This is a genomic window from Nocardioides allogilvus, from assembly GCF_003047285.1.
GTDB lineage: Bacteria > Actinomycetota > Actinomycetes > Propionibacteriales > Nocardioidaceae > Nocardioides > Nocardioides allogilvus.
Genome location: NZ_PZYX01000004.1, coordinates 110,438 through 167,019 on the forward strand (window position 1 = coordinate 110,438; position 56,582 = coordinate 167,019).

The following is a 56,582-nucleotide window of genomic DNA, read 5'->3' on the forward strand; positions in this document are numbered from 1 at the left end:
CCACTGCGGACCCAGCACCTGCGAGACCTCATTGCCGACGTTGGCGTCGATACTCGCGGGTAACACCCGAGGCGCCGTAAAGTTCGTCGCGGACCAGTCGGGGGGTCTGGTCCGTCCTGCCGCGTCTCGGCCAGCGAGCTCGGCGATATCGAGTGAGGGAGAACCACCATGAGCAAGTTCCTGCAGCGTCGTGCCGCCAAGCGAGTTACCAACCAGATGAACGCCATCTACGCGTGGCGGGCAGCGGGCGACCGCCTCTGACTTCATCTCACGGCGACCGGCGCCCCTGCCCGGTCGCCCGGATTGAGAACGCCGAGGCGGCCGGTGGTCGCCTCGGCGCAGTTCTGAACGCACCGACGAAAGCAGGGTTGACCCGCCTCGGCACGGGCGGGCCGTGGTTGGCGACGACGCCCGAGCAGGCCAAGCACGTGTTGATGGACACCGCGGGATTCGACTTTCCGACCAACGTTGCTCGCGGCACGGACATGTCGGCCAGCAGCGCCGAGAGCAGGACCGGTCACCACGTCTACGCGCCACTGACGCCGCCGCAGGTGGAGCGGGCACTGGCGGTGTTCGACCGCGAGTGGGGCGAGGCCTTGGCGACGCTGCCGATCACCGACGACAGCGTCAGGTTCGAGGCCATGCACCTGTTGCGCCGCCCGGTGGCGCGCGCGACGTGCGCAGCCGTGCTCGAGGATCTGGACCTCGTCACTCGCAACGAGATCGCAGACCTGGTCCTTGCCTGGATCGACGCGTTGGCGCCGGTCATCGCGAGCCGGCGCGCTCCCGGGCGCTGGAGTCGCAGACGTCGCGCCGAGCACCGCGCACGGCTTGCCCTGAACGAGAGGCTGTCCGCCGCACTCGCCTCGCACGATGTCAGGGAGACTGCGCCCGTGGTCGCCACCATGCTGGCAGCCGGCATCCAGGTTCCCATCGCCGCCGGCGCGTGGCTGCTGGTCTTCCTGGCCGCCCAACCGGCCGGGAGCTTCAACGCCGATCACGTCGTCTGGGAGACCCTGCGTCTCGCTCCCCCCACCTGGATCACTGCACGCGTGAGCACCGCCCGGGTCGAGATGGCCGAGGAAGTGGTCGCTGCTGGCGAGCTCGTGATGATCAGCCCACTGCTGCTCGGACGGCTCCCCCATCTGGCGCCGAGCGATCCGGCAGACCTGGCGACGTTCTGCCCCGACAGGTGGCGTCGCGACGACATCCGACCTGGCGCGTGGCTCCCCTTCGGGGCCGGTCCACATGCCTGCCCCGGACGCAACCTCGGCCTGGGTCTGCTCCGCGACCTGGTCGGCTGGGCCAACGGGCAGGAACTGACCTTGGCAATGCCAGTCAACATCGACCAGAGTCGGGGCATCCTGCCCAGTCCCGCCCTCATCACCTGCTCGGCTCCGACACAATGAGCCCATGACCGGCTCCCCCGCACTGCAGGACGTGCCGATGGGCGCGGCGGTCTCTCCTTCGGCGGCCCGGCTGGTGAGCATGATCGTCGACACCGGCACCTCACTCGACCTGGCCTTCACACTGATCGCTCACCATCTGCTCGCCGCGCCACGGGTCGACCTAGTGACCGCTGCGTTGACCACTTTCGCCCCCGGGGACGAGGCTGGGTGGACCCACCTGGGTCTGCGCGCGTGGGTGCACGAGTGGCTGAGCCCGACAGCGACCTGCTCCATCTTGCCGGCACCCGGCGCCGGTCCCGAGGCCGCTCTCTCGATGCCCTGGGTGTCGCAGCGAGCCCGCCGGGGCGTGCTCGCCATCGCCGACATCGAGGCTCTGCCACCCGAAGCCGACGAGGACAGACGAGAGATCGCCGGATTCGGGATCTGCAGCATGGTGGTCGGCACCCAGATCGCGGACGGCGTGATGTTCGGGAGCCTGGCCATGGGCAGTGAGAACGCCGGTCTGTGGCCCTCCGAGCTGGTGGCGGACTTCCGACTCCTCAACGCCGCACTCACCTCGCGGATCGCACTGGAGCAGGCGCGCCGGTCCCTCGCGGAGGCCGTGGATGTGGGTGCTCAGAGCAGGGAGACGCAGCAGCACTTCCTGGCCTCGATCGGCCACGAACTACGCACGCCGCTGACGGCCATCATCGGCTACACCGAGATGTTGGTCGACGAGGCTGATGACCTCACCCACGTGCCCTTCGCAGCGGCGGTTCGCCGTGATGGACGGGTGGTCCTGCGGGCCTGCGAGCAGCTGATGGCGGTCCTCGAGGACCTGCTCACGGCGGGGCGCGCGGTCGGCGACACCGATCAGCGCGAGACCGTCGACGTCAGCGCCGCCGTCGCCGACGTCCTGCACTGGCACCGCACTGCCGCGCACTCCGCCGGCGTACAACTCTCCAGCACGGTCTCCGCGGGACAGACCGTGTGGGCGCACCCCTCAGGACTCAGGCAGGTGCTGGCCAATCTCGTGGGCAATGCCGTGGTGCACAACGGAACGACGGGAACTGTCGTGGTCGCCGCCGAGAGCCTCCTGGGCGAGTCCGGCGAACCCCGCCTTCGCGTGATCGTGCGCGACAACGGCCCCGGGCTCACGGCGGAGCAGCTGGGGCAGGCCTTCGAACCGTTCGTCCGCTTCGCCAAGCCCACCGTCAAGGGCACCGGTCTGGGTCTGTCGCTCTCCCGCTCGATCGCGGAGCGCGACGGCGGGACGATCGGAGCCGAATCGACTCCGGGTAGTGGCTCCGCCTTCTGGGTCGAGCTGCCCAAGATTGCGGGCACGCACCACCCCTAGGAGCACCACGGCCGGTGCTGACCGATTCCGCGAGGGGGGCAGCGCTCATGTAACATTCCACCCGCTTGGCCAGGTAGCTCAGTTGGTACGAGCGACCGACTGAAAATCGGTAGGTCGGCGGTTCGACCCCGCCCCTGGCCACACGCAGACGAAGCGCCCGATCGCGTCCCGATCGGGCGCTTCGTTCATTTCCCTCTCAGCCGGTGCGGTCGGCGTAGGCGCTGGCCGCGGCGTACACGTCGAGGACGTAGTCGTTCGAGTGGTTGTAGCTGAAGATCGAGCGCGACCACGTGTCATCGACCATCAGGTCGCCCGATTCGCACAGGTAGTTGGCCGCGGCGAGCGACGCGTCGTCGATGTCATGCGGGTCGGCTACCCCGTCGCCGTCGCCGTCGACCTGCCAGGTGCTCCACGTCGACGAGATGAACTGCATCGGCCCGAACGCGTGGTCCCAGTCGCGATCGCCGTGCCAGCGGGCAGATTCGCTCGTGGCGGGGATCGCGGCGAAGTCCCCACCGTCGAGGGCCGGGCCGAGGATCGGCTCGGTGGCGCGCCCGTCGTCGCCGAGCGCACGCTCACCGATGGTTCCGTGCCGGGACTCCACCCAGCCGATGCCGGCGAGCGTGGTCCAGCCGATGCGGCACTCGCGGGGCGCGAGGACGCTGGCGCGGGCGTACGCCGTCAGGGCTGGCAGCGGGATGCCCGCGGCGTCAGCGGTGCGGCGCGCCCAGCGCGGGTCGACGGCGGCCGCCGCCTTGGCGCCAACGGACCCATCGCGCGACTCGCTGCTCTGGAGAGCTCCACTCGCCGCGGCGACCACCGGAGCCGGAACAGGCGCGCGTACGTCAGGCACGACCTCGTAGGCGGTCAGCACCCGGTCGCGCTGAGCGGCGTGCTGGGCCGCGACGCCGGTGAGGCTGAGCAGAGCGACGCCCCCCGCGATCCCGAGGACGTGCGTGAGCCTCACCCGAAGCGACCGTTGACGTAGTCGTGGGTTCGTTCGTCCTGAGGGTTGGTGAACATGGCCCCGGTGTCGCCGTGCTCGACGATCACCCCGGGCGTGCCGTGGGCCGCGAGGAAGAACGCACACGTGTCGGAGACGCGAGCGGCCTGCTGCATGTTGTGGGTGACGATGACGATGGTGACCTCCGTGGCCAGCTCCTTCATCGTCTCCTCGATCACTCGTGTGGAGGTGGGGTCCAGCGCGGAGCAGGGCTCGTCCATGAGGAGCACGCGCGGCTTGATGGCCAGCGAGCGGGCAATGCACAGCCGCTGCTGCTGACCGCCGGAGAGCCCGCCGCCCGGTGCGTCGAGGCGGTCCTTGACCTCGTTCCAGAGACCGCCACGGGTCAGGCAGTGCTCGATGAGAGCTTCCTTCTCCGACTTCGAGACCTTCGTCCCGGTCAGCTTCAACCCCGCGATGACGTTCTCCCGGATCGACATGGCGGGAAACGGGTTGGGCTTCTGGAAGACCATGCCGATGCTGCGGCGGGCGTCGGTGAGCTTGCGCTCCGGGTCGTAGATGTCGACGCCGTCGAGCTGGACCTCACCGGCGAGCGCGGCCGACGGCACCAGCTCGTGCATCCGGTTGAGGATGCGCAAGAACGTGGACTTGCCGCACCCGGAGGGTCCGATGAGGGCGGTGATCTCACCAGCAGGCATCGTCAGGGACACCCGGTCCAGCACCTTGCGCGGGCCGAACCATGCCGTGATGTCGCGTGCCTCGAGCGTCGCGAGACCGGCACCGCGCCCAGGGGGGGCGATGACTTGCGCGGCCGCGCTGGCGGCGTACGGCGCAATCGGCTCGATCGCGGTGGTGGAGTCGACCTGGGTGGCGGGTCTCGGGGTCATGGCTGTCTCTTCTGCTGGGGTGCACACGGTGATGTGGCGCGGGAAGCGGGCCCGGGCGGCGTCAGCGACCGCCCGGGCACGCTGGTCTCACTTGACGGTGATCTTGAACTTCAGCTTCGAGCCTGCGAACTTGCTGTCACCCTTGTAGGTGGCGGTCAGCTTGTTCTTGCCCTTCTTCAGCTTCTTCAACTTCAGGATCACCTTGCCGGCCTTGACGGTGCCCTTGCCGACCTTCTTCTTGCCGAGCTTGACGATGATCTTGCCGGTGGCGGCGCCGCTCGCGGACTCCTTCACGCGGACCTTGCCCTTGTACGACGCGGCCTTCGGGTAGGACGCCTTGAACTTCTCGACCAGCTTGGTACTGGCCTTCGTGGCGACGGGCGGAGCCGGAGTCGTGGCAAGCACGTTCACCGTGACCGGACCCGACGCGGACCCGACGAACGTGGAGTTGGCCGGCGGGACGTACTTCGCGACGTAGGTGTGCGCACCGGCGGTCACGCCGGTCAGCGCCTTGGTCGCCTTGCCACCGGTGAGCGGCGAGGTGCCGACCAGGGTCGCGCCCTCGAAGAAGCTGACGAGGCCGTCGGGCGCCGACGAAGCGGCGACGGTGGCCGTCAGGGTGGCGCCGCCAGCGACGGTGGAGGAGCCGGCAAGCGTGGTGGAGGTGGCGACCTCGGTGTTCGTCGCGAGGTTGGTGGTCTTGACCTGGGTCGGCTGACCACAGACGCCTCCCTTGTCCGCACGAGCCAGCTGCTCGAAGCCGGCGGCCTCAATGAGCGGGCGCGCAGGAGCGGAGCAGACGAAGCCGGCGGCGCCGAAGATCGCACCGATCTCCGCCTTGGCAACGTCAGCCTGACGCACCACGTTGTAGAGCGCGCGGGCCGCGACGAAGCCGCCCTCGATGCGAAGCAGGCTGCCCGAGACCGTGTTGCGGCCGATCGAGAACGGGGCCACAGCGTTCGGGTTGTCCTTGACCGGGGCGGGGTCGTGCTCCTGCACGCGCTGCACCGACGGCGCCAGCGTCACCGCCGCGCCACCGTTGGCGGCCTTGAGCTCGGTCTCGAAGAAGTCGAGCGTGCCCGATCCCGACTGCGGGATCATCGGGACGATCGTGCCCGCAGCGCCGCCGAGCTCCGACCAGTTGGTGACCTCGCCCTTGTAGATGCGAACCATGTCGGCCGGCGAGATGGTCGCCGGGGCGTTGGAGACCTTGGCCGTGGCGAGGGCCAGGGTGTCCTTGGCGAACGGGATGGCGAACAGGCCCGCTGCGATCTCGGCGTCCTTGAGGAAGGAGGAGGAGCGAGCGTAGTCGAAGGCAGCGTTGTTGCCCGCGCCGTAGAGCAGGTTCTTGCCCGACGTGGAGCCGTTCGGTCGGGTGATCGCGGCGGCGCCGGCCTCCGGGACGATCGTGGCCGAGTTGGTCTGGGCGCCGGACGCGTCCTTGATGACTGCATCCCAGCTGACCAGACGGCCCGTGGTCGCGGCCGCGTTGAAGCCCGGGACGCCGTTGTGACCGTCGGCCAAGTAGGACAGCGCGTACATGGTGGTGTCCGAGCCGCCGCCGATCACATCAGTCGCGGCTGGGACGAAAGCCGGGTCGGCCTGGGCGGGGGCCGCGAGGGCCAGCGATGCGGCGACCACGGACGTGGTCGCGACACCGACGATGAGCCTGCGAACAGACATGAGATTTCCTTTTCGTGAGTTGGGTGATGCCAATCGGGCCGGGGCAAGCCCCGGGTTTACAGCAGGTTGGGCAGCAAGCGCATGACGACATCGGTCGTCTGCCAGGCCAGGGCGATGACGACGGGAGTCGTGATCACCCAGACCGTGGCGGCGGACCAGCGCTGGCGGGCGGCGATGACCCCGAGGGTCATCGCCAGGAGCAGACCCAGGCACAGGGCGAGGAGCGGAAGCGCCCCTTGCTCGGTGCCCATCGGCTGCTCCGGATCGGGGACGGCGGTCGGGAGACCTGCCGGTGCGGGAAAGCCCTTCTTGGCCTCGGCGTCGACGTACACGACCTCGCCGGGCGTGAGGTCGGCGAACCTGCCGGAACCCTCAGCACTCGCCAGCACGATGCGTGCAGCGCCCTCGGGTCGAGGTTGCGGCAGCGGGTCACCCGCGCGGCGTACGCCGATGACGGAAAACTGCTTCGCACCCTGGGCGGTCACGACGCGGATCGTGTCGGCCAGCCGCAACCTGGCGATCGAGCCGAAGGGAGCGCCGTAGGTCTTGGCGCGGCCCAGCAGCACCGACGTGCCGACCTGGCCCGGCAGCACCGTGTTGCGGAGGTGGCCAGGTCCAGCGAGCAGGTCGCTCGACGCGGTGCCCTCGACCACGACCTGCTCGACACCCAGGTGCGGGAGCGAGATCAGGGCGACCGGGTCACCGAGCGGCGTCACCGGTCCCATCGGGGCCGTGGCGGCGGCCAACTCTCCGCGGAACTGGTCGTAGAGCGCCGACTGCTCGCGCTGCTGGGACAAACCCCCGAGGAAGAGCATCTGGACCGCGGCCCACGTCGCGACCAGGGCAAGCATCGTCGCGGTCGTGGAGACGACGTCGATGGCCTGTCGTGTCGGCGTGGTCGGGAGAATCGGGGCGGCCGGCTTGGGGGCGCTCGAACCCGAACCGGTCGGAGCCGTAGTCGGGCGCTCGACGAGGGCGGTCACGACTGTCTCCGTCGGGAGAGGCCGAGCCGCAGCAGACTGGCGGCCAGCGCGCCCAGGATCGCGATCGCCAGCAGCACCGGGATGAGCTGCGCCGCCAGTGCGGACGAGACCGGCTCGGTGTCGGGCATCGCCACCGGCTTCGGCTTGGGTGTCTTGGTCGGCTTCACCTTGACGGGCTTGCCGGCGCCGCTCGGAGCAGCCGTGGGCACCGGCTCCGGATCGGGAGGCGACACGTTGGTGACGCTGCCGGGCCCGTCAATGGTGCTGGTCTCGGGCTCCTCGGAAGTGCCGCTCTCGGGATCGCCCTGCGTGCCCTCGTCGGTCCCGTCGTCGACCTTCCCGCTCTGGTCGGCGATGGACTCGGCGACGCCTGCCGCCTGCTTGAACATCGCCGCCGTCGCGCCGGTCTTCTTCAGAGCGAGGAAACCAGGCGGGAGCTCGCCGTTGCCAAAGCCGGGCCGCTGACCCTCGGTGGTGGCGATCTTGATGAACTCCGCAACCTTCGTCGCGTCGGCCTTGTCCAGGCCGCTGGTGCGGGCGGCCGTGTACACGATCATGGTGCCGGGATAGGCGTTGCCCGCCTTGATGAGGTCCGTCATCTCCAGGGTGAAGGGCTCATCGCCGTTCTTCGAAGGCTCGGCAGTGGCCACGGCGCGCGCCATCGCCGATTCGGTGGGGCCGACAAAGGAGCCTCGCCGGGTCTCCAGGCTGGCCTCGCGGAGACCGAAGCGTCGGGCGTCCGCGACGCTCACGAGCCCGAGCATCATCCGGGTGCCCACACCCTGGCGGTCGATGCGACCGATCTTCCACGGATCCGTGCTGGTCGCCCGCTCACACTTGGTCTGCACGTTGGGCCACGCATCGAGCACGGCCTCCGCGATCTTGCGCAACGAGTTGATCGGGGCCGCCACCTGGGTGAAGTACGGCGCCGGGTTCTGCGCGTAGCACTCGTCGTGGGTCGGCGGCACGTAGTCGTCGAGCAGTGGCCACTCCGCCACGGGCAGCTTGAGCTTCTTGTAGCTCGGGTTGACGGCCATCCCCCACTGGTCAGGCTCGCCGTTGATCCACTCCATTGCCTGCTTGTCCTGCGCGATGTAGGAGGTCAGGCTTGTCAGGACGTCGCTGCCCTCTGAGAGGGACAGCATGGTGGCAGCTGCCTCGCGAGCGATGGTGTCGAGTCCTGGATTGAGCGCCTGGAACTCCGGGTCCAGGTTGAACGACACTGGATTCGCACTCATCCCTGGGTGACCGCGACCCCGCTCGCTTGCGAGGTAGGACTGCGTCATCAGCTTGGCGAGCAGCCGCGCGTTGAGGCGCAGGTCGGTGAACTCGCCCGCGTTGTCCGGACGGTCGATGATGTAGCCGATCGAGAATCCGGTCACCGCGATGGGCGCGTAGGCGATCGGGTCCGTGCCCTTGGCATCGTGCTTGCTCGAGACCAGCGCGGCCACGCCGCCGCCGTTCTCCATCAGTGCGAACCCGGCCTCGTCGGACATCTTGTTGTGCTGGAACTTGAAGCGCTTCTTGTCCAGGCAGTAGGCCGGGGACCACTGGACCGATGCCTGGGCCATCAGCTCTGAGCCGTAGAACCCGGTGGGCGGGCGCGAGTCGAGGACGTCGCAGGCATCGGGCGCAAGACCGAACTCGAGCGGGATCGAGAAGCGGTTGCGCCAGTTGGACGGCGACCACCACAGCGACGGCGAGACACTGAGGTCGACGCCTTCGTTGGCGAAGTTGCTCTGCCCGGGCAGGAAGCGCCCCGCCTTCATGCATTCGCGGTTGTCGTCGCGGCACGAGATGCCCTGGATCGGAATGACGACGACCGAGCAGGCGACCTTGTCGCTACATCCGAGGGATTCGTTCTCGATCGCGGAACGCACCTCGAACTTGACCGAGCCGTTGCCTTCGGCATCGGTGAAGGCGGCCAACTCCGCTGGCGGGAACGCGGCACCGACGGCGGCCTCGGGGGCCATCGTCTCGGCCGTGCACGAGGCGTAGACCGTGCCGCTGGCGCCGACGAACGGGGTGATCCGCGTGGAGAAGAGCTCGACGTCCTGGCACTCGGGCGGGATGGGGGCCAGCCCGGACTTCTGCGCGATGTCGATGTCGGTCCCCCACTTGTCGTGGCGCCAGACAGCCTGGGTCTCGTCGACGAGCTGTGAGCGCTGTTGGCGGGTGGACGTCCAGCAGGTGCTCGGTGAGAGCTGCTGCTCCGGCGGCAGACTGGCGTCATCCACGCCGCGACACTGCAGGATCACCACGGGATATTCCTGGTTGAGTCCGTGCTCGCCGAAGGGACTGGCGGCGCGTCCGCCGGTCGGGTGCGCGCCTGACCAGCCAATGTCGATCCGCTCGCGACCGCGGAGATCGGTGGTGCGGCTTGCCGTGACGGTGACGTCACGGGCGTCGATCTCGAGCTCCTGCCCCTCAATGGTGATGGTCCGGTTCAGGTGCTTCGTCTGCGTGTACGCCGCCGCGCCATCGTCCGCAGTCGAAGCAGCACCCTGCGCCGTCGTGGGCGCCGTCGTGGCCCCTCCCATCGCGAGCCCGGCAATGAGGCCGACGGCTGCTGCGATCCGGACCCGCTTCATCGCGTGGCTCCGTTGCGGCCCGCACGGCGGCTGATCAAGATGCCGGGCACCAGGATCAGCGCGAGCAGCTCGATCACCGCCAGCCAGCCGAACGCCTTGCTGTCCATCGGTCGTTCCGCCGACAGCTCGGTCGGAGTGGCGTAGAGCGGTTCGCCGGAGACACCCGTGTCGGAGACCGTCTCTACATTCGTGCCGGCGGGCGGGTTCACCACTTCGCCGGTGACCGGATCGATCGTGGTCGCGCCCGTCGGCGTACCACCCGAATCGGGGGGCGTGGTGGGCGTGGCGGCGGCGGTCGCCTTCTTGCCCTTCTTGGCTGGCGCGGTCTCGGTCTCGAGCGCGTTCTCGTCGTCGGTCGACGGCTCGCCGGTTCCGGTCTCGGTGCCGCAGGGGCCCTCGCCCTGCTTGTCGCAGGACGCGGGCTGCGGAGCGACCTCGGCCAGCTTGTTGCGCTTGAGGTCGCCTGCCACGAACGTCGGGTTGTTGCACTTGGTGACGTCGCGGTTGGTGAGGTCGACCGCCGGATCGGCGGTGGACAACTGGGCGAGCTGCTGGAAGCCGGCCTGGACGAGGTTGAGCGGCAGCGGTGAGTAGCCGTAGGGGCCGGCCTTGGACTGGCCTTCGCACAGTGAGTAGTACATGAAGTCGGCCAGCGTTTGTCGTTTGGCGGTCGACATCCGCTGGTCCTGCGCACCGGTCGGAATGATCATGTAGCTGTAGGACGACAGCGGGTAGGCCCGCGGGTCGGTGGAGCGGTAGACGCCGGTGAGGATCTGGGTGAGGTAATCGTCGGACGCCTTGTCCTGGTTGATCTGTGCCTTCGTCAGCGCGACGGCGACGTTGTATTGCGTCGGCTCTACGTAGAACCCGCCCTCGTTGAGGACCTTGACCACCGGGAAGTCCTTGTTGATCGGGTAGGCGTACTCGACATAGCCGATGTGGCCGTTGCCAGAGAAGCCGGAGATCGTGTTCATCACCTGGTCGGAGCCGGACTGCGCGATCATCCGGCCCTGGCGCGGGTAGTAGGACGTGAAGCCCTGCCGTCCGTAGTAGGGCTGCCAGATCGAGGGGTACTCCGCGTCCATCCACGTCGTGAACTGCGCGGTCGTGCCCGAGCCGTCGGAGCGCACGACCGGCGTGATCGGGAGCTTGGGGAAGGCCCGGCCATTGTTGTCCTTGGCGATCGCCGGGTCGCTCCAGTCGGTGATCTGGCCGGTGAAGATCTTGGCGACCGTCTCCCCGGACAGACGCAGGTTGCGCACGAGCTCGTTGCCGATCTTGAGCTGGTAGGTGAAGGCCGTTCCGCCCGCGACGATCGGCACGTAGGCGAACTCGCGACCGTTGCTGTTGTCGGCGTTGCCGAACTCGTCGACGCCCGGGTAGGGGATCTCGGAGATGCCGAAGTCGGTGACGTTCTGCGCGAAGTTCTTGCGGCCCTGGCTGGACCCGCCACCGTTATAGGTGACCTTCATGCCGAGCGCGTCCACGTCGGAGATCCACTGCTGGACGATGACCTCGGACCAGGTCGAGCCCGAGCCCTCGATCTGTGCGTACGCCGCACGCTGGGCCGGCGCCGGAAGGCCCTCGTCCGCCTGGGCTGCCGCGCCCGTCACGAGCCCGGGCAGCAAGGCGAGCATCAGCAGGACCAGGAGCTGGCTGAGTCGGCGGTTCATCGGGTCTCCTGCTGGGTGGGTCGTCGAAAGCGACGAAGAAGGCTGGGACGGCGAGCCGTCGTGCGGGTGCGCGCCACGACACGGGCGACCACGAAGAGGGCGAGGACGAGGATCAGCAACACCGTCGCGGCGGCGAAGGCGCGCTCGATGTCCATCGGCTCGGGGCTGCGGGCGCCCTTGAAGATGTAGAGCGGCAGTGAGTTCATGACGCCGTCGGTGGGGTTGGTGACCATGAAGCTCGCGACGCCGCTGGTGAGCAGCACTGGCGAGGTCTCGCCGACACCGCGGGCGACACCGAGGATGACGGCGGTGGCGAGGCCGGGGCGGGCGGTCGGGAGGACCACGTGCCACACGGTGCTCCAGCGACTGGCGCCGAGGGCGAGGCTGGCCTCGCGGAGCCCGCCGGGGACGACGCGCAAGACCACGTCGGCGGCGCGGGCGATGATCGGCAGCATCATCACGGACAGGGCCATGGCGGCGGCGAAGCCGGATCGCGGGAAGCCGACGGCCACGATCAGCACGGTGTAGATGAACAGGCCCGCCACGATCGAGGGCAGCGCGGTCATCGCCTCGACGATGGTCCGCACGACGCCGGCGAGGCGGCCACCGACCTCGGTCATGAAGACGGCCGTCGCGATGCCGAGCGGCAAGGTGACGGCGATGGCGATGCCGAGCTGGATGGCGGATCCGACGATCGCGTGGGCGATCCCGCCGCGGTCGAAGGGGTCGCGCGGACCGACGCCGGACATGTCGTCGATGAAGAAGTTGGCGTGCAGCAACGGCTCCCAGCCCCGGAAGATCACGAAGGCGACCGTGCTGACCAGCGCAGCTCCGACGACCAGGGCACCCGAGGTGATGACCGCCCCCGCGACGCGATCCACCACGTCGACCCGGCGGCCGGTCATGAATCCGATGACGACGGTGAAGAGGATGCCGAGCGCGAGCCAGGCCACCACGAGCCAAGCCCAACCACCCAGCGGCAGCAGGCGTTGGGTGACCAGCCACGCCATCGCGAGTGCCGCGACCCAGGTGCCGACCAGGGTGAAGGACTCCTCCGATGTCGGCTTGCCGAGGCCGGGGCGCGGGTGCTGCGGCGGCGCGTCCGGGTCGCTGACCGGGAGGAAGGTCGCACGGGTGCGCTCGGGCGCCTGCGTGGCCATCAGGCGTCCGTCCCCGCGCCGGAGCGGCTGCGGTTGACGATGATCGCGGCGAGGGTGTTGACGATCAGGGTGATCACGAACAGCACGAAGCCGGCGGTCAGCAACGCACTCAGCTGCGCAGCACTGGCATCGCCGAAGCGGCCGGCGATCAGTGCGCTCACGGTGTTGGTGCCGACCTCGAGGAGCCGGGGCTTGATCACGAAGTCGGGCGAGATGATGAGGAGTACGGCGATCGTCTCGCCGAGTGCCCGGCCCAGCCCGAGCATCGTGCCACCGATGATGCCGCCGCGACCGAACGGGATGACGACGGTGCGGACCATGCCCCAGCGGGTGGAGCCGAGCGCGAGTGCGGCCTCCTTCTCCCCCGGAGGTGTCTGGGAGAACACCTGGCGCATCACCGCGCACGACATCGGCAGGACCATCATGGCCACCGCGATGCCTGCGCAGAACGCGCTGCCGACATAGCGAGAGACGTCCCACACCGCGGCATTGGGGTCCGAGTCGACCTGGAAGATCGGGATCCAGCCGAAGTTCTGCTGCAGCCAGAGCGCGAACGCGGCCGCGTGGGGCATGACGAGGAAGTAGCCCCACATCCCGTAGATGATCGAGGGCACAGCTGCCATCAGGTCGACCAGCGAGATCAGGGTCGCCTTCAGGTTCGCGGGGGCGTATTCGCTGATGAACAGGGCGGTCAGGACGGCGAGCGGGAAGGCGATTGCCATCGCCACCGCGGCGACCGAAAGGGTGCCGACCAGGACGGCGCCGATGCCGAGGGAGTCTGCCTCGGGCTGCCACGCCGACTCGGTGAAGAAGCTCCAGCCGTAGTGCTCGAGCGTCGGCACCGACTGCCAGGCGAGGAAGGCGCCGATGCCGCCGGTGATCAGCAGCACCGTCGCCCCGATGGCCGAAGCGGTCAACTCGAAGACGCGGTCCACGCCAGACGCCTTGCGGGCGAGCTTGCGCGGGGCGACCTCGGGGACGTCGATGAACGACGAGTCCACTGCGGGCAGGGTGGTCAAGGGGATCTCTTCAGATGCTGGCCCGAAGGCGAAAGCTGACAGTGGCTGACGCTCTCCAGCGGCCCGATCCGGTCCGGAGACGGCGTCAGTGTCAGGAGCCGGTCGAAACGTTGTGGCCGTTGCCGGTGAACGCCCGGCGAACGCTTGCGCCGTGCTGCGCGAACATCCCCGCGCCCCGCGGCTGACAGACTCTGCGGGTGCTCCCCCGCTTCGAGATCGTGCGCCGCTTGCGGCCGGTTTCGTTGATCGCCAGGGGCGCCGAGGCCGACGTGTCGGTTGGCACCCCGGTCCCGCTTCCACAACTCGCACCCTCGGTCGCGATCGTCGTCGAGCCCGACCACCGCGCCGCCGCGGCCTTCCACCTCGGTGGCATGTGGCTCGGGATGAGCGTCGTCGTCGGCCGCGTCGTGCTGACGCTCACGGAGGGTCACGACACCCGGGAGCTGCGCAGCCGTCGGCACGGCACGGTGCGGTCGGACCCGACGCGGGTCGCGCTCACCCTGACGGGCACGCACCTGACGGCGCTGACCGAGGAGGCCGGCCGCTGGGTGGCCCGGGCGCGCGTCGACCTCAGCGACCGGCTCGAGCCGCGCGATCCCGAGGCGCTGTCTCGGCTCCTCGTCGAGGGGCACGGCGCCCGCGTCCAGGCCGGCCGCTTCGGTCAGCTCGGTCTGCGCGACCTCCGGCTCGTCACCTCGCGCGACGGCTCACCAGTGGAGGACGAGGGGCGGCTCCTGCTGAGCGCGACGTCCGCCGGCCCCGGCTTCTTCGACACCGGGCACACCTCGGTGTGGAGCCTCGATCCCGACTCCCTGGACCTCGAGCACCACAGCGACCTGTTCTTCCGGCGGCCCGACAAGCCCGGGGTGTACGGCGACCACGCCACCCACATCGTCCGCGACGGCGACTCGTGGCTGGTCGCGACGAGCACGTGGGGAGACTTCGAGCAGCACGACCCGAAGCGATCGGTGCGAGCGACGATCGCTCGCACCTCGGCCGACGTGCTCAGCGGTGTGCACGTGCTGGAGACACAGGAGCTGGCGTTGCCCACCGACGGCTTCACCTCCGTCGGGGTCTGGGACCCGCACCTCGTGCACACCGGCGAGGAGTGGCTGGTCGGCTTCGCCAGTGCGAGCAAGTTCTTCAAGTTCCACCCGGCGCTCGCGAGCGGGCCGACGCTTGATCGACTGACGCTGCGCGGAGCAGCAACCGACCGACGCGCCACCGAAGGCACCACGATCCTCAGAGTCGGCGACGGCTGGCGGGTGCTCGCCAGCGACGGGCGCGACGGGCGCCGAGGCCAGCGGGCCCGCTACCCGATGTTCGACCTGGCGATGGCCGAGGTTGGCGAGCTACAGGCGGCGTACCCGACAAATCTGCCGTGGCCGACGTTGGCGCACACGCGCTGCGGGTGGCTGATGATCAGCTTCAACGGCGCCCCGGCCACGGGTCCGCTCGTCGGCTACGGCACGCACGGCGACCTCGTTGTGCAACGTGAGGTCTCGCGGGATTAACCTTGGTGTGACGGCGACCACTCCACCCCTGTGGTCACCGAACTCAGGGCTCGCACACCCCGCGGGCCGCACCGACACACAAGGACAAGCACCCATGTCTGTAGACGTTTTCGAGCTCGGTCACGAACACGAGCAGGTGGTCTTCGCCAACGACGAGGCGACCGGCCTCCAGGCGATCATCGCGATCCACTCCACCGCCCTCGGCCCGGCGCTCGGCGGCACCCGCTTCTATCCCTATGCGTCCACGGACGCCGCGCTCGAGGATGTCCTCAACCTCTCGCGCGGAATGTCCTACAAGGCCGCACTCGCCGGCCTCGACCTCGGCGGCGGCAAGGCGGTCATCATCGGCGACCCCGCGAAGCTGAAGTCCGAGGGCCTGCTGCGCGCCTACGGCCGCTTCGTGCAGTCGCTGGGCGGGCGCTACTACACCGCCTGCGACGTCGGCACGTTCTCGGACGACATGGACAACATCGCGCGGGAATGCTCCTTCGTCACCGGCCGCACCGTGGCGCACGGCGGCGCCGGCGACAGCTCGGTGCTGACGGCGTACGGCGTGTTCCAGGGCATGCGCGCCGCGGCCGAGCAGGTCTGGGGTGCTCCCACGCTGCAGGGTCGGACCGTCGGCGTGGCCGGCGTCGGCAAGGTCGGGCGACACCTCGTGCGGCACCTCGTGGAGGACGGCGCCAGCGTGGTCGTCACCGACGTCCACCAGCCCTCGCTCGACGCCGTACGCGCGGAGTTCCCCGTGGAGGTCGCCGCGAGCACCGAGGCGCTCGTCGCGTTGCCGCTCGACGTCTACGCCCCGTGCGCCCTCGGAGGCGCGCTGAGCGACGAGGTGGTCGACGTCCTGAGCGCCAAGATCGTGTGTGGCGCCGCCAACAACCAGCTCGCGCACCCGGGCGTGGAGAAGCAGCTCGAGGACCGCGGGATCCTCTACGCGCCCGACTACTGCGTCAACTCAGGTGGCTTGATCCAGGTCGCCGACGAGCTCGAGGGCTTCTCGTTCGAGCGCGCGCAACAGCGTGCGAGCGGCATCTTCGACACCACCCGAGCAGTCTTCGAGCTGGCTCGCGCCGATGGCGTGCCGCCCGCGATCGCTGCCGACCGGCTCGCCGAACGCCGCATGCGCGACGTGGGTCGCCTGCGTGGAGTGTGGCTGCCTCAGCCACCCGCCTGACGGCGGCCGTCAACCGGACGGAGCGACCATGCGCTTCGTCCGGTTGATGCGTGCTACGCCGCTGTTGACTGCGTGTCAGCGGGCGAAGTCAGTCGAGTCGAGCGACGTCAGTCGCGCGACGGCTCGATGACGTCGGACCACTTCTCGAGCACCTCAGGGTCGATCTGCTCGTCCTTCTTGCCACTGTCGCCGTGCAGCTCACTGGCGAGCGCCCCGAAGTCCGTCTCGTGAGTGCGGTACTTCAGGTCGCGTGCGACCTTCGTCTGCTTGGCTTTAGCTCGGCCGCGCCCCATAGGGTCAGCCCCCTCGCAAATCGGCCGGGGCAACGATGGCTCCCGGGCTGTCCATAAGTATTCTCGTGGGTACAACGCTACCTGCTCCCTGGGTGTTCCCGCACGCCAGGGCCGATGAAACGCCGATAAAGCTTCCCGCCGGGGACGTCAACCGCGGGTAACGCCCCCAAAATCGCACTCCCGCCTCCATCAGTGGGGGCGGGAGCGCCTGCTTCGGGGCGTTACCTGGTTCGAGTGAGATCAGTGGTGCTCGCCGGTGAGCGTGACCCGGCCTTCGCCGCCCTCGCTGACCTCGCCGGCGACCCACGCCGCAATGCCGTGACCGGCGAGCAGCTCGACCGCTGCGTCGACCGAATCGGGCGTCATCATCGCGACCATGCCGACGCCACAGTTGAGGGTGGCCTCCAGGTCCTCACGGGAGACGTTGCCGACCTCGCCGACCAGTGAGAACACGGGCGGGAGGCTCCAGGTGGTGCGGTCGATGGTCGCGCCGACCTCGACCGGCATGACCCGCTCGAGGTTGGCGGCCAGGCCACCACCGGTGACGTGGGACATCGCGTGCACGCCGCCGGCGGCCGCGAGGTCCAGGCAGGCCTTGGCATAGATGCGGGTGGGCTCGAGGAGCTCCTCGCCGAGGGTGCGACCGAGGACGTCGACGTCCTTGTCCAGCGCCCAGCCGGCCGTGTTGAGCAGCACGTGGCGCACGAGGGAGTAGCCGTTGGAGTGCAGGCCGCTCGAGCCCATGGCGAGCACCACGTCGCCGGGGCGGACGCGACCGGGGCCCAGCAGGTTGTCGGCCTCCACGACGCCTGTGGCGGCCCCCGCGACGTCGTACTCGTCGGGGTCGAGGAGGCCGGGGTGCTCGGCCGTCTCGCCGCCGATGAGGGCACACCCGGCGACGACACAGGCCTCCGCGATGCCCTTGACGATCGCGGCGATGCGCTCGGGCACGACCCGGCCGGTGGCGATGTAGTCGGTCATGAACAGCGGTTCGGCGCCGCACACGACGAGGTCGTCGACGACCATGCCGACGAGGTCGAAGCCGATGGTGTCGTGGACGTCCATCTGCTGCGCGATCGCGACCTTGGTGCCGACGCCGTCGGTCGAGGTGGCGAGGAGCGGGTGGGCGTACTTCGTCAGCGCGCTGGCGTCGAAGAGGCCGGCGAAGCCGCCGAGGCCGCCGATCATCTCGGGGCGACGGGCCTTCTCGACCCAGCCCTTCATCAGGTCGATGGCACGGTCGGCCGCGTCGATGGAGACACCGGCGGCCGCGTAGGCGCCTTCACCGGCGCTGTGGCCAGCGTTGTCTGACAAGGGCTCGGTCACGTCAGTTCTCCACTCACTGGGTTGCGGCTCAGGGGTTGTTGAGGACCGGCAGCGCCGTCGCGTTGGCGGGCGCCTCGAGGAGGTGCTTTCCCAACCGCTCGGCGTCCGGGAGCTCGATCGGGTAGACGCCGTCGAAGCAGGCGCGGCACAGGTCGGGCTTGGGCACCGAGGTCGCCTCGATGAGGTCCTCGAGGTCGATGTAGCCCAGCGAGTCGGCGTCGATCGACCTGCAGATCTCGTCGTTGGTCAGCCCGTTGGCGATCAGCTCGGCCCGGGTCGCGAAGTCGATGCCGTAGAAGCAGGGCCACTTCACCGGCGGCGACGCGATCCGGACGTGCACCTCGGCCGCGCCGGCCTCCCGCAGCATCCGCACCAGCGAGCGCTGGGTGTTGCCGCGCACGATCGAGTCGTCGACGACCACGAGGCGCTTGCCCTCGATCACGTCGCGCAGCGGGTTGAGCTTGAGCCGGATGCCGAGCTGGCGGATCGTCTGGCTCGGCTGGATGAAGGTGCGCCCGACGTAGGAGTTCTTGACGAGCCCCATGCCGTAGGGGATGCCCGAGGCCTCGGCATAGCCGATGGCGCTCGGGGTGCCCGACTCCGGGACAGGGATGACGAGATCGGCATCGGCGGGGAACGCCTTGGCCAGGCGACGGCCGATCTCGACGCGCACGCTGTGCATGCGCTGACCGGTCATGATCGTGTCCGGCCGCGCGAGGTAGACGAACTCGAACAGGCAGTGCTTCGGAGCGGCCTCGGCGAAGCGCTGCGTGCGCAGGCCCTCCTCGTCGACCGCGATCAGCTCGCCCGGCTCGATCTCGCGGATGAAGGAGGCACCGACGATGTCGAGGGCGGCGGTCTCCGAGGCGACGACCCAGCCCCGCTCCAGCCGGCCCAGGACGAGCGGTCGGATGCCTTGCGGGTCGCGAGCGGCGTACAACGTGTGCTCGTCCATCCACACGAAGGAGAAGGCGCCCTGGATCTGGGGCAGCAGGTCGACGGCCCGCTCCTCGACGGTCTGGCCGGGGTGGTGGGCCAGCAGCTGGGTGACGACGGAGGTGTCGTTGGTGCTCGCCGGCGGCATCCGCATCTGCAGGTCGAGGTGGCCCTCGACCTCGTCGTCGATCACCATCTGCGCGAGGTCGGCGGTGTTGATGAGGTTGCCGTTGTGGGCCAGCGCGATGGAGCCGGTCGCCGTCGGGTGGAAGGTCGGCTGGGCGTTGTGCCAGGTCGAGGCGCCGGTGGTGGAGTAGCGCGCGTGGCCGACCGCGAGGTGGCCCTTGAGCGACTCCAGCGTCGACTCGTCGAAGACCTGGGACACGAGGCCCATGTCCTTGTAGACGAGGATCTGGCGACCGTTGCTGACCGCGATGCCGGCCGACTCCTGACCGCGGTGCTGGAGCGCGTAGAGGCCGAAGTAGCTGAGCTTGGCGACGTCCTCACCGGGCGCCCAGACTCCGAAGACTCCGCAGGCGTCCTGCGGGCCCTGGTCATGGGGATCGAGGGCCGCGGTCAAACGGCCGTCGCCGCCCTTGCGGTGCGAGGAGGCGTAGGGCACGGACGTCAGTCTACGGGCCCGTGCCGGGTGTCCCGAATCGACCGGGCGGGGTGGACGGTCACCGCGCCTGCGTCACATCTTCGTCGCGCCGTCGCGGACCGCAGACCGGATGCGGGTGTAGGTGCCGCAGCGGCAGATGTTGCGGATCGTGTCGAGGTCGGCGTCGGTGATGGTCCTGCCCTCGCGCTTGGTCTTGTTGACCAGCGCGACGGCCGCCATGATCTGGCCGGGCTGGCAGTAGCCGCACTGCGGGACGTCGCGGGCCAGCCACGCCTCCTGCATCGGGTGCAGGCCGTTCTGGCCGCGCTTGACGGCCGGGACCGCCTCGGGGAGGCCCTCGATCGTGGTCACCTTGTCGCCGGGCTGGAGGTCTCCGACTGGTACGGCGCAGGGGTTGAACGCACGGCCGTTGATGTGCGAGGTGCAGGCCTTGCACACGTTGATGCCGCAGCCGTACTTGGGACCGGTGACGCCCAGGACGTCACGCAGCACCCACAGCAGGCGCACGTCGTCCTCGACGTCGACGGTCACGGACTCCCCGTTGAGGATGAAGGTCTGTTCAGGCATGGGTGGGTCTCCTCACCAGGTGAGCTGGAGGCCGTTGGTCGGCGACTGCGGGATCGGGGGGATGAACGGCTTGGGCGTGAACGAGAGCGTGTCGTGGTTGATCGGGAAGTGCGTCGGCACCGTGCCGGTGGCCCGGGCATAGGCGCAGGCCACGGCCGCGAACGTCGCCGCCACCCCGGCCTCCCCAGCCCCGCCCGGCTGCTCGGAGTCGGAGGGCATCACGATCACGTCGACACGCGGCGGGGTGTTCCACTGCCGGGTGTAGAAGTAGTTGTCCCAGCTCCCCTCGAGGAAGTGGCCGTCGCGCAGGTGCAGGCTCGAGGTCAGCGCCAGGGCGATGCCGTCGTTGATGCCGCCCTGCATCTGGGCCTCCAGGCCGCGTGGGTTGACCACGCGGCCGGCGTCGATCGCGTAGGTCACGCGGGTCACGCGCGGGCCGGTCACGGCGTTGGGGATGGAGCGGTCGACTGTCACGGGCCGGGCGTCGATCTCGACCACGCATGCCGAGACGCCCTTGTACTCCTTGTGGATGGCGATGCCCTGCGCCGTACCGGGAGCCATCGGGCGGCCCCACTCGCCGGCTGCGGCGACCTTCTGCAGCACGGCACGCAGGCGGTCGTTGCGCTCGAACTTGAGCCGGAACGCGAGCGGGTCCATCTTCATCCGCGCCGCGAGCTGGTCGACGACGAGCTCGGCAGCCACCCGCACGTCGGGTGAGTAGATGTTGCGCATGGAGCCGGTGTTGAAGCGCTCGTCGACCTCGAGAACGGTCTGGGTGACCTCCCCGAAGTTGTAGGGGATCTCCTGGGTCAGGGCGAAGATCGTCTGCGCGAAGCCCTGGTTGCCGAGGCCGCCGGGGAGGTCGGAGCCGCGCGCGGTGAGCAGCTCACCGAGGCCGTGGCGGTAGTCGGTCTCCACGCAGGTCAGCGACTGGTTGAAGGACAGCACCTCGCCACCGAGGTAGGTCGCCTGCACCCGGCAGGTGCCGAGCGGGTGGGCGCGACCGGCGCGGGCGTCGTCGGCGCGGTGCCACATCAGCTTGACCGGCTGGCCCATCGCCTGCGAGATCCGGGCCGCCTCGAGCGCCCCGTCGAAGAAGAGCCGGCGGCCGAACGAGCCACCGGCGGTGACGACGTTGACCTTGACCTGGTCCTCGGCCATGCCGAGGGCCTCGGCGATGCGCTGCTGGGCCACGATCGGCGACTTGAGGCCCGCCCAGATGGTCGCGCTGTCGGCGCGCACGTCGGCGATCGCGCTGTTGGTGTCCATCGGGGAGTTGCTGCGGAAGTAGAAGACGAAGTCACCGGTGACGGTCTGCACCAGCGGGTTGGCGGGCAGCGCCGGCATCGGCAGCTGCGCAGCCCGGACCTGCTTCACGATCGTCGCGTCGCTCTCGCCCGCCACCGGGCCGTCGGCCCACACGACGTCGAGCGCCCGGACCGCGTCGATGCACTGCCCGAACGTCCGGGCGCGTACGGCGACGCCGAAGTCGAGCAGCGCCACGTGCGTGACACCGGGCATGGCCGTCACGGCCGCCTCGTTGTTGATGCTCTTCGCGGTGCCGTTGAGCGTGGGGGCCCGGCAGATCATCGTGGGGAGCGCGTTGTCGACCTGCAGGTCGGTGGTGAAGTCCTTCGTGCCGGTGACGGCCGCGAGCGCGTCCACCGGTTCTGCGGGGTGCCGATGACGGTGAAGTCGGAGGACGCCTTGAGCTCGACCTCGATCGAACGCGTGGTGGGGCTGGCGGCCCGGACGGCGAGCTCGCCGTAGGTCACGGACGCGCCGTTGGGCGCGGAGATCACGCCGCCCTTGGCCACGAGGGCGCCGACGGTGTCGCCGAGCACGATCGCGGCGGCCTCGAGGAGCGCGGCCTTCGCGACGGCGGCGGCCACCCGGATCGGGGTGTAGGTGGCGATCGTGGTGTTGGAGCCGCCGGTGAGCTGGTTGAAGAGGAGCTCGGGGCGAGCGGGGGCGAGCGTGACGACCACCTTGTCCAGGGGCAGGTCGAGCTCCTCGGCGATCAGCATCGCGCTCGAGGTGGTGATCCCCTGTCCCACCTCGGCACGCGGCAGCGAGAAGGAGGCGGTGCCGTCCTCGTGGATCTCGACGGTGATCAGGTTGGCCGTCGGCCGCGCGGCGTCGGTGAGCGCGTCGTTGAGGTCATAGAGCTCGGCCGGCTGCGGCACGGTCGGGATCACGGCCGAGGCCCTCTCGGCGAGCAGGCCGAGGTCGGCGGCGGCCACGAGGGTCGCACCGCCGATGACGTAGCCGAGGAAGCGACGCCGGGGCACGGCGTGGTTGAGCGGGACGAGCCGGTCGGACTGCTCGGGCATGGGGGGACGTCCTTTCCGCGGACCTATGTATCTCCCCCCGGACCTGATGAGTGTGGCACCCGTCACGCTCCACCACCATGCGCGTACCGCCCCGTATTGGTGGGTCCCTGATGTGCAGAGTGCACAAGACATCTCACTCGGAGTGGGTGAGCCGCCAGGCGCGCAGGGCCAGCGCCAGCTCCATCGGCGGTGGTGCGTCGCCGAGCGGGAGGCCGGTGAGGTCGGCGACCCGACGCACCCTGTTGAGGACGGTGTTGCGGTGGCACGGCACGCGCTCCGCCGTACGCGAGGCGGACCCGGCGCACTCGACCCACGTCTCCAGCGTCTCCAGCAGTGCGGTGTGTTCGGGGGTCGGCAGCGCGAGCACGGCGCCGAGCCAGACGCGCACGAGCCGCTCGGCGACCTCGGGCGAGCCGAGGAGCAGCGCGTCCGGCAGCCGCTCGTCGTAGGACACCACGCACGCGGCGTCCGGCTCGATCGTGCGCAGGGTGGTGAGCGCCTCGCGGAAGGCGACGTCGGTGCGCGCGAGACCGCGCACGACCGAGGAGACACCGATGGCGACGTCGGGCGTCGCCCGCAGCACCTCGAGGGTGCGGGCCAGGTCGGTGGAGGCGAGCTGGAGGAACCCGACGTGACACTCCGCGCGACGCTGCCACGTGGAGGCGACGCCGACGGCTCGCAACCGGTCGGCCAGTCCGTCGACGACTGCGCCGAGCGGGTCCTGGTGGTCGACCGCCACGACGACCAGTGGGCCGTCCATGCGGATGTCGAGGATGCGCGAGGCCTCCAGCGCGAACGCCGGCTCGACCCCGCGGCCCGAGAGGAGCCCCTCCCACAGGGACGCGCGCCGCTGCTCGTCCGCGCGGACGATGCGCAGCTCGGTCGCGTGATAGGCGCGCGCGACCTGCGAGGACGTCTCGTCGATGACCTGCCACAGGCGGGTGCCGATGACCCGGAGGTCGTCGGCGTCCAGCGCGTCGGAGGCCCGCGCCTCACCGAGGAGGTCCTCCCAGATGAGCCGCCCGCCCATGCGGTAGGAGCGCAGCAGCTCGTCGAGGGGCAGTCCCTGGTCCGCCCGCCGGTGCCCGGTGTCGCGCGCGGCGTCGTACAGGACGCTCTCCGGGGGTGGCGGCTCGTCGGCGCCGACGGCCACGGCGAGCAGCTCGAGGGCGGAAACGATGTTGGCGTGGCACGAGCGCTGCAGGTCGTCGAGCGGGATGGTGGCGCCGTGGTAGCCGGGGTGCTCGGCCACGATCGTGCGCACCAGCTGCTCGGTGACCTCCGAGACGCGCGTGCGCCGGTGGTGGTCCAGGAACGCGCTCGCGTCCGGCACGCGTCAGCCCACCCTCATGGCCATCAGCCGCCGAGGTTGCGGAGCAGGAACGCCTCAGCGAGGACGACCTTCTCGAACTCGGCGAGGTGCAGGCCCTCGTTGGCGCCGTGGGCACGGGTGTCGGGGTCCTCCACACCGGTCACCAGCACGCTGGCCTGCGGGAACGCCTCGAGGAACTCGGCGATGAAGGGGATGGAGCCGCCGACGCCCATGTCGACCGGCTCGGTGCCGTCCCAGGCCTCCGCGAAGGCGGCGCGCGCAGCGTCGTAGGCCGGACCGGTCGCGTCGATCTGGGTCGCCTCACCGGTGTCCACGACGACGGTGTTGAGCGTCGCGCCCCAGGCGACGTGCTTCTCGAGGTGGGCCTGGAGTCGCTCGACGGCGTTCTTCGTCGTGTCGCCGGGTGCGATGCGCAGGCTGATCCGGCAGCGCGCTGCGGGAACGAGGGTGTTGGACGCGCCGTCGACCTTGGGGGCGTCGAAGCCGGTGATGCTGAGCGCGGGCTGGGTCCAGAGGCGCTCGACGGCGGAGCCGGTGCCGATCCACTCGATGCCCTCGGCCGCGCCCGACTCCGCGCGCAGGCGCGCCTCGGGGTAGTCGACGTCAGCAGCCGGCCCACTGTGCAGGCCCTCGATCACCAGGTTGCCGGCGTCGTCGTGGAGGCTGGCGATGAGGCGGCTCAGGGTCATGATGGAGTCCGGCACGAGGCCGCCCCACATGCCGGAGTGCACGGCGTGGGTGAGCGTGCGCACCTCGACGTCCATCCGGACCAGGCCGCGCAGGCTGGTGGTGAGCGCGGGCTCGCCGATGTCCCAGTTGCCGGAGTCGGCGATGACGATGACGTCGGCCGCCAGGCGCTCCTTGTACATCGTGAGCAGCTCGACGAGGGTGTCGGAGCCGACCTCCTCCTCGCCCTCGATGAACATCACGAGGTTGACGGGCAGCTCGTCGCCGAAGATCCGGACGGCGCCGAGGTGGGCGGCGATGCCGGCCTTGTCGTCGGCCGCACCCCGGCCGTAGAGCCGGTCGCCGCGTTCGGTGGGCTCCCACGGCGGCGAGTCCCAGTCGGCGTGGTCGTTCTCGGGCTGGACGTCGTGGTGGGCGTAGAGCAGCACGGTCGGCGCGCCCTCGGGCCCGGCCTTCTTCGCGATGACCGCCGGCGGGGCGCCCTCGAAGGCACGCACGATCTCGGTCTCGAAGCCCTCGGCGGCGAACAGCGCCTCGGTCGCCTGCGCGCTCCGCTCGACCTCGCCGGCACGCGCCGGGTCGGCGCTGACGGACTGGATGCGGACCAGGTCTTCGAGGTCCTGGCGGATCCCCGGGAGGACTTCGGCGAGGCGGGCACGGATGTCGATCGTCATGTCCCGCACCCTAGTCGGGGCACTGAGGCGCGCGTCACGCCCACCTGTCGGGACGACGCTCAAGTGTCATGTGCCGTTCGGCGTCGACGAACCCGAGGGAGCGGTAGATCCGCAGCGCGTCGCCGTCGTGGTCGGCTGCGATCACCAGCTTCTCGAGCTCGTACGTCGACAGCGCGTGCTCGCCGGCAGCGTGCACGACCGCCGCGGCCAGCCCCTGGCGGCGGTGGTCGGGGTGCGTCTCGACGGTCTGGTAGCGCGCGATCCCGGCGTGGGTGACGAAGACGGCCGCCGTGCTGACGAGGGTGCCGTCGACGAAGGCGCCGAAGCGCTGGCCCAGCCCGCGCGCGACCAGTGCCCGCTCCTGCGCGTTCTTGCCTCGGGCGAAGGCCATGAACACGTCTTCGTCCGTCTTGGCCCAGAGGTAGTGCGCCAGTCGAGCTCGCCCCTCCCAGTCGTCGTCGCTCTCCAGCGCTCGGATGACCACGCCGTCGGCGACCGGCCGCGGGGCGACCAGAGCACCGGCCGTCAGGACGACTCCGCTGTCGACCGCCAGGCCCGCCTCGGCGAAGGCCTGCAGCTCGGCGGTCTGGTCCTCGGTGCCGTCGACGCCGATGGCGACGTGCTCGGCCTCGGGGAACTCCGTGTGGAAGGCGCCGATCACCTCGCGCTCGCCGCCGGGGAACGGCCGCTGCTTGAGCAGCAGGAAGTTGCCCCAGAAGTAGGTCGGGTTGTCGGGCGTGCGGATCACCAGGTGGGTGCCGCGGTCCTCGATGAGGCTGCCGGAGAGCTCGAGCAGGCGCAGGTCGGTGCGGAAGCCGAGCGAGCGGATGTCCATTCAGTCCTTCTTCATGTCTGTCAGGGGCAGGTGGGCCGTCAGGTCGGTGCGCTCGCCGCTGGCGATGATCCGGCCGCTCGCGATCGCGTCGCCCCACTCGATCTCGCCGGTGGCGAGGGCGATCCAGGTGGCTGGGTCCGTCTCGATCACCGCGGGCGGTGTGCCGCGGGTGTGCCGCACTCCGGGGATGACCTGCGCAGCGGCGTACGGCGGGATGCGGACCTCGACGGAGTTGCCCGGCGCACGCTCGGCGAGCACGGCCAGGAAGTGCTTGGTGAGCAGCTTGTCGTCGGCCGTCGTGCGCGACTCGAGTGCGGCCGCGACCTCGTCGGGGGCGGCAGGACGGAGACGGACGGGCACGGGTGAACCCTAGTCGGGGGCCGGCGGCCCCCTCGCCTCACGCGTCGATCGTGTCCAGCAGGTCAACGACCTGCTGCCAGGCCTTGGTGCGTGTGTCGATGAGGTCGAAGTGACCACCCGTCACCTCGATGAGCTCCGCGGTCGCGCCGGCCTCGGTGGCCGCCTGCACGTAGTCGCTCGACTGGCTGATCGGCACCGAGGTGTCGTCGGGGGCGTGCAGGCACCACACGGGGACGTCGAGGGGGACGTGGCGCATGGGGTCGGCGAGGTCGAAGGCGGGGTCGTCGGGCCCGACCCCCATCAGGCTCTGCACCGCTCCCCCGCCGAGGTTCTCGTCGTACGCCGACGTCAGGTCGAGCACCCCGGCCTGTGAGAGCACGTGCGTGACCTCGACGCCGCCCGACCACTCGTCGAAGCGCTGGCGAGCGGCCGCCCAGGTCGCGAGGTGCCCGCCGGCGGAGTGACCCAGCGTGACCACCGGGCCCTCCCCGTCGACCAGGTTGATCGCGGCGTGGATGTCGTCGAAGGTCGCCGGGAAGCCGCCACCGTTGCCGACCCTGCGGTACTCCACGTTCAGCGCCGTCCAGCCGCGCGCCGCCAGGTCGGCAGCGAGCCGGGAGCCGAGATCGGCGGCATACATCGCCTGCCAGAAGCCGCCGTGGATGACGACGACCGTGCCTCGGCTCTCGCCCGTGGGGTCGTAGCGGTCGACCCACTGGGACGGGTCCTCACCGTAGGTCAGGCGCGTGGGCTCCTGGGCGTCGTTCGACATCGGGTCGCCTCCAGATGAATCGCTCGGGTCCGTCCCGCCGTCGCTCGCGCAGGCCGCAGCCAGCGGGAGGATTGCAGCCGCCGCCAAGGCGGCCCGTCGCGTCAGGGCAGGCATCGCGGTCGACCCTACCCATGCTCGCCCTTGCCAGTGACGCGAGTCACATCTAGGTTGCGCAGGTGCCCGGGACCACCCGGGACGTCCCCTCGGAGAGGATCCACATGTTGCACGCCCCATCCAGGCCGTCGCGGGCCACCCGCACCGCGTTCCTGGCCTTCGCCTCGACGGCCGCGCTCGCCACAGCAGCGCTCACCGCCCCGGCCGCCACCGGTGAAGTCGCCGACCCCAGCTCGGCGACCGCCGCGCTGCGCGCAGCCGTCACGCCCGCCAACGTGATGGCCCACCTCGATGAGCTCCAGGCCATCGCCGACGCCAACAACGACACCCGCGCCTCGGGCACCCCCGGCTACGCCGCCTCCCGTGACTACGTGGTCGGCCAGCTCAAGGCCGCCGGCTACAGCCCGACGGTCCAGGCGTTCGACTTCCCGTTCTACCGCCAGCTGGCCCCGGCCACGTTCGACGTCTCCGCGCCGAGCCAGGCCTCCTACGTCGACGGCGAGGACTTCGCCCTGATGACCTACTCCGGCTCGGGCGACGCCTCGGGCACGGTGCAGGCCGTCGACCTCAACCTCGGCAACCTGACCGGCTCGACCAGCGGTTGCGAGGCAGCGGACTTCGCCGGCTTCGTCGCCGGCAACATCGCCCTGGTCCGTCGGGGCAGCTGCGCCTTCGCGGTCAAGGTCGTCAATGCCCAGGACGCCGGCGCGTCCGCCGTCATCGTGATGAACACCGGCACTCCCGGCTCCACCGGCGCCTTCGCCGGCACGCTCGGCTCCCCGGTCGGGACGGTTCCGTCGCTGGGCACCAGCTTCGCCATCGGGTCCTCGCTGGCCGACGGAGGCACGGCCCACATCGTCGCCAGCACCGAGTCCGAGATCCGCAAGACCTGGAACGTCCACGCCGACACCAAGACCGGCGACTGGGAGAACACGGTCCACGCCGGCGCCCACCTCGACAGCGTGGTGGCCGGCCCCGGCATCAACGACAACGGCTCCGGCTCCGCCGCGCTCCTCGAGGTCGCCGAGCAGGTTGCCACGACCAAGACGACCAACCGGATGCGCTTCTCCTGGTGGGGTGCCGAGGAGCTCGGCCTGCTGGGCTCGAACCACTACATCAACGACCTGGCAGCCAACAAGCCGTCCATGCTCGAGAAGACCGCCCTCTACCTGAACTTCGACATGGTGGGCTCGCCCAACTACGCGCTGTTCGTCTACGACGGCGACAACTCCGCCTTCCCGGTCGGCCCGGGCGCGGCCAAGGGTCCTGATGGATCGGGTGCCATCGAGAAGCTGTTCCACGACTACTTTGGCTCCCAGGACCTGCCGTCCGCCGAGACCCCGTTCAGCGGTCGCAGCGACTACGGCCCGTTCATCGCCAAGGGCATCCCGGCCGGTGGCCTGTTCACCGGCGCCGAGGGTGTCAAGACCGAGTCCCAGGCGGCACTGTTCGGTGGTGAGCCCGGCGTCTCCTACGACTCCTGCTACCACGCGCCCTGCGACTCGATCGAGAACGTCAACGTCGACGCGATCAACTTCAACTCCGACGCGATGGCGCACGCGGTGCTGACCTACGCCAACTCGATCAGCTCGCTCAGCGAGCCGGTCGTCGGTGACGTCCACGGCGACGGCACCCCGAGCGGTGGCGGTCTGCACGACCACGAGCACGAGCTGCCGACCAGCTGACGCTCTGTTCCTGTGTACGGCGAAGGGCCCCCGCCTCGGCGGGGGCCCTTCCTCGTGGTCGGGTGCCTGGCTTGGCCGGCGGCCGGATGCGGACCGGCGGCGTACCGGCGTACCGGCGTAGTTAAGTGAGAGTTTGTGGTGATTTCGTCGGTGGACGACAAACCCTCACTCAACTACCCCACCGACGCGCGGGACGGAGTGACCAACGCGTCGATTTGATCGGACGTCAGCGACCCAGGGCGTCGGGCAGGGTGGCGCTCCACGCAGCGCGCAGCTCGGCGACGGGGACCTCGAACTGGCCCTCGACGCTGATGGTGTCGCCGCCGGTCTGGCCCAGCGGGGTGATCGCGACGCCGTGCTTCTCGGCCAGCGCGACGAGCCGGTCGGCGTTGTCGGTGGTCACGGTCACGATGGCTCGAGCAGCGGACTCCGAGAAGAGGGCGACGAAGGGGTCGCCCTCGAGGGCCACCGACACCCCGATCCCGTTGCGGAAGGAGGACTCCGCCAGGGCGTGGGCCAGTCCGCCGTCGGACAGGTCGTGGGCACTGGTGACAACTGAATCGCTCGACGCCTCGACGAGCAGCGTCGAGAGCGCGCGCTCGGCGGCGAGGTCGATCCGCGGGGGCAGTCCACCGAGGTGCTGGTGGATGACGTGCGCCCACTCCGACCCGGAGAGCTCCTCGCGGGTCTCACCCAGGAGGAAGACGCGCTCACCGCCAGCCTGGAAGCCACTCGGCGTACGGCGCGTGACGTCCTGGATGACGCCCAGGATCGCGACGACGGGCGTCGGCAGGATCGCCGTCTCGCCGGTCTGGTTGTAGAGGCTGACGTTGCCGCCGGTGACGGGGATGCCGAGCTCGAGGCACGCGTCCTTGAGACCGCGGCAGGCCTCGGCGAACTGCCACATCACGTCGGGGTCCTCGGGGGAGCCGAAGTTGAGGCAGTCGCTCATGGCCATCGGGGTGGCACCCACGGTCGAGACGTTGCGGTAGGACTCGACGAAGGCGAGCTGGGCGCCGACATAGGGGTCGAGCTTGGCAAAGCGGCCGTTGCAGTCGGTCGAGAGCGCGACGCCGAGGTTGGTCTCGTCGTCGATCCGGATCATCCCGCCGTCCTCGGGCTGCGAGAGCACGGTGTTGCCGCGGACATAGCGGTCGTACTGGTCGGTGACCCACGACTTGTCGCACAGGTTGGGGCTGGCGACGAGGGTCCGCAGCGTCGCGGCGAGCTCCTCGCCGGTCGTCGGCCGCGGCAGCGCCTCGGCGGTGTCGGCCTGCAGGGCGTCCTGCCAGGCGGGCCGGGCGTAGGGACGGTGGTAGGTCGGACCGTCGTGCGCGACGGACGCGGGCGGCACGTCGACGATGCGCTCGCCGTGCCAGTCGATCTCGAGCCGGCCGGTGGTGGTGACCTCGCCGATGACGGCCGCCTCCACCTCCCACTTGGCGCAGATCGCGAGGAACTCCTCGACGTGGTCGGGCTCGACGACCGCCATCATGCGTTCTTGCGACTCGCTCATCAAGATCTCTTCGGGAGCGAGCGTGGAGTCACGCAGCGGCACCTGGTCGAGGTTGCAGTGCATGCCGCCGTCGCCGGCCGAGGCCAGCTCGGAGGTGGCGCAGGACAGGCCCGCGCCGCCGAGGTCCTGGATGCCGTTGACGACACCTGCGGCGAAGAGCTCGAGGGTGCACTCGATCAGCAGCTTCTCCATGAAGGGGTCGCCGACCTGCACGCTGGGTCGCTTCGCGGGACCGGTCGACTCGAACGTCTCGGAAGCCAGGATGGACACCCCGCCGATGCCGTCGCCGCCGGTGCGGGCGCCGTACAGGATGACGAGGTTGCCCTCGCCGGCTGCCTTCGCGAGGTGCAGGTCCTCGTGGCGCAGGACCCCGAGGCCGAGGGCGTTGACGAGCGGGTTGCCGGCATAGGTCTCGTCGAAGACGACCTCGCCGCCGATGTTGGCCAGGCCCAGGCAGTTGCCGTAGCCGCCGACGCCGGCCACGATCCCCGGCAGCACGCGGTGGGTGTCGGGGGCGTCGAGCGGGCCGAAGCGCAGCGGGTCCATCACCGCGACCGGGCGGGCGCCCATCGCGAGGATGTCGCGGACGATGCCGCCGACGCCGGTGGCCGCACCCTGGTAGGGCTCGACGTAGGACGGGTGGTTGTGCGACTCGACCTTGAACGAGACGGCATAACCCTGGCCGATGTCGATGACGCCGGCGTTCTCGCCGATGCCCGCGAGCATCTTGCCGATCGGGGTCTCCTGCGGCACCTCGCCGAACTGCTTGAGGTGCACCTTGCTCGACTTGTAGGAGCAGTGCTCGGACCACATGACGCTGTACATCGCCAGCTCGCTGCTGGTCGGGCGGCGGCCGAGGATCGTGCGGATGGTGGCGTACTCGTCGGCCTTCAGGCCCAGGTCGGCCCAGGGCTGGTCGCGCTCAGGGTCACCGGACGCCACGGCGACGGTGTCGAGGGTGCTCGTGCGGGGGGCCTGCTGGGTCTCGGACACGGGCGTCAATCTACTAAGCCCCGCGCCACTCCACGTGGCCGCGTCCGCCCGGCGGCCCACGGCCCGGGGCGAACACGCCAAACCTGTGACGAAAGTGACTGGTGGGAACGTAGGGTGGCCCTTTCGCGACCCGCCCTTCCCCAGCTCCTGGAGTCACGACCATGCGCCGAACTGTCATTGCCGCGAGCGCGGCCCTGCTCACGGTCGCGCTGGCCGTCACCACCGTGCAGACCGCCGATCCGACCGGGTCGCCGACCGCTGCCGCCGAGCTGGCCGGTGCGAGCTCGAGCGCCAGCGCGGCCCAGGTCGTCGCCTCGACCCCGGGTGACTTCACCGGTCTCGGCTTCGACCAGTGCGTCGCCCCGACCCAGGCCGCCATGGATGCGTGGATCAAGTCGTCGCCGTACCGCGCGGTCGGGATCTACATCTCCGGGGACTCCCGCGCCTGTCGGGTCCAGCCCAACCTGTCACCCACCTGGGTCACGACGCAGGTGTCGCGTGGCTGGCGGCTCCTCCCGATCGCGCTCGGCCCGCAGGCCTCCTGCCTCGCGCGCTTCCCGCGCTACGACGACGACTTCAAGATCGACCCGAAGCCGGACGGCAGCTATGCGGCAGCCCGCGCGCAGGGCGTCGTCGAGGCCGACAAGAACGCCGCGGACGCGGCTGCGCTGGGCATCGGCCCGGGCAGCACGCTGTGGTACGACCTCGAGGCGTTCGACCTGGCCAACACCCACTGCCGGGAGTCCGCGCTGGCCTTCATCAGCTCGTGGGTCACCCGGACCAAGGAGCGCGGCTACGTCGCCGGGTTCTACTCCAGCGCGAGCTCGGGCATCAAGATGCTCGATGAGGCACGTCTGAAGCGACCCGGGGTCTTCGCGCTCCCGGACCGCATCTGGATCGCGCGCTGGGACGGCGTCGCCAACACCTCGACGAGCTACATCGCCGAGGACGGGTGGCGGCCCGGCAACCGGATGAAGCAGTTCAAGGGCGGGCACAACGAGACGTGGGGTGGTGTCACGATCAACATCGACACCAACTACCTCGACCTCAGCGGCCCCGGCACGACCACCCCGCCCCCGCCGGCGCCCGTCCCGACCGCCGCGCCCGAGACGCACTGCGGCGGCACCCGCATCGACTTCCCGACCTACTACACCCTGAAGCCGAAGGCAGCCAGCAAGACCCGCACCCTCGCGCTGCAGTGCCTGCTCAAGGAGAAGAGGCGGTACGCCGGACGGCTGGACGGCGACTACGACCGCGCGACCCGCAAGGCCGCTGGCGCATGGATGAAGTCGCGCGACTTCACTCCGACCCGCATCTGGCGCCGCAAGAACTGGGTCGCGCTGCTCGCCGGTCAGGAACGCCCGGTGCTGGGCGTCGGCGCCACGGGCCCCGTGGTCTCGCGGCTCCAGCGCGCCCTGAGCGCCGCGCGGCAGCGGGTCGAGGTGACCGGGACCTTCGACGAGGCCACCCGATCAGCTCTGGTCGCCTACCAGACCCGGGTCGGCGCGACCGCGACCGGCACGACCGATGCGGCGACCTGGGCGAAGCTGGCCAAGGGTCGGTTCTGACCCGAGCAACCGGGGTCTCGTGACGGGCCTTCGGCCCTCCTCAACCGCCGGCGAGACGGTCAGACGGGCGGGCCGACGGCCAGCGCAGCTGCAGTGAGTACGGCGACGGCCCCGACGAGCAGGGCAACGGCCAGGCGGTAGTGGCGCAGCAGCCAGCAGACGGCCCGTTGCAGGACGGTCGGGCTGTCCGGCCGCGAGAGCCAGTCGGTCCCGAGCAGGCCCCGGCGATCGGCGTACACCTCGAAGGGGAGGGTGGCGAACGGCGGGACGGCCGCGGCGAGGCCGAGCACGGAGCGCGGCAGCGACCAGCGCTGGTCGATCGCGACGATCACGGTCACCAGGCAGTAGGCGATGAACACGACGCCGTGGACCATGCCGAAGATGCGGACACCCAGCTCAGTGGTCTCGGTGACGTACTTCAGGAACATGCCCGAGAGCAGCCCCGCCCACGTGATCGCCTCGGCGACCGCGAGCGTGCGGAACAGGCTGCGCGGCGTCAGGCTCCTCACGCGAACGTGGCGGCAGCGAGGGAGGTGAAGAACCCCAGCCCGTCGGTGCCGGGACCGCACAGGGCCTCGACGGCGTGCTCGGGGTGCGGCATCAGGCCGACGACGTTGCCACGCTCGTTGGAGATGCCCGCGATGTCACGCAGCGAGCCGTTGGGGTTGTCGTCGAGGTAGCGCGCGACGACGCGGCCCTCGCCCTCGAGCATGTCGAGGGTGGCCTCGTCGGCGACATAGCCGCCCTCACCGTTCTTGAGCACGATGGTGACCTCCTGGCCGGCGGTGTAGGCCGAGGTCCAGGGGGTGTCGACCCGCTCGATGCGCAGTCGCTGGTCGACGCAGTTGAACTTGCGGTGGTCGTTGCGGATCAGCGCGCCGGGCAGCAAGTGGGACTCGCAGAGGATCTGGAAGCCGTTGCAGATGCCGAGGACGGGCATGCCCTTGGCTGCCGCCTCGATCACCTCGGTCATCACCGGGGCGAAGCGCGAGATGGCGCCGCAGCGGAGGTAGTCGCCGTACGAGAAGCCACCGGGCAGCACGACCGCGTCGACGCCCTGGAGGTCGTGGTCGCCGTGCCACAGGGCGACGGCCTCGTTGCCGCCGAACGTGACGGCGCGGCGCGCGTCGACGTCGTCGAGCGAGCCGGGGAACGTGACGACGCCGATCTTCATGCGGTCCGGACCTCGAAGTCCTCGATCACCGGGTTGGACAGCAGGGTCTCGGCCATCTGCTGGACCTCGGCGAGCGACTCGGGGGTCGCGTCTCCCTCGATCTCGACCTCGAACCGCTTGCCCTGGCGGACCTCCACGACGCCGGCGAAGCCGAGGCGCGGCAGCGCACGGAGCACAGCCTTGCCCTGGGGGTCGAGGATCTCGGGCTTGGGCATGACATCGACCACGTAACGGGCCACGGGCGCTCCTGGGCTTCGGGGGATTGCAGGGGCGATCCTATCGGCGTCCCCCGCGCGCCCGAGACCTGACCTCTCCCCTGGGCTCAGGCCCGCGGTCGCGCCGCCACGATCAGCAGCGCCACGCCGAGCCCGGCCACGACCGGGCCGATCATCGCCCAGGTGTCGACGCCGGTCATCGGGCTGCCCTTGAGGTAGCCGAGGCCCTGGAAGGTCCAGACAGCACCGACGATCGTGAGCAGGCCGCCGAGGACGAACAGGAGGGGCTTCACGAGAGCTCGCGCTTGAGGATCTTGCCGGTCGCGGTCATCGGCAGCTCGTCGACGAACTCCACGATGCGGGGGTACTTGTAGCCAGCCATCTGCTCCTTGGCCCAGGCGACGAGCTCGTCCTCGGTCAGCTCGACCTCCTTGTTGCGGATGACGACGGCCTTGATCTCCTCGCCGTGGCTGTCGTGCGGGACACCGATCACGGCGGCCAGGCTGACGCCGGGATGGGTCAGCAGCACTTCCTCGATCTCGCGCGGATAGACGTTGAAGCCGCCGCGGATGATCATGTCCTTCGAGCGGTCGACGATGTAGTAGAAGCCGTCGTCGTCCTTGCGCCCCAGGTCGCCGGAGCGGAACCACCCGTCCTGGATCGCGTCCGTCGTCGCGTCGGGGCGGTTGTAGTAGCCCTTCATGATGTTCGGGCCCTTGATCGCGATCTCACCGATCTCGCCCTCGGCGTCGGACCACTCGCCCGGCTCGGGATTGATCAGCTTCATCTCGACTCCCGGGATCGGGGTCCCGATCGAGCCCACGCGCACCGCTTCGCCGTACGGCGAGAAGCTGGCGACCGGGGAGGTCTCGGAGAGGCCGTAGCCCTCGAGGATCGTGACGCCGAAGCGCCGCTCGAAGTCCTTGTGGACCTCCACCGGCAGGGCCGATCCGCCGGCGGCCGCGACGCGGAGGTTGGCCGCGAGCTCGGCGACGTCGACACCGGAGTCGTCGAGCGCCCCGAGCAGGCCCCAGTACATCGTCGGCACCCCCGCGAAGAACGTGACCTTCTCCTTGGCCATCGTCTTCAGGGCCGCGTCGGCCTCGAACCGCGGCAGCATGACGACGGTGCCACCGAAGGCGAAGCCGCCGTTCATGATCACGGTCTGGCCGAAGGAGTGGAACAGCGGCAGCACGCAGAGGTAGGTGTCGGGGCGGTCGGCGGAGGCGCCGAAGAGCGCGTCCCCGGCGAGCGCGTTGGAGACCATGTTGCGGTGGCGCAGCTCGGCGCCCTTGGGCTGGCCCGTGGTGCCGGAGGTGTAGAGGATGACGGCGGTGTCGTCGTCGCTGACCTCGACCGTCTCGAACGTCGGCGGCTGGGCGCCCATGCCCTGGCCGAGCGTCTCGGTGCCCTCGATCGGCGAGGCGGCCGCCGGGTCGACGGTGATCATGAAGAAGTGCTCGCAGGAGTCGGTCTGCTCGAAGCCAGCGTGTCCCTCCGCGCCGATCGCCAGCTCCGGGGTGCCCTGGAAGCAGAAGTAGGCCTTCGCGTCGGAGTCGGCGAGGTGGTAGGCCACCTCGCGCCCCTTGAGCAGCACGTTGAGGGGCACCACGGTCGCCCCGGCCTTGAGGATGCCGTAGTAGACGATCGGGAAGAACGGCAGGTTGGGACAGCTGATCGCGACCTTGTCCCCCGGCTCGATGCCGCGTGAGACGAGCAGGTTGGCGACCTGGTTGGCGGCGCCGTTGACCTGCGCGTAGGTCAGGCGGACATCACCCAGCACGACCGCTTCCCGGTCGGCGTAGGTGGTCGCAGAGTTCTCGAGCAGCGAGGCGAGGGATGGCATGGGCGCAAACCTACCCAGTCCTCGTGACCCCCGTCACCCGGCCAGGAGCAGGTTGGGCAGGGTGTCGGTCCACCAGTCGACGACCTGGTCGTGCGACCAGCCACGCTCGGTGGTCAACAGGTGGTAGGTGCTGTCGCCGAGCACGGTGAGGAGCACGTCGGTGGCGGTCCTCGGCGTCAGCCCGTCGCGCAGGGCGCCCTTGCCCGCGAGCATGTCGACCACCTGACGGAAGCCGTCCTCCCGCAGCTGCTCGTGGGACAGGTGCGTACGGCGTACTTCATCATCCGTGAGGGCAGCGGCCCGCAGCACCTCGGCCAGACCGGCCGCCCTGGCGAAGATGTCGGCGGACCCACGCACGAAGATCCGCAGGCTCTCGGCGGCGTCGGGCTCGGCCAGCATGGCCGCGAACCACGGCATCAGCTGCGGCGCGGTCGGCGCCTCCTCGCCCATCACGGCGGTGTCGATGGCCGCGCTGATCAGCGCCGACTTGTTGCTGAAGACGAAGTAGACGGTCTGCGGCGCGACACCGGCACGCTTGGCGATCGCCGTCACGGTAGCGCCGTGGAACCCCTGCTCGACGAACTCGGCATGCGCGGCGCGGACGATCGCGCGTCGCGTCGCTGCTGCCTTCTCCCGGCGGGAGCTCTTGATCTGGCTCATGTGGGGAGCCACCCTAATAAAGCCGTTGACTAGAGTGTCACTCTAGCGTAGAACTCAAGTCATCTGGTCCACGCTCAAGGAGCACTCAAGGAGATCGAGATGACAACCACCGCACTGGCACCGACCGGCACCACCTCACGCACCCGCATGGTCGGACTGGCCTGCCTCCTCGCGGGCCTCCTCGGCGCGGCCGGTGGGCTCTACCTCGCGCTCCGCACGCCGCTCGTCGCCGAGGACATGTGGACCTACCCGCAGCGCGCGGGTGGAGAGTTCGCGACCACCCAGACGATGTTCGCGCTCACCCACGTGGGCATGTTCCTGGGCCTGCTCGCCCTCGGGTGGTGCGGCGCCGTCCCACCCAGCCGCTGGGCACGGATCGCCCGTGTCGTCGCGCTGGCGGGCATGGCGCTGCTGGCGGTCAACGAGCTCGTGGCGATCAGCGTGGCCGGCGAGCCCTCCGACTCGGCGAGCGCGGGCAACGTCGGCGCCGTCTACGGCGTCGCGACCCTCATGATCGCGCTCGGCATGATCGTCGCGGGCGTGGCGGCGATCCGCGGCGGCGCCTGGAGCGGCTGGCAGCAGTGGCTTCCCCTCGTTGTGGGGGCCTGGCTGATCGTCCCGACGATGCCGGCACTGTTCCTCGAGGGTGACGCCGCACGGCTCGCGCTCGGTGGGTGGTCCCTGCTCTTCGCCCTCCTCGGCTGGGTGCTCTGGCGAGACGAGGCCTGAGGTCGGCCGCCACGGCTCCGGCCTGACTCAGCTTCGGCGGTCCAGGATGCGTGCGGCCTTGCGCAGGTCGGCACCGATCGCGAGCCCGGCCAGCCGTCCGGCGAGCGCCGCGGGCGCGGCGTACGCGTGTCGACCCGAGATCTCGCCCTCGGCGACCACGCGGCAGCCCGCCGCGCGCTCCTCGAAGGTCAGCACCAGGGTCGCGGCGATGCCGAGCCAGGTGCCGACCTCGGCCCAGACCTCCGGTCGCTCGAAGCGGGTGATCTCCATCCGCGGACGCACCCCGACCATCGTGGTCTCGCGCCAGGCCATCCCGAGGTGTGGCTCGGCGTCCCGGTCGGCCAGGGTCACCGAGAGCAGGGAGGACTGCCACTCCGGCCGGTTGCGCGGGTCTCCGAGATAGTCGAAGACGACCTCGCGCTGTACGGCGAAGTCGACTGTCGCGCGGAAGCGGCGTGGCCTCAGAACGTCTCACCCGTGAGCAGCTCGTAGGCCTCGACGTACCTCGCGCGGGTGCGCTCGACGACCTCGGTCGGCAGCTCCGGCGGGGCCTCGCCGCTGGTGCGGTCCCAGCCGGACGCGTCGCTGGTGAGCCAGTCGCGCACGATCTGCTTATCGTAGGACTCCTGCGCGCGACCGGGCTGCCAGTCGGCGGCCGGCCAGAAGCGGCTGGAGTCGGGGGTCAGCACCTCGTCGGCGAGCACCGTGGTGCCGTCGGGGCGCGACCCGAACTCGAGCTTGGTGTCGGCCAGGATGATGCCGCGGGTGCGGGCCAGCTCGTGGGCGTGGCCGTAGACGGCCATCGTCAGCGTGCGCAGCTCGGCGGCCTCGTCGTCGCCGACGGCCTCGACGACCGCTTCGTAGGAGACGTTCTCGTCGTGGTCACCGACGGCGGCCTTCGTCGCCGGGGTGAAGATCGGCTCGGGCAGGCGGGACCCGTCCTGCAGGCCGGTGGGCAGGGTGATGCCGCAGACCTCGCCGGTGCGGCGGTAGTCGAGCAGGCCCGAGCCGGTGAGGTAGCCACGGGCCACGCACTCGACGGGGAACATGTCGAGGGACTCGCAGATCACGGCGCGACCGGCGACCTCGGCGGGCACGTCGGTGGAGACGACGTGGTGGGGGATCAGGTCCTTGAGCTGGTCGAACCACCACAGCGACATCCGGGTCAGGATCTCGCCCTTGTCGGGGATCGTGGTGTCGAGGACGAAGTCGTAGGCCGACATCCGGTCGCTCGCGACCATCAGCAGGCGACCGGCGTGCTCCCCGCCGTCGACGCGGTAGAGGTCGCGGACCTTGCCGGAGTGCAGGTGGGTGGTGCCTGCGATGGCGGGTGCGTCAGGGATGTTGAAGTCGGCCACGGGGGCGAGCCTAGTGGCCCTTGATCTCGATACGCTCGCTGCGCTCGCTGCTCAATCAGCGGGAGGCGTGCAGCCACCACGACATCTTGCGAGTGATCCACGGCAGGAAGAGGTAGGTCATCAGCGGCGTCATCACCAGCACCGAGATCAGCACCCGCAACGGCAGGGCGAGGTCGGCGATGGTCTGCGACACCACGTAGTTCGACGCCAGGCTCAGCGGGAAGAACACCAGGAAGATGACGACCATCTGCTTCCACCGCGGCGGCGCCGACGGTGCCGCGCTCAGCGCCTCGACCGCGGCAGGCTCGTCGAACCAGCCCTCGATACCTGTACGTCGCTCGACCCGCGTCGCCTCGATCCGACCCTGGGCGGCCTCCAGCCACCACGCGCGCTGCGGGCTGGCCTCCCAGACGGCCAGCGCCTCGGAGCTGGCGAAGCGGTAGAGCATGTGCCACTCCGAGGAGTCCTCCGACGGCCGGACCCAGCCGCTGCCGAGGAAGCCGTCGAAGCGCTCGGCCAGCGACGTACCGGCCTGGACCCACGCGAGCATCTCGCTCGACTGGGACGGGTCGACGTGACGCGTGACGGACGTGGTGACGGGGGCGGACATGCTCGCCATTGTCCGTCGTGCGGGCCGCCGGCGCCGAACCGAGGACGACGAGATGAGGGCCACGTCCCCCGTGGACGTGGCCCTCATCCGCGTCGGCTCAGGGGCAGCCGAGTCCTTGGCGGTAGCCCTCCGGGACCTCGCCGCGCTGCACCCGCTCGGCGTAGTCCCAGACCACCTCGGGGTAGTCGCCCTCGGCATTCATGTCGGTCAGGACCTGCCACGTGAAGCTCTCACCGAGCACGGCGGCCGCGTGGTCCGCCCTCGCCCGGTCGCCGTCGGACTTGGCCTCGGCGAAGATGTCGAGCCACGCGCAGGCGGCTGCACCCGCGACCTTCGCGCCGAGCTGGTAGGGGTCCTTCTCCTGGGTCTTCGGCGCCGTGAAGCCTTCCGGCACCGTCACCCCGGCGAGCATCTCGCTGATCGCCGCCGCCTGCTCGCCGCGGGTCACGAACTCAGGCGGCAGCGCTGCCTCGAACTCGCCGTCGGTGACGTAGGCGAGCTGTTCGAGCAGGGCAACGAAGGCGGCCTTGTCCATGCCACTGCCGCGCACCTCCACGTGCCACGGACCCTCGACCTCGGCCATGGCGGTGTGGTCGTCAGCGGAGTAGGCCCACAGCTGGGCGTCCTTGCCCAGCACGGAGACGGGCTCGCCGTCGGTGGGCGGGGTGGTGATGTGGCGCCGGTCCTCGAGGTAGTCCGCGTAGTACTTCGCGGCGCGCTGGTGGACCGACACCGACTGCGCGCCCTTGACGAACTCGGTCTCGCGCTCGGCGTCGGTCTCGGAGGTGTAGCCGACGGACCAGCCCGGCAACACGATCCGGTCACCCGTCGCGGCTGCGGGCGACTGCTCCGCGGTCGTGTCGGATTTCTCGCCCGTCTGCTGGCCGGCGACGCTGCTCGAGTCCTTGGCGGGCTCGTCCGCCGAGTCCAGCAGGGCGGGTACGGCGAAGAGTGCCGCGACCGTCGCGGCGGCGGTGCCGACGGCGATCAGCGTGCCGCGCCGGCGAGGTCGGCGTACGGGCGAACTGCTCTCGACAGGTGTCGTGGCCATGATGTCCTCCAGGAGCTCTGCCCGGGCGCGGGAGAGCGGCAGGCGGCCCACGGCCTCGTCGGTCAGCTTCGGGTTGGTCATCGCTCCTCCTCACGGACCGGGATCGGTTGCTTTCCTGGGATGTGTCCGGCCGGCTCGGGATCGTTGCCGGGAGGACCGAAGTCCGCGCCCAGCATTGCGCGCAGCCGGGACCGCGCCCGCGACAGCCGTGGACGCACGATCGCCGGCGACAGGCCGAGCACGTCGGAGATCTCACGCGGCTCGAGGCCCTCCCACAGGTGCAGCTGGAGGATCTCCTCGTCGCGGGCGCTCAGCCGCGCCATCGCGGTGTTGACCTCCGCGCGCTGCACGACGTCGTCGCTGAGGTCGGGCACGACGACCGCGAGATCGGTGCGCAGGCGCTCGCCGAGCCGTCGCCTCCTCAGCTCACCGCGACGCTGGTTGGCGAGGAGCCGGCGCGCGACGCCGTACAACCACGGCAGGGCGGCATCGGAGGGCACGTGGCCGATGCGGCGCCAGGCGACCACGAACGTCTCGGCGACGACGTCGGCCGCGTCCTCGGGCCGGTCGGTGCGCCGCAGCGAGTAGCCGAGGACGGCGTCAAAGTGCGCGGCATAGAGCCGGCGGAACGTCTCCTCGTGTGCCTCCATGACTCCCCCATGTCCGGCTGGTCACCCATCGTTGCAGGTCCGCGCGGAAAAATTTTTGCCGAGACGGCCCGACGCGCACGACCCGGCCGGGTAGCCGACGCGCTCTACGCCTCCGCCGCGATCATCAGCAGCACGAGCTGTCAGTGGGTCACCTCGAAGGTGGTCGCTCCGGTCGCCGTCGCCTCGCGGACCGCCACGTTGCGCACGCGCGCGAGCGGCGGGCCGGTGCGGCACCACTCGACGAGGGCGTCGACGGCCTCGTCCGGGCCCTCCGCGTGCAGCGCGACCGAGCCGTCGGGCTCGTTGCGGACCCACCCGGTGACGCCGAGCCCACGCGCCCGCTCGGCCGTGTAGTAGCGGAACGAGACGCCCTGCACCCGCCCGGTCACGGTGGCCTGGACTGCCTTCATGTCTCCATCGTGACGGTGCTGGATCGTCGGCACCAGGTGCCGAGGATCCAGCACTGTCACCGTCGGGTCAGAGGATCGCGCCCGGGGCGTACGCCGCTGCGCCGGGGTGGCGAGCGACGACGGCCTCCACCAGGGCGACCACGGACTGCGTCTGCGACACGGCAGCGCCGGTGAACTCGATCGGGTCGGCAACGAGCGCGTCGATCTGGTCGCGGGTCAGCCCCAGACGGGTGTCGGCGGCCAGTCGGTCGAAGACGTCGTTGACGGCCTGCCCCTTGCGCATGTCGAGGGCGACGCCGACGGCCGCCTCCTTGATCGCCTCGTGGGCGACCTCGCGACCGACGCCGTTGCGCACCGCGGACATCAGGACCTTGGTGGTGGCCAGGAACGGCAGGTAGCGGTCGAGCTCGCGCTGGATGACGGCCGGGAACGCACCGAACTCGTCGAGGACGGTGAGGAACGTCTGGAACAGCCCGTCGGCGGCGAAGAAGGCGTCGGGCAGGGCCACGCGGCGTACGACCGAGCAGGACACGTCGCCCTCGTTCCACTGGTCCCCGGCGAGCTCGCCGACCATGGAGAGGTAGCCGCGGGTGATCACGGCGAGGCCGTTGACCCGCTCGCAGGAGCGGGTGTTCATCTTGTGCGGCATCGCGGACGAGCCGACCTGGCCCTCCTTGAAGCCCTCGGTGACCAGCTCGATGCCGGCCATCAACCGGATCGTGGTCGCGAGGTTGGACGGACCGGCGACGAGCTGGACGACCGCGCTGAGCACGTCGAAGTCGAGCGAGCGCGGGTAGACCTGGCCGACGCTGGTCAGGACGTTGTCGAAGCCGAGGTGGGCGGCGACGCGCGACTCGAGGTCGGCGAGCTTCGAGGCGTCACCGCCGAGCAGGTCGAGCATGTCCTGCGAGGTGCCCATCGGGCCCTTGATGCCGCGCAGGGGGTAGCGCGCGAGCAGCTCCTCGACGCGCTGCACGCCGATCAGCATCTCGTCGGCGATGGTGGCGAAGCGCTTGCCGAGGGTGGTCGCCTGCGCGGCGACGTTGTGGGAGCGACCAGCCATCACGGTGGTCTCGTGCTCGGTGGCGAGCCGCGCGAGGCGGGCCAGCGTCGCGACGGCACGGTCGCGGAGCAGCTCGAGGGACTGCTTGACCTGCAGCTGCTCGACGTTCTCGGTGAGGTCGCGGCTCGTCATGCCCTTGTGGATGTGCTCGTGGCCGGCGAGCGCGGCGAACTCCTCGATCCGCGCCTTCACGTCGTGGCGGGTGATCCGCTCGCGGTCGGCGATGCTCGGCAGGTCGACGTGGTCGACGACCTTCTCGTAGGCCTCGATCACGCCGTCGGGGACGTCGATCCCGAGGTCGCGCTGGGCGCGCAGGACCGCGATCCAGAGCTGGCGCTCGAGCACGATCTTGTGCTCCGGCGACCAGATGGCGGCGAGGTCGGCCGCGGCGTAGCGGGTGGCCAGGACATTGGGAACGGTCACAGGTTTTCCTTCAGTGAGGCGCCCTCGACGACACCGAGCGGCTCGGCCGCGATGTCGCGGCGCCACTGGGCGCCGGGGAACGAGATGGAGGCGATGCCTTCGTAGGCCTTCGCGCGGGCGTCGGCGATGTCGGAGCCGACGGCGCGTACGGCGAGCACCCGGCCGCCGGCGGTGACGAGACGATCCCCGCCGGTTGAGCTCGTCGAAACCAAGGCCGTGCCGGCGTGGATCACGTCCACGTCGGTCTCCTTGTCGAGCGTCTCGGTGCCGACGATGACGTCGCCCTTGGACGACGACTCGGGATAGCCAGCGCTCGCCATCACGACGGTGACCGACGCACCGTCGGCGAAGGTGGGCGGCGCGACGCTGTCGAGGCGACCCGTCGCCGCGGCGTGCAGCAGCACGCCGAGGGGCGACTCCAGGAGCGCCAGCACCGGCTGGATGTCGGGATCGCCGAAGCGGCAGTTGAACTCGATGACGCGCGGGCCCGTCGCGGTGAGCGCGAGGCCGACGTAGAGAGTGCCGACGAACGGGGTGCCACGCCGGTTCATCTCGTCGAGCGTCGGCTGGACCACGGAGGCGAGCACGTCGTCGGCCAGCCCGGGCGGGGCCCAGGGCAGCGGCGAGTAGGACCCCATGCCGCCGGTGTTGGCGCCACGACCGCCGTCGAAGATCCGCTTGAAGTCCTGCGCGGGCTGCAGCGCCCTCGCCGTACGACCGTCGCAGACCGCGAAGAGCGACACCTCGGGACCGTCGAGGAACTCCTCGATCACGACGCGGTCGCAGGTCGCGGCGTGCGCCAGCGCCTCGTCACGGTCGGTGGTGACGACGACGCCCTTGCCGGCGGCGAGCGCGTCGTCCTTCACGACGTACGGCGCACCGAACCCGTCGAGGGCGGCCGCCGCCTCCTCCGGGGTGGTGCAGACGTGCGAGCCGGCGGTGGGGACCCCCGCGGCCGCCATCACGTCCTTGCTGAAGGCCTTCGAGCCCTCGAGCTGCGCGGCGGCGGCGGACGGTCCGTAGACCGCGATGCCGGCAGCCCGGACCGAGTCCGCGACGCCAGCGACCAGCGGGGCCTCGGGGCCGACGACGACCAGGTCGATGCCGAGCTCGACGGAGAGAGCCGCGACCGCAGCGCCGTCCATCGGGTCGACGTCGTGCAGGGTGGCGACCGCAGCGATGCCGGGGTTGCCGGGCGCGGCGTGGACCTCGCTGACTCCGGGATCGAGGGACAGGGCCAGTGCGAGCGCGTGTTCACGGCCGCCGGTGCCGATCACGAGAGTCTTCACGGGCGTCGATCCTATCGGCGCCCGCGACCGACCCGGTGATGCCTCAGTCGGGGTGGACGACGAGCGTCTGCTCGCGGCCCGGACCGACGCCGACGCCCCAGATCTTGGCGCCGGAGATCTTCTCGAGCGCCTCGACGTAGAGCTGGGCGTTCTTCGGCAGGTCCGCGAAGGTGCGGCAGCCGGAGATGTCCTCCTGCCAGCCGTCGAAGAACTCGTAGATCGGCTTCGCGTGGTGGAACTCCGTCTGGGTCATCGGCATCTCCTCGACCCGGTGACCGTCGATCTCGTAGGCCACGCAGACCGGGATCTGCTCCCAGCTGTCGAGGACGTCGAGCTTGGTGAGGAAGAACTCGGTGAGGCCGTTGACGCGGGCGGAGTAGCGCGCGATCACCGCGTCGTACCAACCGCAGCGGCGGGTGCGGCCGGTCGAGACACCGATCTCGCCACCGATCCGCTGCAGCTCGATGCCGTCCTCGTCGAAGAGCTCGGTCGGGAAGGGACCCGAGCCGACGCGGGTGGTGTAGGCCTTGATCACGCCGATCACGCGGTCGATGCGGGTCGGGCCGACACCCGCGCCGGTGCACACGCCGCCGGCGATCGGGCTGGAGGACGTGACGAACGGATAGGTGCCGTGGTCGACGTCGAGCATGGTCGCCTGGGCGCCCTCGAAGAGCACCGTCTGGCCCTCGTCGAGGGCCCGGTTGAGCAGCAGCGAGGTGTCGCAGACCATCGGGCGCAGGCGGTCGACGAAGGAAAGGAGCTCCTCGACGACGACGTCGACCTCGATCGCGCGGCGGTTGTAGACCTTGGTCAGGAGGTGGTTGCGGACGTCGAGGGCAGCCTCGACCTTCTCGCGCAGGATCTTCTCGTCGAAGAGGTCGGCGATGCGGACGCCGACGCGGTTGATCTTGTCGGCATAGGCCGGGCCGATGCCGCGACCGGTGGTGCCGATCTGGTTCTTGCCGAGGAAGCGCTCGGTCACCTTGTCCATCGTCGCGTGATAGCTCGCGATGACGTGGGCGTTGGCGCTGACCTTGAGCTCCGCGACGTCGACGCCGCGCTCGATCAGGCTGTCCAGCTCGCGGAAGAGGGCGTCGGGCGAGACGACGACGCCGTTGGCGATGACGCTGGTGGCGCCGGGCGTGAGGATGCCGCTCGGCAGGAGATGGGTGGCGAACTTCTCGCCGTTGACCACGATCGTGTGGCCGGCGTTGTGCCCGCCACTCGTGCGGACGACGAAGTCAATGGTGTCGGTCGTGGCGAGCAGGTCGGTCGCCTTGCCCTTGCCTTCATCGCCCCATTGGGCACCGAGTACGACGATCGCGGGCATTGCAGCCCTCCTGAGGTGAGACGGCAGAAAATCAACGAAGCTCCGGCACAAGTGCACCGGAGCTCTTGCGACCACACGTTAGCGCACGGGGGCCGATCGGCCCCACTCGTCCGACGATCCTGATCCGGTACGGCGACGGACCGGTCGGGGCCCGTCGGCTACTGTCCGCCGGATGGACCCCCTGCTCGTCATCACCAACTCCGACGCCGGCACCTCGGACCAGGAGACCCTCGAGCGGGCACTGGCGATCCTGCGTGAAAGCGCCTCCGTGGAGGTGGCCGCGACCAGCAATCCGGGCGAGCTCGACGGCGTGCTGCACCGCGCCGGTTCCCGCCGGATCGTGGTCGCCGGCGGTGACGGCAGCCTCCATGCCGTGGTCGCTGCGCTGCACAAGCGCCACGAGCTCGCCGGCAAGACGCTGGCCCTCCTGCCGCTCGGCACCGGCAACGACTTCGCCCGCGGCACCGGCATCCCCCTCGACATCGAGGAGGCCGCGCGGCTGGTGCTGGCCGGCGAGCCCCGACCGGTCGACCTGATCGTCGACGAGACCGGCGAGATCGTGGTCAACAACGTCCATGTCGGCGCGGGTGCGCAGGCCAGCCGCAAGGCCCACAAGTGGAAGGGCCGGCTGGGCAGCGTCGGTGTCGGCGGCGTCAACCTGGGCAAGCTCGGCTACCCGATCGGCGCCCTGCTCGCCGCCGTCAACCCGCCCAGCCACCGCCTGCGCGTGGAGATCGACGGCAAGGTCGCCATCGACGTCGACCAGCGGGTGCTGATGGTCGCGGTCGGCAACGGCGCCAACGTCGGCGGCGGCACCGAGATCACCCCTGACGCCGACCCCGAGAGCGGCAAGCTCGACGTGATGATCGCGCGCGCCGTCTCCCCCGCCGCCAAGATCGGCTACGCCGCCCACCTCCGCAAGGGCGAGCACCACGAGCGCGACGACGTGCTCTACCTCCGCGGTCGCGAGGTCTCCGTGCGCGGCGAGGAGTTCTGGGTCTCGGCCGACGGGGAGATCTACGGCCCCGAGCGGTCGCGGACCTGGCGGCTCGAGCCGGCGGCGTACGACATGGTGCTGCCGCGCGCCTAACTCAGATCCAGCCGCGGCGTACGGCCTCGACGCCCGCCTGGAACCGCGTGTCGACCCCGAGCTCGATCATCAGCGCAGCGATGCGCCGGCGGACCGTGCGCAGGCTGATCCCGAGCTTGCGGGCGATGGCCTCGTCCTGGGCGCCCGCCACGAGCTGCTCGAGCAGGAAGCGGCGCAGGTCCGGTCGGGCCTCGCCGGTGTCGAACGCCGGGACCGGCGTCGCCGTCGACCACAGGGCCTCGAACCAGTAGGTCAGCGCCTGGACGACCGATCGCTGGCGGATGTGCACCCGGGGCTCGTCGGCGAAGCCGAGCGGCTCGGGCAGCACGGCGTGGGAGTCGCCGAGGATGAACATCCGGGTGGGCAGCTCGGAGATCACCCGGATCTGCTCGCCGAGCCGGGCCCGGGTCTGCAGCGCCTCGGGCGCCTCGGTGAGCGCGCGCAGCGGATAGATCGCCCGGGACTTGCGCCCGCTGGCCATCGCCTCGGCGAGCACGCGGCTGACCGCGGACTCGCGCGGCATCGCCCAGGCATCGGGGCGCAGCCAGAGCATGTCGCCGCTGCTGGTGCGCAGCATCTGCCCGATCAGCGCCAGCGGGTTGCCGCCGGAGCTCAGCTCGCCCTCGAGCGGCCGGACCTCCGAGACGTCGGACTCGTCGGGCCGCGTGGCGCCGGCGACGAGGTGGGGGACGGCCCAGGCCAGCGCGTCCAGCCGGTGGGCGACGTTGCTCGCGCGGCTCGCCTCGCCCCGCACGAGGTCGGCGACGACCAGGGCCAGTGGCGGCACCGCCAGCTTCTCCCGGTCGAACTTGACCAGGCCGAGGTCCAGCAGCGGGGCGAGGTCGCGGATCAGCTCCTCGTGCGCGATGTTCAGCAGGCCCGTCAGCTCCGCGAGCGTGTGCCCTGCGGCCGGCGCGACCTGGTAGTAGACCCGCTCCGACTCACGCGTGAGCCCGAGCGAGGTGAGCACGGAGGAGGGAACGTCAGCGGGCATGATGGCAGGTTAGTGCCACCGGCATCTGCGAGCCACGTGGCAGGCGCTGGCCACCCCGAGAATGTGAACACGCGTTGTTGTCCGGTGTATCGCGGGGGTGTGTCACTGGACCGGCCGAGAGGCCGTCGACGCGCAGGGCATCGGAGTCGCCGCAGGGGACGGCTCCGATGCCCTAGTCATGTGCCCGATAGCCTTGCCGCCGGAGTGCGGCCATCGGCGCTGCGCTCGAGATCTTCTCTCCCGATCGGAGCACCACGACCCATGGCACGAGGCGGACAGTCCGGCGAACCCATCGACTGGGTGACGCGCGCGGCGGACGACGCCGTCCGGCACGCCGGCGAGGGCAACCTCGTGACGGTCGCTTCAGGTGCCAGCCCGTCGGGTCCCATCCACCTCGGCAACCTGCGTGAGTTCCTCACCCCCCACTTCGTCGCCGAGGAGCTGCGTCGTCGCGGCGTCGCGGTGCGCCACCTGCACTCGTGGGACGACTACGACCGCTTCCGCAAGGTCCCCGCCGGGGTCCCCGCCGAGTGGGCCGATCACATCGGTCGCCCGCTCAGCGCCGTACCGGACCCGTGGGAATGCCACACCTCGTGGGCCGAGCACTTCAAGGAGCCGCTGCGCGCGTCCCTGGCCGAGCTGGGCGTCCGGATGGACGAGATCGACCAGACGCAGATGTACCAGGTCGGCACCTACCGCGAGCAGATCCTGCACGCGATCAAGCACCGCGACCGGATCGACGAGGTCCTCGGGCGCTACCGCACGAAGGCCGCCCCGGCCGCCGAGACCGAGGAAGAAGAGGCGTCCCTGGCCGACTCGGTCGCCAACGAGGACTTCGAGGGAACGGGCGACCTGTCCCGCTTCCCCTACAAGCCGTGGTGCGCCTCGTGCGGGCGCGACACCACGGACGTGACGGCGTACGACGACGAGAGCACCGACCTCGACTACACCTGTCGCGTCTGCGGGTTCGTCGGCACGACCAACGTCGCGACCGAAGACGGCGGCAAGCTGGTCTGGAAGGTCGACTGGCCGATGCGCTGGGCCTGGGAGAAGGTCAACTTCGAGCCCGCCGGCCTCGACCACATGACCCCCGGCTCGAGCTACACCGTCGGCCAGGAGCTGGTCTCCTCTATCTTCGACTGGCAGGCACCGGCGCGCGTCACCTACGCCTTCGTCGGCATCGCCGGCATGCAGAAGATGTCCTCGTCGAGCGGCGGCGTGCCCACCCCGGCCGACGCCTTGGCGATCCTCGAGGCGCCGATGGTGCGCTGGCTCTACACCCGCCGCGCGCCCAAGCAGGCGTTCACCATCGACTTCGGTCCCGAGGTCGTTCGCCTGTACGACGAGTGGGACGCGCTGGGCCGCAAGGCCGCCGACCCCGCGAAGCGTGACGTCGCGGTGCTCGCCTTCGAGCGGGCGTCCGCCACCGTCGAGGACGGGCCCCTGGCGGTGCCTTTGGTGGCTGTCCCGTTCAGGACGCTCTCGTCGATCGCCGACGTCACCGCCGGGTCGGCCGACCTGATCAGCCAGGTCGTCGAGCACGTCGGCTTCCCGCACGACACCGTCGCGGACCTCGAGCCGCGGCTGGGTCGCGCCATGGCGTGGACGGCATCCCTGCCGGAATCCGACCGGACGACCGTGCGGGCCACTCCCGACACTGCTCGCCTCGCAGCACTCACCGAGGACGAGGAGCTGTGGCTGCGGATCTTCCTGGACCGGCTGCCCGACTCGCCCGATCTCGAGCTCGATGCGGCGACCTCGGTCGTCTACGGCGTACCGAAGGTCGCGCGCGGCCTCGGCTTCGACGACGCCCCGACCGACCAGGTCAAGGCGGACCAGAAGGACTTCTTCAAGCTGCTCTACAACCTGCTCGTCGACGCCGACCGCGGCCCTCGGCTCCCGACCCTGATCGTGGCCCTCGGCGCTGAGACGGTGCGTCAGCTGCTTGGTGGGCCCTCCTCTGGGTGAGGTGCTCGACGGTCTCGTGGCCGCCGGCTTGAGCGTCCATATGGCCGCTCAAGCGACGCCATTCGGCACGCTAACCGGCCAATCCCCATCTCGAGCCGCTCATTGCAACAGCCGCCTCCTGGGCCACTAGCCATCCACAGCCCGCAGCGACGGCCACGCATCCACAGGTCTGCGGGTCTCGCGCTGGCGATTGTGGTGGTGGCACCAGCAGCGTGCCGCCATGCGACCAACACTTTCGCCCTTGGCGGCAGGACAGGAGGGCCTGTTCACTCGAGCACAGGCGCTTGCGGCCGGGTACACCGAACGAGAATTGAAGTCCTTGACCAGGCCGGGCGGCGAGTTCTTCGTCGTGAGTCACGGTGTGTACGCCGAGCGGAGCCTCGTCGCCGCGCTCGACTCGGTCGGGCGCTGGCGGTTGAAGGACCGAGCAGCTCTGCTCGTGTCTCAAGCTCCGTGCATTCTGAGTCACGATTCCGCAGCGCGACTTCTGGGCATCAGCACGCTCGAGGTCGAGAGCCCCGGCAGCCATGTCACCAGCGTCGGGAAGACCGGCGCCAGGCGAAGCGCAGGGATCACGCGACACCGCGACATGTTGCCAGTGTGCGTGGAGGTACGAGGCGGCGTGCCGGCGACGTCCTACGCCCGCACGGCAATCGATATCGGTCGGCTTCACGGATTCCGCCACGGCCTGGTGTCCACCGACGCCGTCCGCACCCTCGGCGTACCTCTCAACGATCTCGAGGCGGAGCTCGACCGCATGGAACATCACCCCTTCATCGCGAGGGCGCGGGCAGCGGTCAAGGCGTCCACGTCCGGCGCCGAGAGCGTCGCAGAGACACTGGGGCGCGAGTTGGTCCTCGAGGCTGGGCTCGGCCAGGTGGAGACGCAGTTCGCTGTGAGGCTGGCAGACGGCCGCGTCGTCTGGTGTGACATCGCAGTCGGCTGCCACATGATCGAGATCGACAGCCGGCTCAAGCTACGAAGCGTGGAGGATGGTGGCGTCGCCACTCGTTCGGCAGACGAGGTGATGTGGCAGGAAAAGACTCGTCAGACGTTGATCTGCGCTGAGGGCCTGGGGATGTCACGACTCACGTGGGCCGACTTCTTCGGCGTCCGTCGCGAGCGCGCAAAGGCCCGCCTGTTGGCAGAGGAGGCCGTCACGCGCGAGCGGTTCGGACCAGCTCTCCCGGTGCGTCTACGGCTGTTCGCCGACCAGCATCCTCGACGCACTGACCAAGCGTTGTGGACGCCTGCCGCACTGGACGTCGCATCTTGAGCGTCCACATGGCCGCTCAAGTTCCCACCACGGGGTGAGAGGGTAGGAACATGAACCACGTCGATCTCCTCGCAGGCCCCCCGCCCACCCACCTTCCCGAGGACCCGGCGGCAGTCGAGCTCGCCGACGGCGCAGCGGCTGCCGACGTCGTACGCCGCAACCCGGCCTCCCCCGCCGCGTGGGCCGCCCTCGCGGAGCTCGCGAAGGCTGACGGCGCCGATGACGTGACCGTCTACGCCTATTCCCGCGTCGGCTACCACCGTTCGCTGGACATGCTGCGCCGCAACGGCTGGAAGGGCCACGGCCCCGTGCCGTGGGAGCACGCCCCCAACCGCGGCTTCCTGACCTGCCTGGCCCTGCTGGCGATGAGCGCCCGCGCGATCGGCGAGACCGCCGAGTGGGAGCGCTGCTCGGACTTCCTGCGCGACTCCAGCCCGACGGCTGCCGACCAGCTGCTCTGACCCCGCAGCACCACCCCGCGGGTGGGTGACCCAGGTCACACACCCGCGGTAGCGTGCCGGGATGACTCTCGGCAACGAACCCCCCGCCCGCCCGCGCCCTGAGGACGGGCCCCCTCCGACCAACCGGGCGATGATGATCGCGGCAGGCGTGCTGCTCGTCATCCCGATCATCGCGCTGATGGCGGTCCCGACCTATGCGCGGACGGAGCCGGAGCTCTTCGGCTTCCCGTTCTTCTTCTGGTACCAGTTCCTCTGGGTCTTCCTCTGCTCCGCGATGACGTACGGCGCCTACCGCCTCACCCTCGCCGCGCGGAAGAACAAGGGCGGCAAGCGATGAGCGCCTCCGTGCTGCCGATGGCGGCCGACACCGGGATCAACGGCGTCGCCCTCGCCGTACTCATCGTGCTCTTCGCGATCGTCACCGTCGCCGGCTTCATGGCCTCGCGCTTCAAGCGCGGGGACGGGCTCGAGTCGCTCGACGAGTGGGGCCTGGGCGGGCGCAAGTTCGGCACCTGGATCACCTGGTTCCTGCTCGGCGGAGACCTCTACACCGCCTACACCTTCGTGGCGGTGCCGGCGGCGATGTTCGCCACCGGAGCCGTGGCCGGCTTCTTCGCAGTGCCCTACACGATCGTGCTCTACCCGATCATCTTCATCTTCATGGCCCGCCTCTGGTCGGTGAGCCACCGCCACGGCTACGTCACTCCCGCGGACTTCGTGCGGGGACGCTACGACGCGCGGTCCCTGTCGCTGGCGGTCGCCGTCACCGGCTTCGTCGCGACCATGCCCTACATCGCCCTGCAGCTCGTCGGCATCCAGGCGGTGCTCGAGGTCGCGGGTCTCGGCGGTGGCGACAACATCATCGCCAAGGACCTGCCGCTGTTCATCGCGTTCGCCCTGCTGGCGGCCTTCACCTACTCCAGCGGCCTGCGGGCACCGGCGGTCATCGCCTTCGTCAAGGACATCCTGATCTACCTCGTCATCATCGTCGCGGTGATCTACCTGCCCGGCCAGGTCGGCGGCTGGGACAACATCTTCGGCGCCGCGCAGGACAAGATGGAGGCCAACAACGCGGCAGCCATCGAGGCCGGTGGCAAGCCCACGTCCTCCTTCATCCCCGGTGTCGGTGCCGGCTGGGCCTACGCCACGCTCGCTCTCGGCTCGGCGCTGGCGCTGTTCATGTATCCGCACTCGATCACGGCGTCGCTGTCGTCAAACTCGCGCAACACGATCCGCCGCAACGCCGCGATCCTGCCGGCCTACTCCTTCGTGCTCGGCCTGCTCGCGCTCCTCGGCTGGGTCGCCATCGCGGCCGGCACCACACCGATCGGGCTCGACGGCAAGGCCAACGCGCAGCTGGTCATCCCCCAGCTGTTCGAGGACATGTTCCCGGCCTGGTTCGCGGGCGTCGCCTGGGCCGCGATCGCGATCGGCGCCCTCGTGCCGGCAGCGATCATGTCCATCGCCGCGGCCAACACGTTCAGCCGCAACATCTACAAGGAGTGGCTCAACAAGGACGCCACCCCTGCCCAGGAGGCCAAGGTCTCCAAGCTGATGTCGCTGGTCGTGAAGGCGTTCGCGCTGGTCTTCGTGCTGACCCTGGACAAGCAGAACGCGATCAACTTCCAGCTCCTCGGCGGCATCTGGATCCTGCAGACCTTCCCCTCGATCGTGTTCAGCCTCTTCACCCGCTGGTTCCACCGCTGGGGGCTGCTCGCAGGGTGGGCGGTCGGCATCACCTACGGCACGGTGGAGGCCTACCAGGTCATCAACCCTGCGACGGGCAAGCACTTCGGTGGTTCCCTCGCGCTGATCCCGGGGATCGAGCAGATGGGCTACATCGCGATGACCGCGTTCGTGCTCAACCTGGTCGTGACCATCGTGGTGACAGCCGTCCTGAACGCGGCCAAGGTCTCCAACGGCAGGGATGAGACGATCCCGTTCGACTACTTCGCCGACGCCGACGACCCGCGAGTGATCAAGGACCTCAGCGAGCACCGGGCCCACACGGCGCCGTACGGCGATCCCGACGACATCCCCGGAAACGCGGGCGCGCGCTGAGGTCGGTGACGGCTGGGACATGACACAGCGCCCGCCTCCTCTCGGGGAGGCGGGCGCTGTCGTCTGCTGACGTGGGTCAGGCGCCCAGCGACGTACCGGCGGAGCGGAGGTTCTGGCAGGCCTCGACGATGCGAGCGGCCATGCCGGCCTCGGCGGCCTTGCCCCAGGCGCGGGGGTCGTAGACCTTCTTGTTGCCGACCTCGCCGTCGACCTTGAGGACGCCGTCGTAGTTGTTGAACATGTGGGCGGCGACCGGGCGGCTGAAGGCGTACTGCGTGTCGGTGTCGACGTTCATCTTGATGACCCCGAAGTCGACGGCCGCGCCGATCTCCTCAGCGGTCGAGCCGGAGCCGCCGTGGAAGACCAGGTCGAAGGGCTTGGCGCCGGCCGCGAGGCCGAGCTCGGCGGCGACGGCGGCCTGGGCGTCGCGCAGGATCTCCGGGCGCAGCTTGACGTTGCCGGGCTTGTAGACGCCGTGCACGTTGCCGAAGGTGAGGGCCGTCATGTAGCGACCCTTCTCGCCGGCACCGAGCGCGCGCACGGTCGCGAGGGCGTCCTCGGGGGTCGTGTAGAGCTGCTCGTTGATCTCTGCGACGACACCGTCCTCCTCGCCACCGACGACGCCGATCTCGACCTCGAGGATGATCTTGGCGGCGGCGCACTTCTCGAGCAGCTCCTGCGCGATGAGGAGGTTCTCCTCGAGCGGCACGGCCGAGCCGTCCCACATGTGGGACTGGAAGAGCGGGTTCTCGCCGCGGGCCACGCGCTCGGCCGAGATCTCGATCAGCGGGCGGACGAAGCCGTCGAGCTTGTCCTTGGGGCAGTGGTCGGTGTGCAGCGCGATGTTGACGGGGTAGTTCTTCGCGACCTCGGCGGCATAGGCGGCGAAGGCGACCGAACCGCTGACCATGTTCTTGATCGAGGGGCCGGAGAGGTATTCAGCGCCGCCCGTCGAGACCTGGATGATGCCGTCGGAGCCGGCGTCAGCGAAGCCCTGCAGGGCCGCGTTGAGCGTCTGGGACGACGAGACGTTGATGGCCGGGTAGGCGAAGGACTTCTCCTGCGCGGCGTCCAGCATCTGCGCGTAGACCTCGGGGGTGGCGATGGGCATGGAGAGCTCCTCGGAATGCGTTCAATTTGTCGCCCCGACCCTAATGGCTACCAGCCGGTCGGCGAATCCGAGACCGTAGGCAGGACGAGTCCGCGACGCGGTGGTCTTGACCAGATCACACCCGGTCGGACTTTCGCGCAACCAAATGGTCGGTCACAGCGTCAACTCCCGTAGGACCGCGCGAAGGGGGTAGGGATGACGACCAGCATCGACTGGGTGCACGAGATCGACGCATCGCTCGACGGCATCGATCAGCCACCGGCCGCGTGGTCCGCTGACCACCCGATCTCCCGGTGGCGCCGGCACCCCCGCCCGTCCGGTCCGTCGTTCACCGACTACGTCGCCGAGCGTGGCCCGCACGTCCGCCGCCTCGCGCACGCCATCTGCTGCGACTGGACCCAGGCCGAGGCCCTCGTGCTGCAGACGCTCGGGCGGCTCTTCGACTCCTGGCACCGGATCGCCGGGAGCGAGGCCGCCGACGCGTTCGTCCACCGCAGCCTCGCCCGCGCCTGCGTCACCGACTCCCCCACGCCGCGCAGCTGCAACGCCCACGCCGACGACTACCCGATCGAGGACGAGTCGTTGCTCTTCGACGGGCTCCAGTCGCTGACCGCGATCCAGCGCAAGGCGCTCGTGCTGCACGACTGGCTCGACCTGCCGGTGGCCGAGGTCGCCGACGCGATCGGGATCAGCGTCGACCAGGTGCTCCACCACGCAGCCCGTGGCCGCTCCGCGCTCAACTTCCTGCTTCCCGAGTCGGCCTGACAACCGATCGCGCGCCCCTTCCGTATTGCTGGTGACGGCCACACGGAGGGAACCGACATGAACACACAGATCGACTGGCGTGAGGAGCTCGACTCCTCGTTCGGCCGAGGGGTCGACCGCGCGCCCACGGACTATCTCGTCCCGGCGCGTGCAGCGCTCCGCAGGCGCCGTACGGCGATGGGCGCGGCCGCCCTCGCCACGGTGATCGTCGTCGGCGGCATCGGCTGGGCGGTCGCTCCCGGTGACCACGACGTCCGGAGCTCCCACGTCGCCAACAGCCCCACCTCGGCGACCTCGAAGCCCACGACCAAGGGACCCAAGACACCGGTGTCCGCGCGTGCCGTGCCGTGGCCTGCGGGTGACGGGCCGGCGCGCGTGACGCCTGGCAAGGGACTCGAGATCCGCGAGGGCGCGGTCGTGCACCAACGTCGCGACGATCTCTACCCCGGCAAGGACACCGAGTCGGTCGCCCTCGACATCAGCTTCGAGGGCACGCGGTGGTGGCTGGCGCTGGAGTGGGACAAGGGCGGCTCCGCGAGCTCCTCCGAGCACGCCGGCGAGCTGAACGACTCGTTCGATGCGTTCGTCGCCTCCTCGACCTCGGGCGGGGGGATGTTCTCCCCCGAGCCCGACCCAGTCGCGGACAAGTACCCCTACGGCCGCGTGGTCAGCTACGGCCCCGGTGGCGACATCGAGCTGCGTCCCGGCGCGACGATCGTGCGGCGCGTCGACAACCCCCACAGCCTCACCCCTCCCGAGACGTCGGTCGGCCTCGTCGTGGAGTTCGAGGGCGAGACCATCTGGTTGAGCTTGGACTCGAGTCCCACGGGGGGTGGCGGCACCTTCGTGAAGGAGGCCGACTCCGGCTGGGCCACCTTCGACGAGTGGCTGGCCGACCAAGTCGCACTCCAGCAGGGCGAACCCGGGCTCAGGCTCGTCAGCATCGATGACGAGGGTGTCCTCACGCCCGCACTGCCGGGAGTCGAGATCATCGAAGAGCAGTCCGACCCCGATCTGGAGGCCTACACCGGGGGCGTC

At 70.1% G+C, this 56,582-nt stretch carries 53 protein-coding genes and 1 tRNA gene (2 of these 54 running past the window's edge); 17 read left to right on the plus strand and 37 right to left on the minus strand.

Annotated features, from left to right (window positions below; all coding sequences use genetic code 11):
* The 4 genes from C9J87_RS08735 to C9J87_RS08750 form a co-directional block, all read left to right on the plus strand.
* Positions 1 to 63, plus strand: the final stretch of a protein-coding gene (locus tag C9J87_RS08735) for a response regulator (protein ID WP_107705300.1). Its footprint begins 330 nt before the window's first position; the window shows 63 of its 393 coding nt (coding positions 331-393); the start codon falls outside the window, past its left edge; the stop codon is at positions 61 to 63.
* 305 nt (positions 64 to 368) lie between these two features.
* On the plus strand, positions 369 to 1,409 hold the full coding sequence (locus tag C9J87_RS08740) for a cytochrome P450 (protein ID WP_107705301.1): 1,041 nt from the start codon (positions 369 to 371) through the stop codon (positions 1,407 to 1,409).
* A gap of 4 nt (positions 1,410 to 1,413) precedes the next feature.
* Entirely contained in the window at positions 1,414 to 2,745 is a 1,332-nt protein-coding gene (locus C9J87_RS08745) for a sensor histidine kinase (protein WP_107705302.1), read from the plus strand.
* Between the two features lie 67 nt (positions 2,746 to 2,812).
* A tRNA-Phe gene (locus C9J87_RS08750) sits at positions 2,813 to 2,886 on the plus strand.
* A gap of 55 nt (positions 2,887 to 2,941) precedes the next feature.
* Here C9J87_RS08750 and C9J87_RS08755 read toward each other — a convergent pair.
* From C9J87_RS08755 to pstC, 8 genes are all read right to left on the minus strand, one after another.
* On the minus strand, positions 2,942 to 3,712 hold the full coding sequence (locus C9J87_RS08755) for a lytic transglycosylase domain-containing protein (protein WP_232819983.1): 771 nt from the start codon (positions 3,710 to 3,712) through the stop codon (positions 2,942 to 2,944).
* The gene (locus C9J87_RS08760; RefSeq protein WP_107705303.1) at positions 3,709 to 4,596 is read right to left on the minus strand and encodes a phosphate ABC transporter ATP-binding protein; all 888 of its coding nucleotides are present in this window, start codon (positions 4,594 to 4,596) and stop codon (positions 3,709 to 3,711) included. The genes C9J87_RS08755 and C9J87_RS08760 overlap by 4 nt, the downstream gene beginning before the upstream one ends.
* Positions 4,597 to 4,683: 87 nt before the next feature.
* Positions 4,684 to 6,279 (minus strand): Ig-like domain repeat protein, encoded by a 1,596-nt coding sequence (locus C9J87_RS08765; protein ID WP_107705304.1) that lies wholly within the window; start codon positions 6,277 to 6,279, stop codon positions 4,684 to 4,686.
* A gap of 56 nt (positions 6,280 to 6,335) precedes the next feature.
* The gene (locus C9J87_RS08770) at positions 6,336 to 7,262 is read right to left on the minus strand and encodes a sortase (RefSeq protein ID WP_107705305.1); all 927 of its coding nucleotides are present in this window, start codon (positions 7,260 to 7,262) and stop codon (positions 6,336 to 6,338) included.
* The gene (locus tag C9J87_RS08775; RefSeq protein WP_107705306.1) at positions 7,259 to 9,853 is read right to left on the minus strand and encodes a hypothetical protein; all 2,595 of its coding nucleotides are present in this window, start codon (positions 9,851 to 9,853) and stop codon (positions 7,259 to 7,261) included. Before C9J87_RS08775 ends, C9J87_RS08770 begins: the two co-directional genes overlap by 4 nt.
* Positions 9,850 to 11,526 (minus strand): phosphate ABC transporter substrate-binding protein PstS, encoded by a 1,677-nt coding sequence (locus tag C9J87_RS08780; RefSeq protein WP_107705307.1) that lies wholly within the window; start codon positions 11,524 to 11,526, stop codon positions 9,850 to 9,852. The genes C9J87_RS08775 and C9J87_RS08780 overlap by 4 nt, the downstream gene beginning before the upstream one ends.
* Positions 11,523 to 12,686 (minus strand): phosphate ABC transporter permease PstA, encoded by a 1,164-nt coding sequence (gene pstA, locus C9J87_RS08785; protein ID WP_107705308.1) that lies wholly within the window; start codon positions 12,684 to 12,686, stop codon positions 11,523 to 11,525. The genes C9J87_RS08780 and pstA overlap by 4 nt, the downstream gene beginning before the upstream one ends.
* Positions 12,686 to 13,705, minus strand: coding sequence for a phosphate ABC transporter permease subunit PstC (gene pstC / locus C9J87_RS08790; protein ID WP_232819995.1), 1,020 nt, complete (start codon positions 13,703 to 13,705; stop codon positions 12,686 to 12,688). Before pstC ends, pstA begins: the two co-directional genes overlap by 1 nt.
* Before the next feature lie 197 nt (positions 13,706 to 13,902).
* On the opposite strand from pstC, the gene C9J87_RS08795 reads away from it, so the two are divergent.
* On the plus strand, positions 13,903 to 15,219 hold the full coding sequence (locus C9J87_RS08795) for a hypothetical protein (protein ID WP_107705310.1): 1,317 nt from the start codon (positions 13,903 to 13,905) through the stop codon (positions 15,217 to 15,219).
* A gap of 94 nt (positions 15,220 to 15,313) precedes the next feature.
* Positions 15,314 to 16,396 (plus strand): Glu/Leu/Phe/Val family dehydrogenase, encoded by a 1,083-nt coding sequence (locus tag C9J87_RS08800; protein ID WP_107705311.1) that lies wholly within the window; start codon positions 15,314 to 15,316, stop codon positions 16,394 to 16,396.
* Between the two features lie 107 nt (positions 16,397 to 16,503).
* Here the strand turns inward: C9J87_RS08800 and C9J87_RS08805 are convergent, their stop codons facing one another.
* The 11 genes from C9J87_RS08805 to C9J87_RS08850 all read right to left on the minus strand — a co-directional run bounded on the left by C9J87_RS08805 (position 16,504) and on the right by C9J87_RS08850 (position 27,248).
* Entirely contained in the window at positions 16,504 to 16,689 is a 186-nt protein-coding gene (locus C9J87_RS08805) for a DUF3073 domain-containing protein (RefSeq protein ID WP_107705312.1), read from the minus strand.
* Between the two features lie 240 nt (positions 16,690 to 16,929).
* Complete coding sequence (gene purM, locus C9J87_RS08810; RefSeq protein ID WP_232819997.1) at positions 16,930 to 18,015, minus strand: phosphoribosylformylglycinamidine cyclo-ligase; 1,086 nt, start codon at positions 18,013 to 18,015, stop codon at positions 16,930 to 16,932.
* A 28-nt stretch (positions 18,016 to 18,043) separates the two neighbouring features.
* Positions 18,044 to 19,573 carry an amidophosphoribosyltransferase gene (gene purF / locus C9J87_RS08815; protein ID WP_107705313.1) on the minus strand — a complete coding sequence of 510 codons (1,530 nt, stop codon included), beginning with the start codon at positions 19,571 to 19,573 and terminating at the stop codon, positions 18,044 to 18,046.
* Between the two features lie 72 nt (positions 19,574 to 19,645).
* On the minus strand, positions 19,646 to 20,140 hold the full coding sequence (locus tag C9J87_RS08820; RefSeq protein WP_010834226.1) for a (2Fe-2S)-binding protein: 495 nt from the start codon (positions 20,138 to 20,140) through the stop codon (positions 19,646 to 19,648).
* A gap of 12 nt (positions 20,141 to 20,152) precedes the next feature.
* Positions 20,153 to 21,805, minus strand: a complete 1,653-nt coding sequence (locus C9J87_RS08825; protein ID WP_232820002.1) for a molybdopterin cofactor-binding domain-containing protein — start codon at positions 21,803 to 21,805, stop codon at positions 20,153 to 20,155.
* On the minus strand, positions 21,727 to 22,473 hold the full coding sequence (locus tag C9J87_RS20200; RefSeq protein ID WP_232820003.1) for a molybdopterin cofactor-binding domain-containing protein: 747 nt from the start codon (positions 22,471 to 22,473) through the stop codon (positions 21,727 to 21,729). The genes C9J87_RS08825 and C9J87_RS20200 overlap by 79 nt, the downstream gene beginning before the upstream one ends.
* Positions 22,474 to 22,606: 133 nt before the next feature.
* On the minus strand, positions 22,607 to 23,806 hold the full coding sequence (locus C9J87_RS08830) for a PucR family transcriptional regulator (protein WP_107705314.1): 1,200 nt from the start codon (positions 23,804 to 23,806) through the stop codon (positions 22,607 to 22,609).
* Positions 23,807 to 23,829: 23 nt separating this feature from the next.
* Positions 23,830 to 25,167, minus strand: coding sequence for a dipeptidase (locus tag C9J87_RS08835; protein ID WP_036491286.1), 1,338 nt, complete (start codon positions 25,165 to 25,167; stop codon positions 23,830 to 23,832).
* Between the two features lie 34 nt (positions 25,168 to 25,201).
* Entirely contained in the window at positions 25,202 to 26,002 is an 801-nt protein-coding gene (locus C9J87_RS08840) for a GNAT family N-acetyltransferase (RefSeq protein WP_010834230.1), read from the minus strand.
* A complete protein-coding gene (locus tag C9J87_RS08845; protein ID WP_010834231.1) occupies positions 26,003 to 26,362 on the minus strand; it encodes a sterol carrier family protein in 360 nt (119 codons plus the stop codon).
* Positions 26,363 to 26,399: 37 nt separating this feature from the next.
* The gene (locus tag C9J87_RS08850; protein WP_051204247.1) at positions 26,400 to 27,248 is read right to left on the minus strand and encodes an alpha/beta hydrolase; all 849 of its coding nucleotides are present in this window, start codon (positions 27,246 to 27,248) and stop codon (positions 26,400 to 26,402) included.
* 104 nt (positions 27,249 to 27,352) lie between these two features.
* On the opposite strand from C9J87_RS08850, the gene C9J87_RS20435 reads away from it, so the two are divergent.
* The gene (locus tag C9J87_RS20435) at positions 27,353 to 28,933 is read left to right on the plus strand and encodes a M28 family peptidase (protein ID WP_036491287.1); all 1,581 of its coding nucleotides are present in this window, start codon (positions 27,353 to 27,355) and stop codon (positions 28,931 to 28,933) included.
* 226 nt (positions 28,934 to 29,159) lie between these two features.
* Here the strand turns inward: C9J87_RS20435 and purL are convergent, their stop codons facing one another.
* Positions 29,160 to 31,442: a phosphoribosylformylglycinamidine synthase subunit PurL gene (gene purL, locus C9J87_RS08860; RefSeq protein ID WP_010834234.1), complete on the minus strand. Its 2,283-nt coding sequence runs from the start codon at positions 31,440 to 31,442 to the stop codon at positions 29,160 to 29,162.
* Between the two features lie 161 nt (positions 31,443 to 31,603).
* On the opposite strand from purL, the gene C9J87_RS08865 reads away from it, so the two are divergent.
* Entirely contained in the window at positions 31,604 to 33,010 is a 1,407-nt protein-coding gene (locus tag C9J87_RS08865; protein WP_010834235.1) for a glycoside hydrolase domain-containing protein, read from the plus strand.
* A 59-nt stretch (positions 33,011 to 33,069) separates the two neighbouring features.
* Here the strand turns inward: C9J87_RS08865 and C9J87_RS08870 are convergent, their stop codons facing one another.
* The 6 genes from C9J87_RS08870 to C9J87_RS08895 all read right to left on the minus strand — a co-directional run bounded on the left by C9J87_RS08870 (position 33,070) and on the right by C9J87_RS08895 (position 36,905).
* Positions 33,070 to 33,519: a DUF3817 domain-containing protein gene (locus tag C9J87_RS08870; RefSeq protein ID WP_232820004.1), complete on the minus strand. Its 450-nt coding sequence runs from the start codon at positions 33,517 to 33,519 to the stop codon at positions 33,070 to 33,072.
* Positions 33,516 to 34,184: a phosphoribosylformylglycinamidine synthase subunit PurQ gene (gene purQ, locus C9J87_RS08875; RefSeq protein ID WP_107705315.1), complete on the minus strand. Its 669-nt coding sequence runs from the start codon at positions 34,182 to 34,184 to the stop codon at positions 33,516 to 33,518. Before purQ ends, C9J87_RS08870 begins: the two co-directional genes overlap by 4 nt.
* A complete protein-coding gene (purS, locus tag C9J87_RS08880; protein WP_107705316.1) occupies positions 34,181 to 34,423 on the minus strand; it encodes a phosphoribosylformylglycinamidine synthase subunit PurS in 243 nt (80 codons plus the stop codon). Before purS ends, purQ begins: the two co-directional genes overlap by 4 nt.
* 83 nt (positions 34,424 to 34,506) lie before the next feature.
* A complete protein-coding gene (locus C9J87_RS08885; protein WP_107705317.1) occupies positions 34,507 to 34,692 on the minus strand; it encodes a hypothetical protein in 186 nt (61 codons plus the stop codon).
* Positions 34,689 to 36,245, minus strand: coding sequence for a long-chain-fatty-acid--CoA ligase (locus C9J87_RS08890; protein ID WP_010834239.1), 1,557 nt, complete (start codon positions 36,243 to 36,245; stop codon positions 34,689 to 34,691). Before C9J87_RS08890 ends, C9J87_RS08885 begins: the two co-directional genes overlap by 4 nt.
* A gap of 33 nt (positions 36,246 to 36,278) precedes the next feature.
* Complete coding sequence (locus tag C9J87_RS08895) at positions 36,279 to 36,905, minus strand: TetR/AcrR family transcriptional regulator (protein ID WP_107705318.1); 627 nt, start codon at positions 36,903 to 36,905, stop codon at positions 36,279 to 36,281.
* Between the two features lie 99 nt (positions 36,906 to 37,004).
* Here C9J87_RS08895 and C9J87_RS08900 point away from each other — a divergent pair, with 99 nt between their 5' ends.
* Complete coding sequence (locus C9J87_RS08900; RefSeq protein ID WP_107705319.1) at positions 37,005 to 37,634, plus strand: hypothetical protein; 630 nt, start codon at positions 37,005 to 37,007, stop codon at positions 37,632 to 37,634.
* 27 nt (positions 37,635 to 37,661) lie between these two features.
* On the opposite strand, the gene C9J87_RS08905 is transcribed toward C9J87_RS08900, so the two are convergent.
* From C9J87_RS08905 to C9J87_RS08945, 9 genes are all read right to left on the minus strand, one after another.
* Positions 37,662 to 38,099, minus strand: coding sequence for an SRPBCC family protein (locus C9J87_RS08905; RefSeq protein WP_107705320.1), 438 nt, complete (start codon positions 38,097 to 38,099; stop codon positions 37,662 to 37,664).
* Positions 38,096 to 38,992 carry a phosphoribosylaminoimidazolesuccinocarboxamide synthase gene (locus C9J87_RS08910; protein ID WP_107705321.1) on the minus strand — a complete coding sequence of 299 codons (897 nt, stop codon included), beginning with the start codon at positions 38,990 to 38,992 and terminating at the stop codon, positions 38,096 to 38,098. The genes C9J87_RS08905 and C9J87_RS08910 overlap by 4 nt, the downstream gene beginning before the upstream one ends.
* Positions 38,993 to 39,047: 55 nt before the next feature.
* On the minus strand, positions 39,048 to 39,602 hold the full coding sequence (locus C9J87_RS08915; protein WP_107705410.1) for an antibiotic biosynthesis monooxygenase: 555 nt from the start codon (positions 39,600 to 39,602) through the stop codon (positions 39,048 to 39,050).
* 97 nt (positions 39,603 to 39,699) lie between these two features.
* On the minus strand, positions 39,700 to 40,734 hold the full coding sequence (locus C9J87_RS08920) for a hypothetical protein (protein ID WP_107705322.1): 1,035 nt from the start codon (positions 40,732 to 40,734) through the stop codon (positions 39,700 to 39,702).
* Positions 40,731 to 41,303: an RNA polymerase sigma factor gene (locus C9J87_RS08925; protein ID WP_107705323.1), complete on the minus strand. Its 573-nt coding sequence runs from the start codon at positions 41,301 to 41,303 to the stop codon at positions 40,731 to 40,733. Before C9J87_RS08925 ends, C9J87_RS08920 begins: the two co-directional genes overlap by 4 nt.
* A gap of 140 nt (positions 41,304 to 41,443) precedes the next feature.
* The gene (locus C9J87_RS08930; protein WP_107705324.1) at positions 41,444 to 41,713 is read right to left on the minus strand and encodes an acylphosphatase; all 270 of its coding nucleotides are present in this window, start codon (positions 41,711 to 41,713) and stop codon (positions 41,444 to 41,446) included.
* Between the two features lie 67 nt (positions 41,714 to 41,780).
* Entirely contained in the window at positions 41,781 to 43,199 is a 1,419-nt protein-coding gene (gene purB / locus C9J87_RS08935) for an adenylosuccinate lyase (RefSeq protein WP_010834248.1), read from the minus strand.
* Positions 43,196 to 44,488: a phosphoribosylamine--glycine ligase gene (gene purD, locus C9J87_RS08940; RefSeq protein WP_107705325.1), complete on the minus strand. Its 1,293-nt coding sequence runs from the start codon at positions 44,486 to 44,488 to the stop codon at positions 43,196 to 43,198. Before purD ends, purB begins: the two co-directional genes overlap by 4 nt.
* Before the next feature lie 43 nt (positions 44,489 to 44,531).
* A complete protein-coding gene (locus C9J87_RS08945; RefSeq protein ID WP_107705326.1) occupies positions 44,532 to 45,818 on the minus strand; it encodes an adenylosuccinate synthase in 1,287 nt (428 codons plus the stop codon).
* A 172-nt stretch (positions 45,819 to 45,990) separates the two neighbouring features.
* On the opposite strand from C9J87_RS08945, the gene C9J87_RS08950 reads away from it, so the two are divergent.
* Positions 45,991 to 46,908: a diacylglycerol/lipid kinase family protein gene (locus C9J87_RS08950; RefSeq protein ID WP_010834250.1), complete on the plus strand. Its 918-nt coding sequence runs from the start codon at positions 45,991 to 45,993 to the stop codon at positions 46,906 to 46,908.
* 1 nt (position 46,909) lies between these two features.
* Here the strand turns inward: C9J87_RS08950 and C9J87_RS08955 are convergent, their stop codons facing one another.
* On the minus strand, positions 46,910 to 47,902 hold the full coding sequence (locus C9J87_RS08955; RefSeq protein WP_010834251.1) for a helix-turn-helix domain-containing protein: 993 nt from the start codon (positions 47,900 to 47,902) through the stop codon (positions 46,910 to 46,912).
* A 261-nt stretch (positions 47,903 to 48,163) separates the two neighbouring features.
* Here C9J87_RS08955 and lysS point away from each other — a divergent pair, with 261 nt between their 5' ends.
* From lysS to mctP, 5 genes are all read left to right on the plus strand, one after another.
* Positions 48,164 to 49,870, plus strand: a complete 1,707-nt coding sequence (gene lysS / locus C9J87_RS08960) for a lysine--tRNA ligase (protein WP_010834252.1) — start codon at positions 48,164 to 48,166, stop codon at positions 49,868 to 49,870.
* A gap of 241 nt (positions 49,871 to 50,111) precedes the next feature.
* Entirely contained in the window at positions 50,112 to 51,146 is a 1,035-nt protein-coding gene (locus tag C9J87_RS08965) for a hypothetical protein (RefSeq protein WP_010834253.1), read from the plus strand.
* Positions 51,147 to 51,196: 50 nt separating this feature from the next.
* On the plus strand, positions 51,197 to 51,607 hold the full coding sequence (locus C9J87_RS08970; RefSeq protein ID WP_010834254.1) for a DUF3151 domain-containing protein: 411 nt from the start codon (positions 51,197 to 51,199) through the stop codon (positions 51,605 to 51,607).
* 61 nt (positions 51,608 to 51,668) lie between these two features.
* Positions 51,669 to 51,944, plus strand: coding sequence for a DUF3311 domain-containing protein (locus tag C9J87_RS08975; RefSeq protein ID WP_198016869.1), 276 nt, complete (start codon positions 51,669 to 51,671; stop codon positions 51,942 to 51,944).
* Positions 51,941 to 53,668 (plus strand): monocarboxylate uptake permease MctP, encoded by a 1,728-nt coding sequence (gene mctP, locus C9J87_RS08980; RefSeq protein WP_107705327.1) that lies wholly within the window; start codon positions 51,941 to 51,943, stop codon positions 53,666 to 53,668. Before C9J87_RS08975 ends, mctP begins: the two co-directional genes overlap by 4 nt.
* A 76-nt stretch (positions 53,669 to 53,744) precedes the next feature.
* On the opposite strand, the gene fbaA is transcribed toward mctP, so the two are convergent.
* Positions 53,745 to 54,779, minus strand: a complete 1,035-nt coding sequence (gene fbaA, locus C9J87_RS08985; RefSeq protein WP_010834256.1) for a class II fructose-bisphosphate aldolase — start codon at positions 54,777 to 54,779, stop codon at positions 53,745 to 53,747.
* Positions 54,780 to 54,974: 195 nt separating this feature from the next.
* Between fbaA and C9J87_RS08990 the strand changes: the two genes are divergently transcribed.
* Both C9J87_RS08990 and C9J87_RS08995 read left to right on the plus strand, forming a co-directional pair.
* A complete protein-coding gene (locus C9J87_RS08990) occupies positions 54,975 to 55,544 on the plus strand; it encodes a sigma factor-like helix-turn-helix DNA-binding protein (protein ID WP_010834257.1) in 570 nt (189 codons plus the stop codon).
* Between the two features lie 57 nt (positions 55,545 to 55,601).
* Positions 55,602 to 56,582 carry the 5' portion of a hypothetical protein gene (locus tag C9J87_RS08995; protein WP_107705328.1) on the plus strand. Its footprint extends 186 nt past the window's final position, so the window shows 981 of its 1,167 coding nt (coding positions 1-981); its start codon is at positions 55,602 to 55,604; its stop codon lies beyond the right edge, outside the window.

What these genes read in the sequence shown, in the direction of transcription:
- C9J87_RS08945 (WP_107705326.1), bottom strand. Translation starts at nt 45,818, where the DNA reads ATGCCCGCGATCGTCGTACTCGGTGCCCAATGGGGCGATGAAGGCAAG.
- C9J87_RS08970 (WP_010834254.1), top strand. Translation starts at nt 51,197, where the DNA reads ATGAACCACGTCGATCTCCTCGCAGGCCCCCCGCCCACCCACCTTCCC.
- C9J87_RS08920 (WP_107705322.1), bottom strand. Translation starts at nt 40,734, where the DNA reads ATGACCAACCCGAAGCTGACCGACGAGGCCGTGGGCCGCCTGCCGCTC.
- C9J87_RS08895 (WP_107705318.1), bottom strand. Translation starts at nt 36,905, where the DNA reads ATGAGCCAGATCAAGAGCTCCCGCCGGGAGAAGGCAGCAGCGACGCGA.
- C9J87_RS08930 (WP_107705324.1), bottom strand. Translation starts at nt 41,713, where the DNA reads ATGAAGGCAGTCCAGGCCACCGTGACCGGGCGGGTGCAGGGCGTCTCG.
- C9J87_RS20435 (WP_036491287.1), top strand. Translation starts at nt 27,353, where the DNA reads ATGTTGCACGCCCCATCCAGGCCGTCGCGGGCCACCCGCACCGCGTTC.
- mctP (WP_107705327.1), top strand. Translation starts at nt 51,941, where the DNA reads ATGAGCGCCTCCGTGCTGCCGATGGCGGCCGACACCGGGATCAACGGC.
- C9J87_RS08900 (WP_107705319.1), top strand. Translation starts at nt 37,005, where the DNA reads ATGACAACCACCGCACTGGCACCGACCGGCACCACCTCACGCACCCGC.
- C9J87_RS08745 (WP_107705302.1), top strand. Translation starts at nt 1,414, where the DNA reads ATGACCGGCTCCCCCGCACTGCAGGACGTGCCGATGGGCGCGGCGGTC.
- purQ (WP_107705315.1), bottom strand. Translation starts at nt 34,184, where the DNA reads ATGAAGATCGGCGTCGTCACGTTCCCCGGCTCGCTCGACGACGTCGAC.
- C9J87_RS08955 (WP_010834251.1), bottom strand. Translation starts at nt 47,902, where the DNA reads ATGCCCGCTGACGTTCCCTCCTCCGTGCTCACCTCGCTCGGGCTCACG.
- C9J87_RS20200 (WP_232820003.1), bottom strand. Translation starts at nt 22,473, where the DNA reads ATGCCCGAGCAGTCCGACCGGCTCGTCCCGCTCAACCACGCCGTGCCC.
- C9J87_RS08840 (WP_010834230.1), bottom strand. Translation starts at nt 26,002, where the DNA reads ATGGACATCCGCTCGCTCGGCTTCCGCACCGACCTGCGCCTGCTCGAG.
- C9J87_RS08850 (WP_051204247.1), bottom strand. Translation starts at nt 27,248, where the DNA reads ATGCCTGCCCTGACGCGACGGGCCGCCTTGGCGGCGGCTGCAATCCTC.
- pstA (WP_107705308.1), bottom strand. Translation starts at nt 12,686, where the DNA reads ATGGCCACGCAGGCGCCCGAGCGCACCCGTGCGACCTTCCTCCCGGTC.
- C9J87_RS08975 (WP_198016869.1), top strand. Translation starts at nt 51,669, where the DNA reads ATGACTCTCGGCAACGAACCCCCCGCCCGCCCGCGCCCTGAGGACGGG.
- C9J87_RS08865 (WP_010834235.1), top strand. Translation starts at nt 31,604, where the DNA reads ATGCGCCGAACTGTCATTGCCGCGAGCGCGGCCCTGCTCACGGTCGCG.
- lysS (WP_010834252.1), top strand. Translation starts at nt 48,164, where the DNA reads ATGGCACGAGGCGGACAGTCCGGCGAACCCATCGACTGGGTGACGCGC.
- C9J87_RS08765 (WP_107705304.1), bottom strand. Translation starts at nt 6,279, where the DNA reads ATGTCTGTTCGCAGGCTCATCGTCGGTGTCGCGACCACGTCCGTGGTC.
- C9J87_RS08915 (WP_107705410.1), bottom strand. Translation starts at nt 39,602, where the DNA reads ATGTCCGCCCCCGTCACCACGTCCGTCACGCGTCACGTCGACCCGTCC.
- C9J87_RS08990 (WP_010834257.1), top strand. Translation starts at nt 54,975, where the DNA reads ATGACGACCAGCATCGACTGGGTGCACGAGATCGACGCATCGCTCGAC.
- C9J87_RS08800 (WP_107705311.1), top strand. Translation starts at nt 15,314, where the DNA reads ATGTCTGTAGACGTTTTCGAGCTCGGTCACGAACACGAGCAGGTGGTC.
- C9J87_RS08925 (WP_107705323.1), bottom strand. Translation starts at nt 41,303, where the DNA reads ATGGAGGCACACGAGGAGACGTTCCGCCGGCTCTATGCCGCGCACTTT.
- C9J87_RS08820 (WP_010834226.1), bottom strand. Translation starts at nt 20,140, where the DNA reads ATGCCTGAACAGACCTTCATCCTCAACGGGGAGTCCGTGACCGTCGAC.
- C9J87_RS08950 (WP_010834250.1), top strand. Translation starts at nt 45,991, where the DNA reads ATGGACCCCCTGCTCGTCATCACCAACTCCGACGCCGGCACCTCGGAC.
- fbaA (WP_010834256.1), bottom strand. Translation starts at nt 54,779, where the DNA reads ATGCCCATCGCCACCCCCGAGGTCTACGCGCAGATGCTGGACGCCGCG.
- C9J87_RS08775 (WP_107705306.1), bottom strand. Translation starts at nt 9,853, where the DNA reads ATGAAGCGGGTCCGGATCGCAGCAGCCGTCGGCCTCATTGCCGGGCTC.
- C9J87_RS08760 (WP_107705303.1), bottom strand. Translation starts at nt 4,596, where the DNA reads ATGACCCCGAGACCCGCCACCCAGGTCGACTCCACCACCGCGATCGAG.
- C9J87_RS08890 (WP_010834239.1), bottom strand. Translation starts at nt 36,245, where the DNA reads ATGCCATCCCTCGCCTCGCTGCTCGAGAACTCTGCGACCACCTACGCC.
- C9J87_RS08780 (WP_107705307.1), bottom strand. Translation starts at nt 11,526, where the DNA reads ATGAACCGCCGACTCAGCCAGCTCCTGGTCCTGCTGATGCTCGCCTTG.
- C9J87_RS08805 (WP_107705312.1), bottom strand. Translation starts at nt 16,689, where the DNA reads ATGGGGCGCGGCCGAGCTAAAGCCAAGCAGACGAAGGTCGCACGCGAC.
- C9J87_RS08835 (WP_036491286.1), bottom strand. Translation starts at nt 25,167, where the DNA reads ATGACGATCGACATCCGTGCCCGCCTCGCCGAAGTCCTCCCGGGGATC.